Origin of the sequence: Kluyvera genomosp. 2, assembly GCF_036759865.1 — a bacterium.
Lineage (GTDB): Bacteria > Pseudomonadota > Gammaproteobacteria > Enterobacterales > Enterobacteriaceae > Kluyvera > Kluyvera ascorbata_B.
Genome location: NZ_JAPKIA010000019.1, coordinates 55,887 through 113,557, shown reverse-complemented (window position 1 = coordinate 113,557; position 57,671 = coordinate 55,887). Strand labels below are relative to the sequence as shown.

Below are 57,671 nucleotides of genomic sequence, written 5' to 3'. Positions count from 1 at the left end.
AATAACAGGCACAAAAAACCCGGCGTCGCTTTCGCTTGGCCGGGTTATCAGTGGCGTTACGCTTTTCGCATCATCAGCCAGAGGCTTATCAGGAAGAAGCTGGCGCTTGGCAGCAGCGCGCCGATAATCGGCGGGATGCCGTACACCAGCGTCAGCGGGCCGAAGATCTGGTCAAGCACATAGAATACGAAGCCAAAGCTGATGCCGGTCACCACCCGCACGCCCATCGGTACGCTGCGCAGCGGGCCGAAGATAAACGACAGCGCCATCAGCATCATCACCGCCACCGACAGCGGCTGGAAGACCTTGCTCCACATATTCAACTGGTAACGACCGGCATCCTGGCCGCTGGCATGCAGATACTTCACGTAGTTGTGCAGGCCGCTAATCGACAGCGCATCCGGGTCCAGCGCGACCACGCCGAGTTTGTCCGGCGTCAGGGTGGTTTTCCAGGTCCCGCTCACCGTCTGTGAGCCGGTGATCTGTTTCGGGTCGGTCAGGTTCGATTCATCCACCTGCGACAGCCGCCATACCTTCTGTTCGTTATCAAACTTCGCGCTGGCCGCATAGCGCACGGACTGTAAACGACGCTCGTTGTTAAAGCTGTAGATGCTCACGCCGCCCAGCTCATCGTTACCCTTTACCCGCTCAATATAGACGAAGTTGTGGCCATCTTTGGCCCACATGCCCTGCTGGGTGGAAAGCAGTGAGCCACCGTACATCTGCTGAGCACGATAGTTACGCGCCATCTGCTCGCCCTGCGGCGCCACCCACTCACCCATTGCCATGGTCAGCAGCACCAGCGGAATCGCGGTTTTCATTACCGACAGCGCCACCTGCATACGGGTAAAGCCCGACGCCTGCATCACCACCAGTTCACTGCGCTGGGCCAGCATGCCCAGGCCCAACAGCGCGCCAAGCAGCGCCGCCATCGGGAAGAAGATCTGCACGTCTTTCGGCACGCTGAGGAGGGTATAGATACCCGCGCCCAGCGCGTCATAGCTCCCCTGCCCGGCTTTCTTCAGCTGGTCGACAAACTTAATGATGCCGGACAGCGACACCAGCATGAACAGCGTCATCATGATAGTGGTGAAGATAGTTTTACCGATATAGCGGTCAAGTACACCAAATGGCTGCATTATACCGCTCCTTTATTGGTCAGGCGGGCGCGGAGACGGCGCATCGGTACGGTGTCCCACAGGTTGAGCGCGACGGCAACCGCGATGTACAGCAGGTTCACCGTCCACATCCACACGGCGGGATCGAGCTTGCCTTTACCGGCATTCGACTTCAGCGAAGTCTGCAGCAGGAAGAACACCAGATACAGCAGCATTGCCGGCAGCATTGACAGTACGCGCCCCTGGCGCGGGTTCACCACGCTCAGCGGTACCACCATCAGCGCCATAATAAACACCGTCAGTACCAGCGTAATGCGCCAGTGCAGCTCCGCACGAGCGCGATCGGTATCGGTGTTCCATAGCGTACGCATGTTCATCTGTTCGGTATCGGTCGGGTCAGCCGCTACCGCCTGATGGCCAACAATCGCCTGATAGTTTTTAAAATCAGTAATGCGGAAGTCGCGCAGCATCGCGGTCCCTTCGAAGCGCGTCCCCTGGTTAAGGGTGACAACCTGAGAGCCGTCCTTATGCTGAGAAAGCTGGCCGGAGTCGGCGACAACGACCGAAGGGCGCGCGCTACCTTTTGGCCGCAGCTGCGCCAGGAAGACGTCGTGGAACTTAGCACCATTCACGCCTTCAATAAATAACACCGCGTTGCCGTCGGTGGACTGCTGGAACTGGCCCTGCGCCAGCGCCGCCATGCCGGGGTTGGCCTTGGCCTCCGCCAGCACTTCATCTTGATGGCGAGAGGACCACGGCCCCAGCCACATCACGTTGACCGCCGCAACGATGCCGGTAAACAGCGCCAGCACCATCGCTGCTTTCACCAGCACGGCTTTACTCAGGCCGCAGGCGTGCATCACCGTAATTTCACTTTCGGTATACAGTTTTCCCAGCGTCATCAATAGACCGAGGAACAGGCTCAGCGGTAAGATAAGCTGTGCCATTTCGGGTACGCCGAGCCCCAGCAAAGAGAGGACCAGGTTTGTCGGGATATCGCCATCAACCGCAGCGCCAAGGATCCTCACCAGTTTTTGACAAAAGAAGATCAAAAGCAGGATGAAGAGGATGGCAAGCTGGCTTTTTAGCGTCTCCCGCACCAGATATCGTATGATTATCACTATAAATACGCCCGTAAAAACCCGTCTTATTGCAGGAAAATAGCTTGTTTCATGGCTTAAACGTCATTTATTCTCTTGAGTCGTCGAAAACATCGCTAAGATTAAATGACTCAGCGGTTTCACGTTTCAGGACCTGTTCTGACGTGCCAACACCGTAATAACGTTAAGATTAACACGAAGTCACCGCAACAGCGGAAATGAGTTACGTAAGCTTGCAATTCTATCCGTAGCCACCGCCGTTGTCTTTAAGATTCAGGAGCGTAGTGCATGGAGTTCAGTGTAAAAAGTGGTAGCCCGGAGAAACAGCGGAGTGCCTGTATCGTCGTGGGCGTATTCGAACCACGTCGGCTCTCTCCCATCGCCGAACAGCTCGATAAAATCAGCGACGGCTACATCAGCGCGCTGCTGCGTCGCGGCGAACTGGAAGGCAAACCGGGGCAGACCTTATTGCTGCACCACGTACCTAACGTACTGTCAGAGCGCATCCTGCTGATCGGCTGCGGCAAAGAGCGCGAGCTTGACGAACGCCAGTACAAGCAGGTCATTCAGAAAACGATCAACACGCTGAATGACACAGGTTCCATGGAGGCCGTCTGCTTCCTGACCGAACTGCACGTTAAGGGTCGCAATAACTACTGGAAAGTACGCCAGGCGGTTGAAACAGCCAAAGAGACGCTGTACAGCTTTGACCAGCTTAAAACCAACAAAAGCGAGCCGCGTCGTCCGCTGCGTAAAATGGTCTTCAACGTACCAACCCGCCGTGAACTGACCAGCGGCGAGCGCGCCATTCAGCACGGACTGGCGATTGCTGCCGGTATTAAAGCCGCCAAAGATCTTGGCAACATGCCGCCAAACATCTGTAACGCGGCCTACCTGGCCTCTCAGGCGCGCCAGCTGGCAGACAGCTACAGCAAAAACGTCATCACCCGCGTGATCGGCGAACAGCAGATGAAAGAGCTGGGCATGCACTCCTACCTCGCGGTCGGCAACGGTTCACAAAACGAATCGCTGATGTCGGTCATCGAGTATAAAGGCGTCGAGTCCGAAGACGTTCGTCCGATTGTGCTGGTCGGCAAGGGTCTGACCTTCGACTCCGGCGGCATCTCTATTAAGCCGTCCGAAGGCATGGACGAAATGAAATACGACATGTGCGGCGCGGCGGCGGTGTACGGCGTGATGCGCATGGTTGCTGAACTTCAGCTACCGATTAACGTCATCGGCGTACTGGCAGGCTGTGAGAACATGCCGGGCGGGCGCGCGTATCGCCCGGGCGATGTGCTGACCACCATGTCCGGCCAGACCGTTGAAGTACTCAATACCGACGCCGAAGGCCGTCTGGTACTGTGCGACGTGTTAACCTACGTCGAACGCTTTGAGCCGGAGGCGGTGATTGACGTCGCGACCCTGACCGGTGCCTGCGTGATTGCGCTGGGCCATCACATCACCGGCCTGATGTCGAACCACAACCCGCTGGCGCATGAGCTGATCGGCGCGTCCGAGCAGTCTGGCGACCGCGCGTGGCGTCTGCCGCTGGGCGATGAGTATCAGGAGCAGCTGGAGTCTAACTTCGCGGATATGGCCAACATCGGCGGCCGTCCTGGCGGTGCGATCACCGCGGGCTGCTTCCTGGCGCGCTTTACCCGTAAGTACAACTGGGCGCACCTGGACATCGCCGGTACCGCATGGCGCTCCGGGAAAGCCAAAGGCGCTACCGGTCGTCCGGTGGCGCTGCTGTCGCAGTTCCTGCTCAATCGCGCTGGCTTTAACGGCGAAGAGTAATACGCTTCAAGCCTGCAACATGTAGGCCTGATAAGCGCAGCGCCATCAGGCACTGACGCACAATCGCCGGATGGCGGCGTTTACGCCTTATCCGGCCTACATACGGCAATAAATCGCAGGCCCGGTCCGCCGGGCGCTGCATTTAAATCCATCACAAGAAGCCCCATATATGAAGAATGCAACGTTCTATCTTCTGGACAACGACCCCACCGTCGACGAGCTCAGCGCCGTCGAGCAACTGGTGTGTGAAATTGCCGCAGAACGTTGGCGCGCCGGCAAGCGCGTGCTGATCGCCTGCGAAGACGAGCAGCAGGCCATTCGCCTGGATGAAGCGCTGTGGAGCAGGCCGCCCGAGAGCTTTGTACCGCATAACCTGGCTGGCGAAGGCCCGCGCGGCGGTGCGCCGGTCGAGATTGCGTGGCCTGCCAAGCGCAACAGCAGCCCACGGGATATACTGATCAGTCTGCGGGTAAACTTTGCAGATTTTGCCACCGCTTTCACAGAAGTGGTAGACTTCGTCCCTTACGAAGAAACTCTGAAACAACTCGCCCGCGATCGCTACAAAGCCTACCGCGTGGCTGGTTTTAACCTGAATACGGCAACCTGGAAATAATGGAAAAGACATATAACCCACAAGATATCGAACAGCCGCTTTACGAGCACTGGGAAAAGCAGGGCTATTTCAAGCCTAACGGCGACGAAAGCAAAGAGTCCTTCTGCATCATGATCCCGCCGCCGAACGTCACCGGCAGTTTGCATATGGGTCATGCTTTCCAGCAAACCATCATGGATACCATGATTCGCTACCAGCGCATGCAGGGTAAAAACACCCTGTGGCAGGCTGGTACCGACCACGCGGGTATTGCTACCCAGATGGTGGTTGAGCGTAAGATTGCCGCTGAAGAAGGTAAAACCCGTCACGACTATGGTCGCGAAGCATTTATCGACAAAATCTGGCAGTGGAAAGCGGAATCCGGCGGCACCATTACCCGTCAGATGCGCCGTCTCGGCAACTCCGTTGACTGGGAGCGCGAGCGCTTCACCATGGACGAAGGTCTTTCCAATGCCGTGAAAGAAGTCTTCGTTCGCCTGTACAAAGAAGATCTGATTTACCGTGGCAAGCGCCTGGTCAACTGGGACCCGAAACTGCGCACCGCCATCTCTGACCTGGAAGTGGAAAACCGCGAGTCTAAAGGCTCAATGTGGCACATCCGCTATCCGCTGGCCGACGGCGCGAAAACCGCAGACGGTAAAGATTACCTGGTCGTGGCGACCACCCGTCCGGAAACCATTCTGGGCGACACCGGCGTGGCCGTGAACCCGGAAGATCCGCGCTATAAAGATCTGATCGGCAAATTCGTTATTCTGCCGCTGGTTGACCGCCGTATTCCGATCGTCGGCGACGAACATGCCGATATGGAAAAAGGCACCGGCTGCGTGAAGATCACCCCTGCGCACGACTTTAACGACTATGAAGTCGGTCGTCGTCACGCCCTGCCAATGATCAACATCCTGACCTTTGATGGCGACATCCGCGAAACCGCGGAAGTGTATGACACCAAAGGCGAAGAGTCTGACGTTTACTCCAACGCTATCCCGACTGAATTCCAGAAGCTGGAACGCTTTGCCGCGCGTAAAGCGATCGTCGCTGCCATCGATGCGATGGGCCTGCTGGAAGAGATCAAACCTCACGATCTGACCGTGCCTTACGGCGACCGTGGCGGCGTGGTTATCGAGCCAATGCTGACCGACCAGTGGTACGTCCGTGCTGACGTACTGGCGAAACCGGCGGTTGAAGCGGTTGAGAACGGCGACATTCAGTTCGTACCGAAGCAGTACGAAAACATGTACTTCTCCTGGATGCGCGATATTCAGGACTGGTGTATCTCCCGTCAGCTGTGGTGGGGTCACCGTATCCCGGCATGGTACGACGAAGCGGGCAACGTCTATGTTGGCCGTACCGAAGACGAAGTGCGTCAGGAAAACAACCTCGGCGCCGACGTTGCGCTGCGTCAGGACGAAGACGTTCTGGATACCTGGTTCTCCTCCGCGCTGTGGACCTTCTCTACCCTCGGCTGGCCGGAAAATACCGACGCGCTGCGTCAGTTCCACCCAACCAGCGTGATGGTCTCCGGCTTCGACATTATCTTCTTCTGGATTGCCCGCATGATCATGATGACCATGCACTTCATCAAAGATGAAAACGGCAAGCCGCAGGTTCCGTTCCATACCGTCTACATGACCGGTCTGATTCGCGACGACGAAGGCCAGAAGATGTCCAAATCCAAGGGCAACGTTATCGACCCGCTGGATATGGTCGACGGTATCTCACTGCCGGAGCTGCTGGAAAAACGCACCGGTAACATGATGCAGCCGCAGCTGGCCGAGAAGATCGCCAAACGTACCGAGAAGCAGTTCCCGAACGGCATCGAGCCGCACGGCACCGACGCCCTGCGTTTCACCCTGGCGGCGCTGGCCTCTACTGGCCGCGACATCAACTGGGATATGAAGCGTCTGGAAGGTTACCGTAACTTCTGTAACAAGCTGTGGAACGCCAGCCGCTTCGTGCTGATGAACACCGAAGATCAGGATTGCGGTTTCAACGGCGGCGAAATGACCCTGTCTCTGGCAGACCGCTGGATCCTCGCTGAATTCAACCAGACCATCAAAGCGTACCGCGAAGCGCTGGATAACTTCCGCTTCGATATCGCCGCGGGCATTCTGTACGAGTTCACCTGGAACCAGTTCTGCGACTGGTATCTGGAGCTGACCAAGCCGGTAATGACCGGTGGTTCCGAGTCTGAACTGCGCGGCACCCGCAATACGCTGGTGACCGTGCTGGAAGGCCTGCTGCGCCTGGCGCACCCGATCATTCCATTCATTACCGAAACCATCTGGCAGCGCGTGAAAGTGATTTGTGGCAACACCGCAGATACCATCATGCTGCAGCCGTTCCCGGAATATAACGCTGCTCAGGTAGACGAAGCGGCGCTGGCCGATACCGAATGGCTGAAGCAGGCGATTGTTGCCGTACGTAACATCCGCGCGGAAATGAACATTGCCCCGGGCAAACAGCTGGAGCTGCTGCTGCGTGGTTGCAGCGCTGACGCAATGCGTCGCGTGAACGACAACAAGAGCTTCCTGCTGAACCTGGCGCGTCTGGAAAGCATCACCGTGCTGCCTGCCGATGACAAAGGTCCGGTCTCCGTGACCAAAATCATCGACGGCGCCGAGCTGCTGATCCCGATGGCGGGCCTCATCAACAAAGAAGATGAGCTGGCGCGTCTGGCGAAAGAAGTGGCGAAAATCGAAGGTGAGATTGCCCGTATCGAAGGCAAACTGTCCAACGAAGGTTTCGTTGCCCGCGCACCGGAAGCGGTGATCGCCAAAGAGCGTGAGAAGCTGGACGGTTACGCCGAAGCCAAAGCGAAGCTGATTGAGCAGCAGGCCGTTATCGCCGCGCTGTAAAAATCGTGCCCGTACGTTTGCCGGATGGCGCTACGCTTATCCGGCCTGTGGGCACCGTCAACGTAGGTCGGATAAGCGTAGCGCATCCGACAAAACCGACGGCTCATGAACCCGATAAAGCCTCTGATGCACCCGCTCAGAGGCTTTTTCTTGAATTATCCTCGCTTGCACTCCCCCGCCCCGCAGTGTTATTAACTGCATATGTTTCACCTTTTTGCTATGAGTTCGCTATGAGTGTTATGACACCTGTCTCGGCGACGCTGCGCCGCATTACCGCCGACGACAACGCCGCCATTGCCCGCGTAATCCGCCAGGTCTCCGCCGAATACGGCCTGACCGCCGATAAAGGCTACACGGTGGCCGATCCGAATCTGGACGAGCTGTTTCAGGTTTACAGCCAGCCGGGCTCCGCCTACTGGGTCGTCGAGCAAAATGGGCAGGTGATGGGCGGCGGCGGCGTGGCGCCGTTAGGCTGTAGTGAACCGGAAATTTGCGAACTGCAAAAAATGTACTTCCTGCCGAGCGTGCGCGGTCAGGGGCTGGCGAAAAAGCTGGCGCTGATGGCGCTCGATCACGCCCGCGAGCAGGGCTTTAAGCAATGCTACCTGGAAACCACGGCGTTTCTGACCGAAGCGATACGCCTGTACGAACGTCTGGGATTTGCGCACATCGACGAGCCGCTCGGCTGCACCGGGCATGTCGACTGCGAAGTGAAAATGTTAAAGCCCCTCTGATGTCGCAGGGGGCCATCGGGCTTACTGCATCTCGGCGGAGAGCGCCAGACGAATCACGCCGGCCGCGCGTGCCGTTGGCAGCTTCAGCACCTGCGTCCAGAGATCCTGCACCATTGCGCAACCTGCTTTCTCATTCCCCACGCCTTTACTCGGGTCGGCCATTATCTGAATATCCGGCCCATAGCGCTGTACCAGCTCCGGGGTGATAGTTTGCAGATCCTGGAGGGCGAGCTGCTTCTCCTCGGCGGTGACCGTGTGTTTTTCCGGGCCATAGGCAGCGCGCATCATGCTCATATCGCTCTCCATGCGTCGACTCATGATCGTTTGCGGAATGATCCGCACCGGGTTGATTCCCCCCTTCACCGCAGGGAAGAGGAAACGAAAACATTCGTCATCGCCCACTTTCGCCACCGCGGCAATCTGTTCGAGGTTAATCTTCATATATTCAATCACGTTGGCATCGGGCGCCTGCTGTAAACGCGCCATCTGTATTTGAAGGATCTGCGGCTGGATGGTATCGATAATTTGCTGTTCGCTTTTCCCTGCTTCTTTCATTTGCGCCGACTGGCTAAGGATCTTCGTCCACAGCGCGGGCTCTTGCTCCTTCAGCACCTGATAGACCGGCATCGACAGCATCGCTTTTTCGAATTTCTGCGTTTCCGTCAGGCCATAGTCCGGGCTTTCGCGCGGGATCAGGTAGTGCACATCAAACAGATTCCAGCCGATAATTGCGACGACAAAAATCACCGCACCGGAAACCTTGCCTACCCAGCCTTTTTTGCGGAAAACGCCAACGACAATAGCGATGACCGCACCGATGTAGCCCGCTAGCAATACATGTGCCCAGTTCATAAACCATCCTTATTTAAATCAAGCGTTATGGGGATTTCCTCCCCTTTATTACGTTTTGATTATTAAGGTAATGAAGGTTTTTTTCCAGCCACCCTTTTTCGTCCTCAGCGGCATCAAGGGGGACAAAAAAGGGCTAGACCGGCACACCGCTGTGGAAGCGAAACTCGTCATCCGGCGAGGAAATCAGCGCCGCTTCGACTTCACCAAAGAAGCGCACCCGTTCGCTGATATCGCTATCTGAAATTTGCTGCGCCAGCGCTAAATAGTCCTGATAGTGCCGCGCTTCAGAGCGCAGAAGCGACAGATAAAACGCCTGTAAATCGGCTTCAAGGTACGGTGCCAGCGCGGCGAAACGCTCGCAGGAGCGGGCTTCGATATAGGCTCCACAAATCAGCTTATCGATAAGCGTCAACGGCTCGTGGGTACGAACCTCTTTGAGCATGCCTTTCGCGTAGCGGCTGGCGGTGATTTTGACGTAGGGAATGTTGCGATGCTGCATCGCCTCGCGCACCTGCCAGAAGTGGTGCAACTCCTCTTTGATCAGCAGCACCATGCTATCGATAAGCCTGCGGCCCCACGGATCGTCGGTTTGCGGCATCACGCTTTTGTTAATCTGCCGATTCAGCGCGGCAAAATCCGGCTCCTCACCCTCGCGAAACGCAAAGGCTTCATACGGCTTCAGCCAGTCAAGGAGCGCCTGAGCTCCCGCCTTGTCGGCGACATATTTACGCACCAGCAGCATCGCGGTTTGCGCCGCTTTCAGCTCGCAAACTAAGTGGTCGGTCAGCAGCAGGGGAAGATTGGCCGGGTCGCGGGCTTTATCGAGCCACGCCTGCGGCGTTTTGCAGTGCAGAAAGTTGAGAACGGGAGAGAGTATTTGCGGGTAATCCATCGGTTATCCTTGACCCTGCGGCAGCAGGCGCTGCCGCAGGTGAATGATGCTTAGTGACGCACACCATCGTCGTCTTCGTCGACCTCATCTTCGTCGTCGTCGCCTTCTTCGCCGTTAGGATCTTCGTAGTAGGTACCCCAACCGTCATACTCAACCTCAAACTTCTCGGCCAGGGTCATCAGCTGTTCAACCTGCGCGTCGATAAGCTCGGCGTTCAGCGCACATTCGCTGAGAATGTCGCAGCAGATCACGGTGTCGCCTTCTTCCACTTCCAGCTCTTCCGGTTCAGTCACTTCATAGCCCAGCTTGAACGCTTCAACCGCCGCCTTTTCCAGCGTTTCAAAATCGTCGGCGGACAGGTGGTGTTCGATGGTGTACAGCGCGTCAGGATCGCTGCCGTCTTCCAGCAGTTCTTCAATAATCAGACGCGTCTCTTCACGCTGCTCTTCCAGGTGTTCCGGGTTTGCCATGGCTCGTTCCTCGTAATGTGGCTGATACTCTTATTGTCACATACCGTTGCCGTTGCCTCCACCTTTCCGAGAAAGATTTGTCATGGGGGTTGCAAATGAATATTCATACATATAAAGTGAATTTTAATTCAATAAGTGGCTTAAGCCAGGTGAGGGAATGATGTCTACTCTGTATAAAAAGAACTTCTTAAAATTACTCGATTTTACCCCTGCAGAAATCACCACCCTGCTGCAGCTCGCGGCAAAACTCAAAGCGGATAAAAAAAGCGGCACGGAGTCGCCGAACCTGACCGGTAAAAACATCGCGCTCATCTTCGAAAAAGACTCAACCCGTACACGATGCTCTTTCGAAGTTGCCGCTTACGATCAGGGCGCCCGCGCTACCTACCTCGGCTCCAGCGGCAGCCAGATTGGCCACAAAGAATCCATTAAAGACACCGCCCGCGTGCTGGGCCGCATGTATGACGGTATTCAATACCGCGGTTACGGCCAGGAGATTGTCGAAACGCTGGCAGAGTACTCCGGCGTACCGGTATGGAACGGCCTGACCGATGAGTTTCACCCGACCCAACTGCTGGCGGACCTGCTGACCATGCAGGAACATTTGCCGGGCAAAGCGTTCAATGAAATGACGCTGGTTTATGCAGGCGACGCGCGCAATAACATGGGTAACTCGATGCTCGAAGCGGCGGCGCTGACCGGCCTGGATTTGCGTCTTGTTGCGCCGCAGGCCTGCTGGCCGGAAGAGAGCCTGGTCGCCGAATGCAAAGCGCTGGCGCAGAAAAACGGCGGCAACGTCACGCTGACGGAAGATATTGCCGCAGGCGTGAAAGGCGCTGACTTTATCTATACCGATGTGTGGGTATCGATGGGGGAAGCCAAAGAGAAATGGGCAGAGCGTATCGCCCTGCTGCGCGGCTATCAGGTCAACAGCGCGATGATGAAATTGACCGGTAACCCGCAGGTGAAATTCCTGCACTGCCTGCCTGCGTTCCATGACGACCAGACGACGCTTGGCAAAAAAATGGCGGCGGAGTACGGCATGCACGGCGGCATGGAAGTGACCGACGAGGTCTTTGAATCGCCGGCGAGCATCGTGTTTGACCAGGCGGAAAACCGGATGCACACCATTAAAGCGGTGATGGTCGCGACGCTGAGCAAGTAACAGCAGCCACAGGACGCCGGGTTTTCCCGGCGTCGGCATTCTCTGCGGGTGGTAGGCCGGATAAGGCGGAACGTCGCCATCCGGCTTGACCACCGCATCGTGCCTGATGGCGCTACGCTTATCAGGCCGACTTATCTTCACGCCACCAGCAGTTTCACCACCAGCTTACGCACCTTCGCCGGCGCGCCCACGGCACACAGCGGTTTGTGCACTTCTCCCGGGTAAAACACCACGAAATCACCTTCGCTCATGACCACCATTTTTTCCTGCACGCCTTCCGGCAGGAACGCAATGTCTTTGTCCGCTAACCAGTCGGTATCCGGTTTACCCGCAGGCTGGGTGCTGAACGCCATGCCTTCCTGGCCGCTCAGTACGACCTGAATATCCAGGTAACGGGCGTGGTACTCTGCACGGCGGTCGGCAAACGGCTCGGTCATGTTTTCAGACACCATATAGAACAGGCGGCTGCCGTCGATATCGTATTTCCCTTCCGGGGTTTCAGCGGTGACGTTCGCCTTAATGTGGGCAATTGCCTGACGCAGTTCTTCCGGCAGCCAGGGCTGCACATTATGGATATTGCCAATAATCATCGTTCACTCCGCAAATAAAACAATGTTTCAATTTTCAGTTGTTATACGTAAATTTGCGATACCATACCAGCACTTTTTATCCTGTTATTACCATCCTGCCGGTTTAGCGCACACTTTGCCCCCCGTCGAAATATGAATCAATATGCACATTTTCAGCATATTTAAGGTATGAGAATCGTTTTCGTTGATTAAAGTGTGAATTCACCGCTTGATCGCCTACTAAAGCTGCGTATAATGCGACCCGTTTTGCCGGGAGGAATTATGGTTCAGTGTGTACGACATCGCGTCTTACCGCGTCTGAAAACAGACGCTGGCCTGCCGTTTTTCCTTTCCGTTGCATCCGTATTCGTAAAGCCCCTTATTTAAGGGGCTTTTTTTTTGCGCCGTCGTCAGGAGATAACCATGGCTAATCCGCTGTATCAAAAACACATCATTTCCATAAACGATCTCAGCCGCGAAGACCTTGAACTGGTTTTGGCGACCGCCGCTAAACTGAAAGCGAACCCACAGCCGGAGTTACTCAAGCATAAGGTTATCGCCAGCTGCTTCTTCGAAGCCTCGACGCGTACCCGTCTCTCCTTCGAAACCTCAATGCACCGCCTGGGCGCCAGCGTGGTCGGCTTCTCCGACAGCGCCAATACCTCACTCGGCAAAAAGGGCGAAACGCTGGCCGACACCATTTCGGTGATCAGCACCTATGTTGATGCCATCGTCATGCGCCACCCTCAGGAAGGCGCAGCACGTCTGGCAACCGAGTTTTCCGGCGGTGTTCCGGTGCTCAACGCTGGCGATGGCGCGAACCAACACCCGACCCAGACGCTGCTGGATCTGTTTACCATTCAGGAAACCCAGGGCCGTCTTGAGAACCTCAACATCGCAATGGTCGGTGACCTGAAGTACGGCCGCACCGTGCACTCACTCACCCAGGCGCTGGCGAAATTTAACGGCAACCGTTTCTACTTCATTGCCCCGGATGCGCTGGCCATGCCGCAGTACATCCTCGATATGCTCGACGAGAAAGGCATCGCCTGGAGCCTGCACAGCGCGATTGAGGAAGTGATGGCTGAAGTGGACATTCTCTACATGACCCGCGTACAGAAAGAGCGCCTCGATCCGTCGGAGTACGCCAACGTGAAAGCGCAGTTCGTGCTGCGCGCCGCCGACCTGACCGGTGCGCGCGACAACATGAAGGTGCTGCACCCGCTACCGCGCATTGATGAAATCACCACGGATGTCGATAAAACGCCGCACGCCTGGTACTTCCAGCAGGCCGGCAACGGCATCTTCGCCCGCCAGGCGTTACTGGCACTGGTACTGAATAGCGAACTGGCTCTATAAGGGGAAATGACGATGACACACGACAATAAATTGCAGGTAGAAGCCATCAAACGTGGCACCGTAATCGACCATATCCCGGCGCAGGTCGGCTTTAAGCTGCTGACGCTGTTCAAACTGACCGAAACCTACCAGCGCATCACCATCGGCCTGAACCTGCCGTCCGGCGAAATGGGCCGTAAAGACCTGATCAAAATCGAAAATACCTTCCTGACCGACGAGCAGGTGAACCAGCTGTCGCTGTACGCGCCGCAGGCGACCGTTAACCGCATCGACAACTATGAAGTGGTCGGCAAATCACGTCCTAGCCTGCCGGCGCGTATTGATAGCGTGCTGGTATGCCCGAACAGCAACTGCATCAGCCATGCCGAACCGGTTTCATCCAGTTTTGCAGTGAAAAAACGTGCCGATGACGTTGCACTCAAATGCAAATACTGCGAAAAAGAGTTTTCTCATTATGTGGTGCTGGCCAACTAATTGCGGTTGGTATTGGTTTTACGCGTCCCTATAATGGCTACGACCTAATTACTGCAGTTCATCTGGAGATATCATGAGCAAAACTATTGCGACGGAAAATGCACCAGCCGCTATCGGCCCTTACGTTCAGGGCGTTGACCTGGGCAGCATGATCATCACTTCCGGTCAGATCCCGGTTGACCCAAAAACCGGTAGCGTGCCGGAAGACGTGTCCGCACAGGCACGTCAGTCGCTGGATAACGTGAAAGCTATCGTTGAAGCCGCAGGCCTGAAAGTAGGCGACATTGTGAAAACCACCGTATTCGTAAAAGATCTCAACGATTTCGCGACCGTTAACGCCACCTACGAAGCGTTCTTCACCGAGCACAACGCCACCTTCCCGGCACGTTCTTGCGTCGAAGTGGCGCGTCTGCCGAAAGACGTGAAGATTGAAATCGAAGCGATTGCCGTTCGTCGCTAATTTCAATGCAGCATAAAGAAAAGGCAGCCGATGGCTGCCTTTTTTGTTTGGTACGGTATTTTCAACAAGCCCCCTGTAGGCCGGATAAGGCGAAGCCGCCATCCGGCAACCTGCGCCATTCTGCCTGATGGCGCTTCGCTTATCAGGCCTACAATCGAGGTTACTGCCAGCCGTAGCGGCGGGTGAAGAACCCTTTCACCATCTGCGTGAAGGTCATGTAGCCCACCAGAATCGCCACCAGCCACGGGAAGTAGCTCAGCGGTAATGCTTCTAATTGCAGATAGCCTGCCAGCGGCGAGAACGGCAGCGCGATGCCCACGGCCATCACCAGCAGCGTCATCGCAAACAGCGGCCACGCGGCGCGGCTCTGTACGAACGGAATGCGGCGGGTACGAATCATGTGCACAATCAGCGTCTGCGACAGCAGCCCTTCGATAAACCAACCGGACTGGAACAGCGTCTGCATTTCCGGGGTATTGGCCTTAAACACCCACCACATCAAACAGAAGGTCAGAATGTCAAAGATGGAGCTGATCGGCCCGAAGAACACCATAAAGCGGCCGAGATCCGCCGGATTCCAGCGCTGGGGTTTACGAATCTGTTCGTCATCCACGTTATCAAACGGCAGCGCCACCTGGGATATATCGTACAGCAGGTTCTGAATCAGTAAGTGTAACGGCAGCATCGGCAGGAACGGCAGGAAGGCGCTGGCCACCAGCACGCTGAAGACGTTACCGAAGTTAGAGCTGGCGGTCATCTTGATGTACTTGAGCATATTCGAGAAGGTACGACGGCCTTCGATCACGCCCTCTTCCAGCACCATCAGGCTCTTTTCCAGCAGGATGATATCGGCCGCTTCACGGGCGATGTCCACCGCGCCGTCCACGGAAATACCAATATCCGCCGCGCGCAGCGCAGGCGCATCGTTGATGCCATCGCCCATAAAGCCCACCACGTGCCCTTCGCGTTTCAGCAGGGTGACAATGCGCTCTTTATGCATCGGGGTCAGGCGAGCAAACAGCGTGGTGCGCTGGGCAAGCTTCGCGAGCTCGTCATCGCTCAGGTGTTCAATCTCGCTACCGACAATCACATCACCCGCATCCAGCCCCACTTCGTGGCACACTTTCGCCGCCACCAGTTCGCTGTCACCGGTGAGAATTTTCACGGTGATGCCGCTGGCCTTGAGCGCCTTGAGCGCCGGTGCGGTGGTCTCTTTCGGCGGATCGAGGAACGCGATGTAGCCCTCGAGGATCAGATCCGATTCATCAATGCGCTGATAGTCGCCTTCGCGAGCCGGGAGATATTTGCTCGCCACCGCGACCACGCGCAGCCCCTGACGGTTCAGGGTATCGGTCACGCGTTTGATGCGGCGTAGCATGGTCTCATCCAGCGGCACAATTTCGCCGTTGTGATACACCTGAGTACAGACGTTCAGGATCTCCTGCAGCGCCCCTTTGCAAATCAGCTTATGTACGTCCGGCTTTTCACTCACCACCACCGACATGCGGCGGCGTTCGAAATCAAACGGGATCTCATCCACTTTCTGCCAGGCGGTAGACAGCTCGCGGGCCGCCACTTCATCGACCCCTTCCAGCACCGCGGTATCCAGCAGGTTTTTCAGCCCGGTCTGATAGTGGCTGTTGAGCCACGCCGTTTGCAGCACACGTTCGCTCACCTTGCCGGAGATATCGGTGTGGTTCTCCAGCACGATTTTGTCCTGAGTCAGCGTACCGGTTTTATCGGTGCACAGAATATCCATTGCGCCAAAGTTCTGAATGGCGTCGAGGTGCTTGACGATCACTTTCTGTTTCGACAGCTTCACCGCGCCGCGCGCCAGCGTCGAGGTGACGATCATCGGCAGCATTTCCGGCGTCAGGCCAACGGCGACGGAAAGGGCAAACAGCGCCGCTTCCCACCAGTCGCCTTTGGTATAACCGTTGATCACCAACACAATTGGCGCCATCACCAGCATAAAGCGGATCAGCAGCATACTGACGCGGCTGATGCCCTTCTGGAAGGCGTTCGGCTCGCTCTCCTGCTCGCTCACGCGACCGGCCAGTTGCCCAAACCAGGTGTTGGCCCCGGTGGCAATCACCATCGCCTGCGCGGTGCCGCTCACCACGTTAGTGCCCATAAAGCACAGGGTGTCGCATTCCAGCGGGTTAGTTTGCTGCGGCTCTCGGGTACGCGCCACCTTCTCTACCGGCAGCGATTCACCGGTTAGCGAAGCCTGCGCGACGAACAGATCGCGCGCCTGAATCACACGCAGATCGGCGGGGATCATATCGCCAGCCGCCAGCTTAATGATGTCGCCCGGCACCAGCTGGTCGATGGGCAGTTCAACCCAGCTACTCTCGCCCTTTTCATTGATAACGCGCAGTACCGTCGCGGTGTTGCTGACCATCGCTTTCAGGGTATCGGCGGCTTTGGTTGAGCGCGCTTCCTGAACGAAATTGAGCAGCGTGGAAATGCCCACCATCAGCACAATCACGCCAGCAGCAAACAGATCTTCAGTCGCATAGGAAACGGCGGCCAGTACGGTCAGCAGGATGTTGAACGGGTTGCGATAGCACAGCCACAGATGCACCCACCACGGCTGCGGCTGCTGTGCCGGCAGCTGGTTTTCACCATGGGCAGCGCGCGCCTGCTCAACTTCGGCGGCATTCAGCCCTTCCGGATGACTATGAAACGCCTGCCACAGCTCGCGCTCGCTGAGCTGAGCCATTTTCAGGCAGTGCTCGCTAAGCGACGGTGGAATCGGCGTATTGGCGACGCTTTGCTGAGTGGGCATCGGATCGCGCTGGACTAAACGGCGCGGCAAATGGCGGCCAAGCTGTGCAAACAGCTGCCGGGTTAAATTTTTCAGCATACAAAATCCCCCTGCGACTACCGCTGGCAGACGCAGTCAGACCCACGGGTACAGTCAATCTGTACCGCACAGGCACTCAATTTTTATTGCAGGGACACGATTGTGGAATGTCACTGCCTCACGTCATCGGCAAGGCAGCGCAATACTGACTTACCGGTAGGTTACTCTCCAGCACGAGAGAGGTGTGGGATCGGGATCCATAAAGCCTCCGGTAAGGTTGATGAAATAAAACGCCGCGAATTATACGCAGAAAATCATAAGTTTTGTGACTATTTGAGCGATATAATAACGGCAAGTCATTCAACAACACGTCAACCATCCGGTCTGACGGTAAAAATATTCACGCGGGGCAACGCTATGCAAGATCGGCTGACTATCAAAGATATCGCTCGCCTGAGTGGTGTTGGCAAATCAACCGTGTCCCGCGTGCTGAACAACGAAAGCGGCGTCAGCGAACGCACCCGCGAGCGCGTTGAAGCGGTAATGATGCAACACGGTTTCTCCCCTTCCCGCTCCGCGCGCGCCATGCGCGGGCAAAGCGATAAAGTGGTCGCCATCATCGTTACGCGTCTGGATTCGCTCTCTGAAAATCTGGCGGTGCAAACCATGCTGCCCGCATTCTACGAGCAGGGCTACGACCCGATCATGATGGAAAGCCAGTTCTCGCCAGAGAAAGTGGCGGAGCATCTGGCGATGCTGAAGCGCCGCAATATCGACGGCGTCATTCTGTTTGGTTTTACCGGCGTCAATGAAGAGACGCTGGCCAACTGGCAGCCCTCTCTGGTACTCATTGCCCGCGACGCCAGCGGCTTCTCTTCCGTCTGCTATGACGATAACGGTGCCATCACGCAGTTGATGCAGCGACTGTATAAACAGGGGCATCGTCATATCAGCTTCCTCGGCGTGCCGACCAGCGACGTCACCACTGGCCAGCGCCGTTACGATGCCTATCAGGACTTCTGCCAGCGTCATCAGCTGACACCGGTCGCCGCGCTGCCCGGCCTGGCGATGAAACAGGGCTACGACTTCGCCCGCCAGGTACTCACCCCAGAGACCACCGCACTCATTTGCGCTACCGATACGCTGGCTCTGGGCGCCAGCAAGTACCTGCAAGAGCAGCGCATCAATAGCGTGCAGCTGGCGAGCGTTGGTAATACTCCGCTCACCAAGTTCCTGCACCCGGAAATTATTACCGTCGATCCCGGCTACGCCGAGGCTGGACGCCGCGCCGCAGAGCAGCTGGTTACCCTGATCGGCGGGCGCAGCGAGCCGAAACAGATAGTGATCCCCGCCGTTCTCGCCTAAGCGTAATGTCAGCTTTAGTGTGATCGTTGCAACGTTTCGGGAACGTTCCCATTCTCCATAAACGATAAACCCGCTACGCTTATATTCAGCGTATTACTCACGATTCATATCCTGAGCCCGTCCGATCGCCAGCGTAACGGCAGTCTGCATTGACGGCTATCGGGGAGATCTTATCTCTGTTTGAAGGCCCTATCATGAGCAAAAAAATAGACCAAAAGAACATCGATAAACTTATCGAACTGGTCGGCGGACGCGACAATATCGCGACCGTCAGCCACTGCATCACGCGCCTGCGCTTTGTGCTGAACGATCCGGCCAAAGCCTCCCCGAAAGCCATTGAAGAATTGCCGATGGTGAAGGGCTGCTTTACCAACGCAGGGCAGTTCCAGGTCGTTATCGGCACCGAAGTAGGCGACTACTATCAAGCTTTACTGGCGACCACCGGGCAAAAAGAGGCGGATAAAGAACAGGCCAAGCTGGCAGCACGCCAGAATATGAAATGGCACGAGCAGTTAATTTCCCACTTTGCGGAAATCTTCTTCCCGCTGCTGCCGGCGCTGATCAGCGGGGGTCTGATCTTAGGCTTCCGCAACGTCATCGGCGACCTGCCGATGAGCAACGGCCAGACGCTGGCGCAGATGCATCCGTCGCTGCAAACCATTTATGACTTCTTATGGCTGATTGGCGAAGCCATCTTCTTCTACCTGCCGGTAGGCATCTGCTGGTCGGCGGTGAAGAAAATGGGCGGTACGCCGATTCTCGGCATCGTGCTGGGCGTCACCCTGGTGTCACCGCAGCTGATGAACGCCTACATGCTGGGGCAGCAGGTACCGGAAGTGTGGAACTTCGGCCTGTTTACCATTGCCAAAGTCGGCTACCAGGCTCAGGTCATCCCGGCGCTGCTGGCAGGCCTGACGCTCGGCTTTATTGAGACGCGCCTGAAACGCATCGTGCCTGACTACCTGTACCTGGTGATCGTGCCGGTGTGTTCCATCATTCTCGCCGTATTCCTTGCTCACGCCATCATCGGCCCGTTCGGCCGCTGGATTGGCGACGGCGTGGCCTTTGCCGTTCGTCACCTGATGACCGGCAGCTTCGCGCCAATTGGCGCCGCGCTGTTTGGCTTCCTGTATGCGCCGCTGGTGATTACCGGCGTGCACCAGACTACGCTGGCGATTGATATGCAGATGATCCAGAGCATGGGCGGCACCCCGGTATGGCCGATGATTGCCCTGTCTAACATCGCACAGGCTTCTGCGGTTGTCGGCATCATCATTTGCAGCCGTAAGGCGAATGAACGTGAGATCTCCGTCCCGGCGGCCATTTCCGCCTACCTTGGCGTCACCGAACCGGCGATGTACGGGATCAACCTGAAGTATCGCTTCCCGATGCTCTGCGCCATGATTGGCTCCGGCATCGCCGGCCTGCTGTGCGGCCTGTATGGCGTGATGGCGAACGGTATCGGCGTCGGCGGCCTGCCGGGCATTCTGTCCATTAAACCGGCCTTCTGGGGCATCTACAGCCTTGCGATGATTATCGCCGTCGTGGTGCCCATCCTTCTGACCATGGCGGTGTACAAACGCAAGCTGCGTCAGGGCACGCTGCCGGTCGCGTAAATCTCAACTCTGTTCGGGGCGCAATTGCGCCCCTTCGCCTTCTTAAAGGACAATCCCATGAATACACTTCCCCACTGGTGGCAAAACGGCGTTATCTACCAGATTTACCCGAAGAGCTTTCAGGACACCACCGGCCGCGGCACGGGAGATCTGCGCGGTGTGACGTCTCGTCTCGACTACCTGCAAAAACTCGGCATCGACGCCATCTGGCTGACCCCGTTCTACGTCTCACCGCAGGTCGACAACGGTTATGACGTCGCCAACTATACGGCGATCGATCCGTCTTACGGTACGCTCGACGACTTCGATCAACTGGTTGCCGAGGCGCACCAGCGCGGTATCCGCATCGTGCTCGACATGGTGTTGAATCACACCTCAACGCATCACGCATGGTTCAAAGAATCGCGTAAAAAAGAGAGCCCTTACCGCTCGTTTTACATCTGGCGCGACGGTACGCCGGACACGCCGCCGAACAACTGGCGTTCCAAGTTTGGCGGTAACGCCTGGCAGTGGGACGCCGAGAGCGGCCAGTACTATCTGCACCTGTTCGCCACCGAGCAGGCGGACCTCAACTGGGAAAACGACGCGGTGCGCGCCGAGCTGAAAAAGGTCTGCGAGTTCTGGGCCGATCGCGGCGTCGACGGCCTGCGTCTCGACGTCGTCAACCTGATCTCCAAGGATCAATCCTTCCCGGACGACCATCAGGGTGACGGCCGCCGCTTCTATACCGATGGCCCACGCGCCCATGAATTCCTCCAGGAGTTCAGCCGCGACGTCTTTACCCCGCGCCAGCTGATGACCGTCGGCGAGATGTCCTCAACCTCTCTGGAAAATTGTCAGCAGTACGCCTCGCTCGACGGTAAAGAGCTGTCGATGACGTTCAATTTCCACCACCTCAAGGTCGACTACCCGGGCGGCGAGAAGTGGACGCTGGCGCGCCCGGACTACGTCGCGCTGAAAACCCTGTTCAGCCACTGGCAGCAGGGAATGCACAACCTGGCGTGGAACGCGCTGTTCTGGTGTAACCACGACCAGCCGCGCATCGTCTCGCGCTTTGGCGATGAAGGCGAGCACCGCGTCACCGCCGCCAAAATGCTCGCGATGGTGCTACACGGCATGCAGGGCACGCCGTATATCTATCAGGGCGAAGAGATTGGCATGACCAACCCGCATTTCGCTACGATTGAGCAGTATCGCGACGTAGAAAGCCACAATATGTACGCCGAGCGGCTGGCAGAGGGGCAACGCGCCGATGAGCTGCTGGCGATCCTGGCCAGCAAATCACGCGACAACAGCCGCACGCCGATGCAGTGGGATGCCAGCACCAACGCCGGCTTTACCCGCGGCGAACCGTGGATTGGCGTCTGCGATAATTACGCCGACATCAACGTTGAGCGCGCGCTGGCCGATCCGCATTCGGTGTTCTATGCCTACCAGCAGCTGATTGCGCTGCGCAAGTCGCAGCCGGTGCTGACCTGGGGTGACTATCAGGATCTGCTGCCAGAACATCCTTCTCTGTGGTGCTACCGCCGTCAGTGGCAAGGGCAAACGCTGCTGGTGCTTGCCAACCTCAGCGGTGAGCACCAGACGTGGCAGCCAACGGAAGACCTTGCCGATGCGCGCGTGCTGATGAGCAACTACGACGATGCCGCAGCCTCCCCTACCGCCATCACCCTGCGTCCGTTTGAAGCTATCTGGTGGCTTCAGGGCTAAGCATCCTGCCCGGTAGCGCTGTGCTGCCGGGCCTGCCTGCATCTCGCTGTTTCCACGCCCTTTTCTGGACATTTATTGCGCAATAAAATTTACATAATCCATAACGCCTGCCATATGTACTCTCGCATTTTTACTTTGTCCTGAATCAATAAAAGCGCAAACAAGTTTGATGCAAATCACTACATATAGAACTTAAAATGCACCCCGGCCCAACATATGGTGTTTATCGACTATTATTGCCACAATGAGAATTACCAAAAAATAGCCGGTATGTGGATAACCTGGGCCGCGAGTGGGGGAAAGTATTGGTTAATAGCACCATTACGCCATTCACCGTTTTCCCACTTCTGTGGATAACCTGTTCTTATAAATAATGGAGTGATCATGACACCGCATGTGATGAAACGAGATGGCTGTAAAGTGCCGTTCAAATCAGAGCGCATCAAAGAAGCAATTCTGCGTGCAGCTAAAGCAGCGGGAGTCGATGACGCAGATTATTGCGCCACCGTCGCAGCAATCGTAAGCCAACAAATGCAGGGCCAGGCGCAGGTTGATATCAACGAAATCCAGACCGCCGTTGAGAACCAGCTGATGTCCGGGCCGTACAAACAGCTGGCTCGTTCCTATATCGAATACCGCCACGACCGCGATAGCCAGCGCGAGAAGCGCGGCCGCCTGAACCAGGAAATTCGTGGTCTGGTCGAGCAGACCAACTCGGCGCTGCTCAACGAAAACGCCAACAAAGACAGTAAAGTCATCCCGACCCAGCGCGATCTGCTGGCCGGTATCGTCGCCAAGCACTACGCCCGCCAGCACCTGCTGCCGCATGACGTGGTGATGGCGCACGAGCGCGGCGTGATTCACTATCACGACCTCGACTACTCGCCGTTCTTCCCGATGTTCAACTGCATGTTGATCGATCTGAAAGGCATGCTGACGCTGGGCTTCAAAATGGGTAACGCGGAAATCGAGCCGCCGAAATCCATCTCGACCGCTACGGCGGTTACCGCACAAATCATCGCGCAGGTTGCCAGCCACATTTACGGCGGTACCACCATTAACCGTATTGATGAAGTGCTGGCGCCGTTCGTGACCGAAAGCTTCAACAAACACCGCAAAATTGCCGACGAATGGCAGATTCCAAACGCCGAAGAGTATGCGCGTACCCGCACCGAGAAAGAGTGCTACGACGCCTTCCAGTCACTGGAGTATGAAGTTAACACGCTGCATACCGCCAACGGCCAGACGCCGTTCGTGACTTTCGGTTTCGGCCTCGGCACCAGTTGGGAATCGCGCCTGATTCAGCAGTCCATTCTGCGTAACCGCATCGCGGGCCTCGGCAAAAATCGCAAAACTGCGGTGTTCCCGAAGCTGGTCTTCGCGATCCGCGACGGCCTGAACCACAAGCCTGGCGATGCCAACTACGACATTAAACAGCTGGCGCTGGAGTGCGCAAGCAAGCGCATGTACCCGGATATTCTCAACTACGATCAGGTGGTTAAAGTCACCGGTTCGTTTAAAACCCCGATGGGCTGCCGCAGCTTCCTCGGCGTGTGGGAAAACGAGAACGGCGAACAGGTACACGACGGGCGTAACAACCTGGGCGTGATCAGCCTGAACCTACCGCGCATCGCGCTGGAAGCCAAAGGTGACGAAGCGGCATTCTGGGCGCTGCTGGACGAGCGCCTGGTGCTGGCGCGTAAAGCGCTGATGACCCGCATTGCGCGTCTGGAAGGGGTGAAAGCCCGCGTGGCGCCAATCCTGTACATGGAAGGGGCGTGCGGCGTGCGCCTGAAAGCCGACGACGACGTATCCGAAATCTTCAAAAACGGCCGCGCATCTATTTCGCTGGGTTATATCGGCATCCACGAAACCATCAACGCGCTGTTCGGCAATCAGCATATGTACGACAGCGAAATGCTGCGTGAGAAAGGCGTGGCGATTGTTCAGCGTCTGCGCGATGCAGTTGACCAGTGGAAAGACGAAACCGGCTACGGCTTCAGCCTGTACAGCACGCCGAGCGAAAACCTCTGCGACCGCTTCTGCCGTCTCGACACCGCAGAATTTGGCGTGGTGGAAGGCGTGACGGATAAAGGCTACTACACCAACAGCTTCCACCTCGACGTGGAGAAAAAGGTTAACCCGTACGACAAGATCGACTTCGAAGCACCGTACCCACCGCTGGCCAACGGCGGCTTCATTTGCTACGGCGAGTACCCGAACATCCAACACAACCTGAAGGCGCTGGAAGACGTGTGGGATTACAGCTATCAGCACGTGCCGTACTACGGCACCAACACGCCGATCGACGAATGCTACGAGTGCGGCTTTACCGGTGAGTTCGAGTGCACCAGCAAAGGCTTCACCTGCCCGAAATGCGGTAACCACGACGCCGCCCGCGTCTCCGTTACCCGCCGCGTGTGCGGTTACCTCGGCAGCCCGGACGCGCGTCCGTTCAACGCCGGTAAGCAGGAAGAAGTTAAGCGCCGCGTTAAGCACCTGGGTAACGGGCAGCTCGGTTAAGGCCGAGCGGTTATCCCCTCACCCTAACCCTCTCCCCACAGGGGAGAGGGGACCGTTTTACCGCTCGCTGTACGGCCGTATGCTGGCCGAAAATCTGGAACGCGAAAATGAACTTCCATCAATATTACCCGGTTGATATCGTCAACGGCCCCGGCACGCGCTGCACGCTGTTTGTTTCCGGCTGCGTGCACGAATGCCCCGGCTGCTACAACAAGAGCACCTGGCGGGTGAACTCCGGCCAGCCGTTTACCGCCGAAATGGCCGACCGCATTATCGCCGACCTCAACGACACCCGCGTCAAGCGTCAGGGGATTTCGCTCTCCGGCGGCGACCCGCTGCATCCGCAGAACGTGCCGGAAATTCTCCAGCTGGTTCAGCGCATCCGCGCCGAATGCCCCGGCAAAGATATCTGGGTCTGGACCGGCTATAAGATTGACGAACTCGATGCCGCACAGAGGGAGGTCGTCAACCTTATCAACGTGCTGGTTGACGGTAAGTTTGTGCAGGATTTAAAAGACCCGTCGCTGATCTGGCGCGGCAGCAGTAATCAGGTGGTGCACCACCTGCGCTAATCGCTTTCGTCAGCCGTTTAAAACCGGCTGACGCACTCCATCGCCACCGTTTTAAACTCATCAAAACTGCGGGTGGCCGACAGCCGGGCCATGGCGCGCTCGCGCAGGAAGGTGACGAAAATATCGTAAATCGCCATCGCCTCTTCATACTCGCTTTTACTGATCGCCAGCAGGAAAATGATGTGGGCGGTTTCATCGCCCCAGGCAATACCGTCAGGCGCAATGACGGTGTAGACCACGGTCTTTTTCGCGAGCAGACCCAGCGCGTGCGGTAACGCAATGCCGTCGCCAAGCATCGTGCTGACTATCGCTTCACGCTCCACCACCGAGTCATAAAACTCCGCATCGACAAATCCTTCCTGCTGCAGCTGCTGACACAGCTCGGCAAACAGGCTTTGCTGGTCAAGCGGCCCGTCGATGACCCGGAAATGCGCGGCGTCAAAGTACTTATTCAGCATAAACGGACGCGTCCGATCCACCAGCACCAGCTTGCCAATTTGTTCCAGCTGATAGTCGGTTGGGAACGGGGCAATCGTCACAATCGGTTTGTCTTTTTCACTGATACGCACCGTCGAGATGACAAAGTCTTCGGCGATGGTCTCCCGCTGTTCGTAATCGCGCTGGGAGAGCGTGGCAGCAATTTCCACCTGCGGGTATTTGCGCTGCAAAATAGCCTCGATCATACGCGCCATCGCATTACCCGCATCACAAACCAGCAGCACCTTTGGCTGGCGCTGATAGCCAATGTTGTAATGGCGCTCAAGCCCTACGCCGATGTGCAGCACCAGAAAACCGATTTCGTTTTCGCTGATGGTATACGGCGTATATTTTCCCCAGCTCGATACCGCCGCCAGCGTCATATCCCACGCCATCGGGTAGTGCTGCTTAATATTATCGAGCAGCGGATTGGGGATCATTATCTGATAGCGCACGCGGGTGATCATCGTCTTGATATGGGTGAGCAGGTCAGCGTGCAGTTGGGCATCGTCCAGCAGGTTGTAGTTATACTGCTGGTTAATGTAGCGCAGGATGTAATTCACCAGCGCTTCGTCGTCGTCCGCGCTGATGGTTTCCGGGTCGACGTCCTGCACCTGGCGAGCGGCAAGATGCACGCAGAGCCAGGCTTCTTCCGCCGACGAAAAGGGCTTTCCCGCCAGCTGCTGCAGGGCGAGGGCAACCTCATGGGCAGCATCGCGCACGTTCTGCGCGACCTCTTCCGCGCTGAAATCCGCCAACGGAAAACCTTCACTTACCCGACGTACCGCCACGGCGCCGTACAGACAGATAAAGCGCTCGCCTTCATCGGTTACGCGAACATGATGGCGAGGTAATACCTCCTGCAGCACGCCTTCCAGCAGCGTGGGAACGCTCGCATCAAATACGCCTTCGTGAACCACCGGGTTTAACGCCCCTTGCTGGCTCAGCTCCCACAGTAAATCGGTCAGGCAGGCACGAATCGACACTTCGCTACCGAACAGCTTCATCCCATGGCGCGGGCGCGTCTCCAGCGTAAGCTGATAACGCGCGAGGCGCTCACGAACGTCGACCATGTCATTTTGTAGCGTTGCCCGGCTGACGAACCACTCATCGGCCAGGTCTTCCAGCTTAATGGAGAACGCTGAGGTCAAAAAGCGTACCAGCAGAAAATGCACGCGATCCTGGACGGTGCGGGGTATATGCAGCTGCGGCTTAGGCGCCGATGCTTCCAGCGCCTGATAGCGCGAAGGGTCGTCAATTTTCAGCTGATAACCGCTGCCGCGCGCGAGAACGAACTGTGCGCCGTACTGATGCAAAAGCGCGTTGAGCGCCGTAATATCGGCGCGCACGGTGCGGGTTGAAACCGACAGCCGCTGCGCCAGTTCGTCCTGGGGCAGCGTTTCGTTTTGCAGCAGAGTGAAGAGTTGCGCTAAACGTTGATTGGGAAATCGCATGTCGGTTCCTTGATGTTATGGCTTAAGGTTGAGCAGAAATCACCATCTGCGATGGGCTGCCTACCGGGGTATAGTCCGGTAAAAACGTCAGCCGGCCGTCCTTCGGCGCGACGCTAAAACGGGTAATATTATCACTACGCTGATTCATGACGTATAGCCAATGTCCTTGTTTATCAAGCGTTAGCGTTCGCGGATAGTCCCCGCGCGTCCAGATATCCTCTTGATGCGTCAGGCTGCCATCGGCCATCACGCTAAAGTGAGCGATGCTGTTATGCAGACGGTTAGCCACGTAGAGCTGCTTACCGTCCGGGCTCAGCACCAGGCCCGCAGCAAAGCTGGTGCCTTTGTACGCTTTCGGCAATGCCGAGATCGTTTTACCTTCACGCAGCACCCCGCTTTGTTTATCAAGGTGATAGAAAGTCAGCGTGGAAGCCTCTTCGTTAATCAACCAGAGTCCATCACCCGCAGGCGTAAAGACGAAGTGCCGCGGACCGGCCCCGGCGGAAGAGGCGGCGATAAACGGCGGATCGTTCGGCGTGAGCTTGCCGCTGGCGCTGTCCATGCGGTATTGGTAGAGACGATCCAACCCCAGATCGGTGGAGTAAACAAACTGCCCGCTCGGATCGGCGGCCACCATATGCGCATGCGGGCCGTTATGATCGCTGATAGCAAAGCTACCTTCGACGGCCGCCGCCGGGCGCGCAGCCCCCGCAGGACCTTGATCCTGATGCACATCCACCGCCTCGCCAAGGCTACCGTCCTCTTTCACCGGCAGGACGGCAATCGAGCCGCTGACATAGTTTGCCACCAGAAGATGACGGCCATTTGGCGTAAGCGAAAGATAAACCGGGCCCGCGCCGCCGGAAGCCACCTGATTCAGGCTGCTTAGCTCGCCGTTCGCGGCAATGCGCCACGCCTGCACCACGCCTTTTTCCACCTCGCTGGCGGCGTAAAGCGTTTTGCCATCCTGGCTGACGGTCAGCTGCGCAACGTTCGGTAGCGAACTAACGAGCGCTTTATCGCGCAGCTCGCCGGTTTTTCCATCGACGGTAAAACGATACAGACCTTCGCCGTTAGGGTTGTAGGTGCCCACCCAAGCGTACTGGGTCTGCGCGGCGGCGCTGGCGGCAAGCAGAGAGAGTGAAGCAACAAGCAGGTGACGAGCGGTTGGCATGGTGACTCCTTGATGGTTCGGTGGGGGTTTTCCCCCTCACCCTAACCCTCTTCCCTATGGGGAGAGGGCCGGGGTGGGGGGTTAATCGCACTACTTAACAAGCTGTTTCGTCATATCCAGCAGCTGACGCACATCCGCCGGGCGGGTATTGCCGCTCGCCTTATCAATAATCGAACTATAGATATGGGGGATAATTTTGCTTACCCCAGCATCCAGCGCAATTTTCAGGATTTCACCGTAGTTTTCCAGATCGATCCCGCCGGTAGGTTCCAGCCAGAAGTCATGCCGCGCGCAGGCTTCGGCCACGGCAATAAATTCGTCGCGGTGTTTCAGGCCGCCCATCGGGAAGTATTTGATTGAGCTGCCGCCCATATCCTTCAGCAGGGCAATGGCGGTTTCCAGCGGCACAATGCCGTCCGGCGCGTTGCTGGAGAGCGGGCCGGTGGAGATTTTAACCATGCCGACAGTACCGGTTGGCGACACCAGGCCGTTGACCACGGTCTCGCTCTGTCCCAGCAGCGCGCGACTGGTTGCCACGCCGGTGAAGACCTGGTTAACGTGCTGCGGCTGCACCTGACGGGAAATTTCGCTGACCATCGCCGACTGGTTCGGGTCGCCTGCGCCCAGACCTACAGACAGTGCGTTATCAATCCGTTTTGCGTATTCACGCATATCGGCCACCGCGCTGGCGATATCCGGATAGTTTTTGGAGAGCACGCCCACCAGCACATGACCTTCCGCCGCTTCATAAATCTCGCTAGCGTTCTGTTTGCTGCCCGCCAGAACGTTCAGGCAGACGCGGTCACGGTAAAAGTTTGGGGTCAGTTTCATGCGTTATTCTCCTTGTTCAACACTTCGGCAATACGGCGAGCCACAATCTCCAGCTGCTGGGCATCCACGCTGCGAACATCGGCTTCAATAATGCCTTCATTCGCCTTGTAGCCGCGGAAATAGATAGCGTATTCACCCTGCTTCAGCGCGTTGACCAACGCGCCGGTATTCACGCCGGTCGTCGCCTCATCAAATTTAATTTCTGCGCGCGCGATATCTCGCCCGGCGCTGTCCCAGACGACGCGCGCGGTCACGCCGTTAAGCGTGTTGAGCTGCGCGATAAACGGCGTCATCTTCGCCACCATTTCAGCACCGCTCTCTTTGGTCGCCGTCAGGTAATGTTCAATGGCGCAGGTCAGGCCCAGAATGCCCTCTTTGCCCACCTTCATGGCGCGGCCGATGCCCATCGACTGACGTTTTACCCACTCGACGTACTGGGTTTTGCCAATCACCAGCCCGCTGGTCGGCCCTTCAATCGCCTTCGCACCGCTGTAGATAACCAGGTCAGCGCCCGCCTGGTAGTAGGCGTGCAGATCCTCTTCCGCCGCCGCATCCACAATCAGCGGCACATTATGGCTGCGCGCGACCGCCGCGGCCTGCGCGACGTTAAGCATACTTTTCTGCACGCAGTGGTGAGATTTGATGTACAGAATAGCCGCGGTACGCGGGGTGATGGCTGCCGCCAGTTGGTCGGCAGAACACTCATTGGCATAGCCCGCTTCGACCAGCTTGCCGCCGCCCAGCGCCACCATCGTTCCCACCGGCGCGCCGAAGTTCACGTTATGCCCCTTCGGCAGCACAATTTCGTTGTTCTCAATCGGCGTCACGTGCAAATTTTCCAGCAGCCAATCGCTGTCTTTTACCAGCACCGCCGCCACGGATTGTGCGATACCGGCGGACGCACAAGACACCACCGTCGCCCCTTCTACACCCAGCAGCTTCGCGATATAAGCACCGGTTTTATTGACCAGATCTTTCATCTCAAAGTACTGGTTCATCCCGGCCATCGCCGCTTCAACCACTTCCGGGCGCGGGGTAGACACCCCGAGCGCCGTCATGCGGCCTGAAGTATTAATCACTTGTTTTAAATCGTATTTCTCAAAAATCGAAGGCATTTTCCGCGCTCCCTTGTTCGGTCAAATAGCCCTTGCCCGCGCGAATCGCGGCAAGCGGCAGCAGAATCTTGTCAGCCTGTAGGCTCTCTTTTTCGGCATCCAGCAGCACCGTGGGCGTCTGCGCGAGGGTAAACAGCGTGAGGTCCGCATCATAGCCAACCACCAACCGCCCTTTGTGCGTCAGGCGAAGGCCGTCGGCGGCGTGAGTGGTCACACAGTCAATCACCTGCGGTAGCGACATACCGATAGCGAGGAATTTTGACATCACCAGCGCCAGCGAGCGCACCGGGCCGTCGATGCGGTTACGGCAGTAGATATCAGAGCTGATGGTGTGCGGCAAAATACCCATCGCAATCGCCCGGCGGGCCACTTCAAAGCTGAAGCTGGCGGTGCCGTGACCGACGTCCAGACGCACGCCGCGCTTCAGCGCCCGAACGATAGAACTGCGCAGTTCACCTTCCGGCGTCAGAATGCGGTTAGGTTTGCCGTTGTAGCAGTGGGTAATGATGTCGCCCGAACTCAGCAGTTCGGCAATCTCGTCGAGGTTTGGCGGATTGTTGCCAATATGCACCATCAGCGGCAGGTCGCCGTTTTCTTTCTGAATCGCTTTACCCCGCTCCAGCGGCGTAATACCGTTTTCGCCGACCACGCTGCTGCTCATGCGCGCTTTCAAACCCACGATAAAGTCCGGGTGGCGCGCTACCGCTTGCTTCACCGCTTCGGCATCGATATTGGCCATATTGGCCAGTTCGTTCTGGGCAATCAGCCCGACGCGGGAAATATTGAGCAGCGCATAAACATCGGTCGCCGCTTTGCGGGTCAGCTGATAAAAGTCATCAACGTCGTCGGCGCCGGTGCTGCCCGCATCGATCACCGTGGTGACCCCGGTGGCGATACCCACGCTGTCCGGCTCGTCGTGATAAATCGGGGAATTCGGATAACAGTGGACGTGGGAGTCAATCCAGCCGGCGCTGACGTAATATTTGCCGTCCAGCACCACGGTTTTACGGGCAGGCGCGCTAATCTCGCCCAGCGCCGCGATTTTCCCGTCCAGAATGGCGATATCAGTCAGGGTATCGTCGACGAGGCGCGCACGGCGCAGGAGTAAATCAAACATATCTCTCTCCTGTTGGAATGGGGGCGTGTAGGCCTGATAAGCGCAGCGCCATCAGGCAGCGTTGCCGGATGGCGGCTACGCCTTATCCGGCCTACCGCAAAACTTAGCTAATCGCTACCGGGAAGATGGAGCCGAGGATCATCGCCCCGAGGATCGCACCGCCGGTGATCGGCTTCTGCCAGATGTAGAACAGCAGTGCGCCCACCAGCGAACCGATACCGATAGGAATCGAAGCGGTCATGGCGCTGAGGATAATCAACGGGCCAAGGAAGCGGCCGGAGGCGTTACCCGCGCCCATCATCACGTCGGCCCCGTAGGTGGAGTCGCTCTGGTTAATGGTGAACTTACGCGCCAGGATGATGATGTAGCCAATCGCCAGACCAATCACCAGCCCGGTAATCAGGGAGGCGATAAAGTTGGTCACCGGGAACATGATGCCCGCGCCCAGCAGCAGCGCCGGGACGCCAAGGCCGACACCCGTTTGAATCGCGCCGCCGATATCAAGGATCCCCACCAGCGAACCTTCGATGATACGGGCGAACAGGAAGCTCGCGCCGAACGCCGCCACCGCGCCGTAAGCCCCGGTATCAATCCCGGCCTTCAGCATCGCCACGAAGGCCACTTCGTTGAAGGCGCCAATGCCGTAGAGGTAGTACATGTGCGTCCCGGCAAACACGCCGGAAGAGAGCAGGCCAACGAAGATCGGGAACGACCAGTCGGCATACCAAAAACCTTTATTCTGTTCCATATCAGGCTCCTGTTATTTACCGCTGATTGAGCTGTGGATCAGATCCAGCCAGTTCGGTACGGTCAGGTGGAAGGATTCAATCATCTTCATGTCGAAACCGCGGAAGAAGGCGCTCAGGACGAACAGCGCAACGATGGCGCCCATCATCACTTTGGTCACGCGGTGCCAGCCGCTCTCTTCAACGCCTTTACCAATCAGAATACCCAGCACCAGGCCCGGTACGGCGTTGCCCATAATCAGCTGCGCCGCGCCGCCGAAGATGGTGGCCCAGAAGCCGGATTTTTTGCCCGCATCGATCGCCGCCAGCCAGAAAATAACCGGCATCACGGTGTTCACCAGCAGGTTGGCTGCCGGAACCAGTACTTTAACTGCCGTCACCTGCAGCGCCTGCGGTACGGAAGAGGCGGTCAGGTTGAGGAAGGCCACCACAATCATGCCGATGATGCCGCAGGCAATCGCCATTTTTCGCGGATCATGCAGCGTCTCGCCGACGTTGCGATTCTTAATCATCAGCGCCGCCGCACCCCAGTTCGGGATAATGCGGTGGTCAACGTCCTGGGTGAAAGAACCTGCTGCAACGGAAGAAGCCCAGGCGTTAAAGAAGAAACCGAGGCCAAAGGAGAAGTGGGAAGCCGGATCGCCTTCACAGGAGTTCAGCTCGCCCAACGTACGAAACGCCCCCATCCCCTGCGTGGTGGGCGCATGAAACATGCGTGCCGCTCCGGCGCCCACGCCGACGCCAACCAGGCCGCCGATAATGAGCGATTTTATTAAAATTATCAGGAACATAGTCTGACCCTTTGGTAAAAATCAGGTTTGCGTGACGAAATCCACTTTATCGATGTCGATGGCGGTCACGTTGACGGTAACGTCCAGCTCCACGCTGTACGCTCGTCGTTCACGGCGTAAAAAGAAGAATAAAAATGCCTCTTTTCGTACCGCTTCGCGCGCATGAACAACCGCCACATCCTGTGGCTCAATACGCAGTAGGATGCGCGATGATGTTTTCATCACCGCTGCCTGCACGTGGTTCAGGGCATCGGCGAACGCCCGTGTTTTGCTCTCGCCTTTGCCCGTGACCCTCACCGTGGTGGTGAATTGCTCTTTCATATCAAGCGCCGTACTTCTTCTTCCAGGCCTCTACCAGGCGTTCGCCCAGCTCTTCTTTGTCCATAAAGCCGAAGCCCAGCACGTTGCAGCCTTCGTTGATGGCCGTCACGCCTTCTTCCACCGAACGCATGCCGTATTTTGCTTTGTAGCCGTACTTAGTCTGTGCGGTAATAGCGCCCGCGCCGCCGCTGCCGCAGAAGGAGATGCCGAAAGTGGCGTTCTCGGCCTTCATCATGTCGCCCAGCTTCATGTCGGCGGCTACGCCCGGTACTACAACTGCACGAGCACCGGCTTTTTCCGCGCCAGCTGCCACTTTTTGTCCTTTACCCAGGCGGTCGCCAATGACTACGGTGATCTGTTCCATTTATTGCTCCTTACAGGTTGTCTTTTGCTACTTCGAAGTGAACGGAAAGCAGCCACGCCTCTTCATCAGGCAGGTTGCCGAACTCCGCGACCACTTCACGGGCAAGCATCATTGAATCGTCAGAAATCTCTTCAAACAGGCTGGCATCCACTTCCGGCAGCGGCTCGCCGCTGATGGACCGGTGGGCCATGGCCCGCACGTGGGAGGTCAGCATTTGCTCCTGCACGTCGTTAGGGGTGATGTCGCGGCGGCGTAACAGTGCGAACACCTGCTGCAACATTTTGTCGGCCAGCCGTTCGGTCTGTAGCGCCTGCTCCCCTGCGTCGTGTATTACCGCTCCGTTATTCACTCGTGTTACCCCGCTAATGTCTCTGGGGATAAACCTAACGCCGGGGGGTGGGAGTTTGTAGCGAGTTGTTTTCCACTTCGAAGTGGAAAGGTAGACGGCTTGAGTGATCGGATTCACACATTCACCACGAAAATAACGATTTCGATATATTCGCGTGATGAATGTCACGTCTGTGGGACAAGGTCATTGGAAAAGTGCATGGTAAAACGAAGGTGAAAAGTGTGATATCGGTGAAGTTTTGCGGCAGAGAAAGACGGAAGGTATCGGGCGATACCTTCCGGAGAAAGGATTAGCGGAACTTCTTGTGGTTCTCGTTGCGGGTGGTTTTGAAATCTTCCGCGGCGGCCTGAGCTTCTTTCACTTTGCCCTCGTTCGCCAGCTTCAGAGCCCCGTCAATCTGACCAATCAGGGTATCCAGACCGTGGCGATAGTCTTTCATTTCAGCGCTGTCAGCCGCTTTGCCTTCCAGCTTCGGCGGGGTCTCTTTTTTGGCATCTTCTGCTGCGGTGCGCATCTTGGTCAGCGCCGCTTTCAGCTCACCGGCGTCGGTGGACTTCTGCACGATCTGCAGATTTTCCGCCAGGGTGTCCATATCTTCGCCCAGATCGGCAAACGCCGACGCCGAACCCAGCGCCAGCGCGGAGACCGCCAGCATCGCTACCAGTTTTTTACGCATTGCTCACTTCCTTTTTATTATTTAAGTAAGCGGGCGCTGCAGGATGCGCCCGGCACGTGATTACTGCCCGGCGATTTTCATCTCCGGTAACAGTACGGAACCACATTGAATATTACTGCGTGTCTCAATATCGTCGGCGATGGTGACCATATTGCGCCACATGTCTTTCAGGTTGCCAGCGATGGTGATTTCACTCACCGGATACTGAATCTCGCCGTTTTCAACCCAGAAGCCGGATGCACCGCGTGAATAGTCGCCGGTGATGCCGCTAACACCCTGCCCCATCAGTTCTGTGACGACAAGACCCGTGCCCATCTCTTTAAGCAACTTTTCAAAACTCAGGCCGCGCCCCTTGATACGCCAGTTGTGGATGCCGCCCGCGTGGCCGGTGCTCTTCAGGCCCAGCTTACGCGCGGAGTAGTTGGTCAGCAGCCACTGGGTGAGGATGCCGTCTTTAATAATATCGCGACGCTCGGTGCGCACGCCTTCGCTGTCGAACGGCGTGGAGGCCAGCCCTTTCAGCAGATGCGGGTGCTCTTCAATAGTCAGCCACTCCGGCAGAATTTGCTTGCCGAGGGAATCGAGCAGGAAGGTGGATTTGCGGTACACCGAGCCGCCGGCGATGGCGCCCACCAGGTGACCAAACAGCCCGGTCGCGACTTCATTAGCGAAGATAACCGGCGCCTGCATGGTGGAAAGTTTACGTGGTTCCAGGCGAGACAGGGTGCGGCGCGCGCACTCTTCCCCTACCCACTCCGGCGTTTGCAGGTCGCCCAGCGCACGGCCGATGGTGTAGGCGTAGTCGCGTTCCATGTCGCCGTTGGCTTCGGCAATCACGCAGCTCGACAGCGAGTGGCGGGTGGAGCTGTAGCTTTGCAGCATGCCGTGGCTGTTGCCGAACACCTTAATGCCGTAGTGGCTGTTGAAGCTGCCGCCCTCGGTATTCGTAATGCGTTTGTCCGCTTTTAGCGAAGCCTGCTCGGCGCGCGCGGCCAGTTCGATAGCCTCATCCGGGGTGACTTCCGCCGGGTGGAACAGGTCGAGATCCGGCGCATCAAAGGCCAGCAGCTCTTTATCTGCCACGCCCGCACACGGGTCCGGCGACGTGTAGCGCGCAATATCCAGCGCCGCCTGCACGGTACGGGCAATGGCGTCCGGGCTCAGGTCGGTAGAGGACGCGCTGCCTTTACGATTCTGGTGATAAACGGTGATCCCCAGCGCGCCGTCGCTGTTGAATTCGACGTTTTCGACTTCACCGTAGCGCGTGCTGACGCTGATACCGGTGGTCTTGCTGACCGCGACTTCTGCGCCGTCCGATTGACCTGCCGCCAGCTCTAATGCCGTGGAGACTGCTTTTTCCAGCGCAATACGTTGTTCCGCAACTTGTGTGATCACTTTCATCGTCTAAGCCATAATCTGAGGTAAAGTTAAATGAAGTCTAACAGAGAACCCTTTCTCAGTATGCGCTCAAGCTGTTAGTATTAGCCTCTTTTTTAAGGAGCCTGAAATGACAAAGCAGCCCGAAGACTGGCTCGACGAAGTCCCCGGTGATGATATCGAGGACGAAGATGATGAAATTATCTGGGTCAGCAAGAGTGAAATTAAACGTGACGCCGAAGAGCTGAAGAAGCTTGGTGCGGAACTGGTGGATCTCGGGAAGAACGCCCTGGACAAGATCCCACTGGACGCCGACCTGCGCGCCGCCATTGAGCTGGCGCAGCGTATTAAAATGGAAGGCCGTCGCCGCCAGCTGCAGCTGATTGGTAAAATGTTGCGCCAGCGCGACGTTGAGCCGTTCCGCCAGGCGCTGGATAAGCTGAAAAACCGCCACAACCAGCAGGTTGTTGTTTTCCATAAGCTGGAGCAACTGCGTGACCGTATGGTTGATGGCAGCGATGAAGCCATCGAAGAAGTCATGAACCTGTGGCCTGACGCCGACCGTCAGCAGCTGCGTTCGCTGGTACGCAACGCCAGGAAAGAAAAGGCTGGCAACAAGCCGCCGAAATCTTCCCGCCAGATTTTCCAGTATCTGCGCGAGCTATCGGAACACCAGGATTAAGCTTCCGTAAAATGCCCTCTTCGTGAGGGTATTTTTTTGCCATTCGCTAACGTTGGCGCAGACTGTAGGCCGGATAAGGCGTTTACGCCGCCATCCGGCAATCTGCGCTTGCATCGCCTGATGGCGCTTCGCTTATCAGGCCTACCGGCCCATGACGACATCACGTAAATCGCTGTTGAAGCGCTGGTACTGCACCTCATCAATCGGCTGCGGGTAGCTCAGCACAATTAATTCGTGATCGGCGATACCGGCGTGATAGGTCGGATGCGTATGCGGCCACGGGTTAGCGAAGAACCCCATGCCCTCATAAAAACGCAGGCGCTTGTGGGCAATGTCGGTGGTCAACGGGTCAATTTCCAGAATCGTTTTCGGCGCACGTTCGAGGATCTGCCCTAGCAGACGTTTGCCGTAGCCCTGAGAGCGTAGGCTGCTGTCAACCGCCAGATGTTCAATGTAGACGTAGCCGTCAAACGTCCAGCATCCGCTCATGCCAATAAACTGCTCACCGTCGAACCACGCTTCCAGTGCGTAGTGCGGCGAGTTGAGGGCGCGCTGTTTGGCGGGGAGTTCGCGCTGTTCGTGCCAGGGAAAGGCGTGGGTGTATAGGGTGTCCAGTGGGGGGAAGAAAACGGAGTCGGTTGAGGTAATTTTTTGAGCGGTTAGCATTTTTGGGGATTCCGGGGAAAGGGCTGGATCGAGCGAGCCCCCTCACTCCGGCCCTCTCCCCAAACGGGCGAGGGAGAAAACCGGCCGGGCCTTCTGCCCGCATGGCGAGGGAGAAAACCGACCGTGCTAGCGGCTCGATCGGTCCCCTCTCCCCCGTGGGGAGAGGGTTCGGGTGAGGGGAGAAAACCCGCTCAGCGCAACATCAGCGAATTACTCCTGCTGCGCTTTCTTCGCCAGCCCGTCGAGCAGCTTCTGATGAATGCCGCCGAAGCCGCCGTTACTCATCACCAGAATATGGTCGCCTGGCTCGGCGCTTTTGACGATCATATCCGCCAGCGTATCCACGTCGGCGCTCCAGTGCGCAGGCTGCACGCAGGCCTCTGCCACTTCCGCCACCTGCCACGGGATATGCTGCGGCTGCAGCAGGAAGACTTCGTCCGCGCGGCCCAGCGATGGCGCCAGGTCGTCTTTGCAGACGCCCATTTTCATGGTGTTCGAGCGTGGCTCCAGCACGGCAATAATTTTCGCCGTACCGCCGACTTTACCGCGCAGCGCTTGCAGCGTCGCGAGGATAGCCGTTGGGTGATGTGCGAAGTCGTCGTAAACGCAAACGCCGTTAGCTTCACCGCGCAGCTCCAGACGGCGGCGGGCGTTAATAAAGCTACCCAGCGCGTTGGCCGCATCGGCCGGGGTCACACCCACATGACGCGCGGCGGCAATCGCCATCAGCCCGTTATGCATGTTGTGTTCACCCACCAGGCCCCACTTCACTTCGCCGACTTTTTCACCGTCGAGCAGCACTTCCCACTCGGAGGCGTCGGTATTGAGTTTCTTCGCCTGCCAGTGGCCCTGTTCGCCCACCAGCTCCTGTTCGCTCCAGCAGCCCATTGCCATCACCTGCTTCAGGTTCGCGTCGTTTTCCGGCAGGATAATGCGGCCCTGGCCCGGAACGATGCGCACCAGATGGTGGAACTGTTTCTGGATAGCTTTCAGATCGTCGAAGATGTCCGCGTGATCGAACTCAAGGTTGTTGAGGATCAGCGTACGCGGGCAATAATGCACGAATTTAGAACGCTTATCGAAGAACGCGCAGTCATATTCATCGGCTTCAATCACGAAGAACGGGCTGTCGCCCAGACGCGCGGAAACCTCAAAGTTGCCCGGCACGCCGCCGATAACAAAGCCCGGCTTATAGCCGCACTCTTCGAGGATCCAGGTCGCCATCCCGGCGGTGGTAGTTTTACCGTGGGTACCGGCAACGGCCACGACCCAGCGATCGCGCAGCACGAAATCGTGCAGCCACTGCGGCCCGGACATGTACGGAATGTTCTTCTCCAGCACCGCTTCCACGCACGGGTTACCGCGCGTCATGGCGTTGCCAATGATGACCAGGTCAGGCTGCGGATCAAGCTGGCTGGCGTCATAGCCCTGAATTAAATCAATGCCTTGCTTTTCAAGCAGCGTGCTCATCGGGGGATACACATTGGCATCCGAACCCGTGACTTCGTGACCCAGCGAACGTGCCAGCATCGCCAGACCGCCCATGAAGGTGCCACAAATACCCAAAATATGAATGCGCATACGTCACTATCCTTTTTTTATCTGCCCCGCATTTTACCCATATGTTTGCCGGCAGAGAAATGCATTTCAGGATATTCCGTAGTTTGCTGGCGCGATTCACCTGTGCGATTTTTTTTTATTCTTTGTTAGTATTGTTGCAGCCGTTTTACTCAACATCCACTGTCAGGGAAAGTGTTATGAAAACGTTAGGTGAATTTATTGTCGAGAAGCAGCACGAGTTCTCTCATGCTACCGGTGAGCTCACTGCTTTGCTGTCGGCAATAAAGTTAGGTGCCAAGATCATCCACCGCGATATCAACAAGGCCGGTCTGGTCGATATCCTGGGTGCCAGCGGCGCTGAAAACGTACAGGGAGAAGTACAACAAAAGCTCGATCTGTTCGCGAACGAGAAACTGAAAGCAGCGCTGCGTGCACGTGATATCGTCGCCGGTATCGCCTCCGAAGAAGAAGACGAAATCGTCGTCTTTGACGGCTGTGAGCACGCAAAATACGTGGTCCTGATGGACCCACTGGATGGCTCATCTAACATCGACGTTAACGTCTCTGTCGGTACCATCTTCTCTATCTACCGCCGCGTGACCCCGGTGGGCACCCCGGTTACCGAAGAAGACTTCCTGCAGCCGGGTAACCGCCAGGTCGCCGCTGGCTATGTGGTTTATGGCTCCTCAACCATGCTGGTGTACACCACCGGCTGCGGCGTGCATGCCTTCACCTATGACCCGTCGCTGGGCGTGTTCTGCCTGTGTCAGGAGCGCATGCGCTTCCCGCAGCGCGGCAGCACCTACTCCATCAACGAAGGGAACTACATCAAATTCCCTAACGGCGTGAAGAAATACATCAAATTCTGCCAGGAAGAAGATAAAGCCACGCAGCGTCCGTATACCTCCCGCTATATCGGCTCTCTGGTCGCCGACTTCCACCGTAACCTGCTGAAAGGCGGCATCTACCTGTACCCAAGCACCGCCAGCCACCCGGAAGGGAAACTGCGCCTGCTGTACGAGTGCAACCCGATGGCATTCCTGGCGGAACAGGCCGGCGGTAAGGCCAGCGACGGTAAAGAACGCATTCTGGATATTCAGCCGGAAAGTCTGCACCAGCGCCGTTCGTTCTTCGTCGGCAACGACCATATGGTTGAAGACGTTGAGCGTCTGATTCGTGAGTACCCGGACGCGTAATCGTAGCATCCCGGCCTACATCACCCTGTAGGCCGGATAAGCGAAGCGTCGCCCGGCACGATGCGGTGATATAGCCGGATGGCGGCGTAAACGCCTTATCCGGCCTACAATATCGGAAACCTGATTAAGACACCTGCAACCTGAACGACGCCATTGCCGCCGTCAGCGCCTGCGACTGTTCTTCCAGCGAGCGGGTTGCCGCAGAAGACTGCTGTACCAGCGCCGCGTTCTGCTGCGCGGTTTCATCCATCTGGCTCACCGCAATATTGACCTGCTCGATGCCGCGGCTCTGCTCCTGCGAAGCGCTGGCGATTTCGCGCATCAACTTCGTCATGCGCATGACCTCACCGGCAATCTCGTCCATGGTTTCCCCGGCCTGCTGCGCCAGGTCGCTGCCTTCGTTCACGTGAGTCTGCGAGTCGGCAATCAACTGGCGAATCTCTTTTGCCGCATCGGCGCTGCGGCTGGCGAGGTTCCGCACTTCCCCTGCAACAACGGCAAAACCACGCCCCTGCTCACCGGCGCGGGCCGCTTCTACCGAAGCGTTCAGCGCCAGAATATTGGTCTGGAAGGCAATACCGTCAATCACGCCGAGGATGTCGGCAATACGTTTGGCGCTACCGGTGATATCCTGCATTTTCTCAATGACATAGCACACCATCTCGCTGCCGCGATCGGCGGTATCGGAAACCGCCTGCGCCAGTTTATGCGCCTGATCGGCGTTGTCGGCGTTCTGCTTCACGGTGGCGGTCAGCTCTTCCATACTGGCGGCGGTTTGCTCCAGCGAAGTCGCCGTGGATTCCGTACGCTGCGCCAGATGGTTGTTGCCCGCCGTCAGCTCACGGCTGCCGACATCAATCTGCGAACTGGCGTCACGCACCCGCAGCACCGAGTTCATCATCGACTCGCGCATACCGGCAATCGCCACGTTCAGGCGTTGAATCTCCGCGCCGCTGGCTTCCAGCGAGGCAGGGGTTAAATCGCCGCTGGCCACGCGCTCCAGTTGGCCAATCGCCGCCGCCAGCGGCTTCAGCAGCAGATGACGCAGCTGGAACCAGCCCAGCGCCATCACGCCGGCGGTCAGCGCGATAGCGATGATCATCAGCGTCAGTACCTGATTTTTCGTGCTGTGCACCGCCGCCACTTCGCGCTGCCCGCGCAATTCGCCCCAGTCCTGGAAAGCGTGAACGGCGTTATCAAACTGACGGGAGACGGGAATCATGGTCTTTTCCAGCAGATCATAATAGCTGTCGACATTTTGCTGATTCAGCGCCGTCAGCATCGGTTTGATCGCCTGAACGTTATAAATTTCAAAGCTTTTCGCCACATTAGCCATCAGCTTCGCGCCGTCGGCATCGTCCATCGATGACTGACTCACGCGGGTGATGATCTTCTGCGCCATAGCCACTTCCCCGTCCAGGCCTTTAACGGCTTTCGCCGCATCATCCAGCATACCGATTTCCATCAGCCTGACCGCCTGGCTGGCTTCATTACGCGCGCGCAGCAGCAGCGTGTAACCTTCGTTGAGCTGGGTCATTTGCTCGCTCTGCAGGTGGTCGATGCGCTGAAGCGAAGCGGAACTTTGGGTGAGAGCATAAATGCCGATGCCGCTGACCAGGATCAGCAGGAGGGTCATCACGGCGAGCAGGGACAGCAGGCCGGTACGGATAGAGAGCGTTTTTAGCATCATAGTGTTGTCCGGTAGCAGGGGTACTGTTTGGCGTAAATGATTGGTATCGGCTGCTACCGGAAAAACTTTAGCGTTTCAGTATGTTAGTTCTTTGTTAGCGAGACATCGACGCGGGTTACTGCGGCATTCTGCCGGTTCTCCCACATCACCGTTAGCCCGCGCTGAAGGGCGATAAAAATAAACAGCAGAACCCCGATGGCAATCTTAGTCCACCATGAACTCAGCGTGCCGTCGAAGTTGATGTAGGTCTGAATCAGCCCCTGAATCCCCACCCCGAACAGCGTCCCCAGCACCGTACCGACACCGCCGCTCAGCAGCGTGCCGCCAATCACCACTGACGCGATGGCGTCGAGCTCAACCCCCACGCCCGCCAGCGCGTAGCCCGCCTGGGTGTAAATTGAGAAGACAATGCCCGCCAGCGTTGCCAGCCCCGTCGACAGCATATAAATACGCACGATGGTGCTGCGGGTTGGGATGCCCATCAGATTGGCCGAGGTGGCGTTACCACCAATAGCGTAGACCTGGTTGCCAAAGCGCGTGCGGTGGGCAAGAAATATCCCCAGCACCACGATCAACAACATCAGTAACCCCATGGCGCTTAGCCGCCCGCCGCCGGGGATCGTCCACGCCAGGCCGGAAAGCGTGTCGTACAGCGGATGATCGATAGGAATCGACTCTTCAGACACCAGATAGCTGACGCCGCGCAGGAAGAACATCCCGACCAGCGTAATAATAAATGCCGGGATCTTCAGTGCATCAATCAGCCAGCCCATAAACGCACCGAAAGCGCAGCCCATCACCAGCACCAGCGGGAAGGCCACCAGCGGCGACAGCCCCCAGTAGCCAATCGCTTTGGCAAGGAAAACGCCGGTAAAGGCGATCACCGAACCCACGGAAAGATCGATACCGCCAGAGAGAATCACAAAGGTCATCCCCACTGCCACAATGCCCAAAAAAGCGTTGTCGGTCAGAATATTGCAGATGACCCGCGTCGATGCGAAGCCGGGAAACTGGGTCAGGCAGTAGAAATAGCCAAGCACAAACACGCCCAGGGTGATCATCAGCGGCAAATGACGTTTTATCATGGCCCCGGCCTCCTCTTCAGCAGTTGAATAAATCGCGGAGACTGGACGATGAGAACGCACATCACCACCACCGCTTTGACCACCTGATTCAGCTCCGGCGGGAAGCCGGAGAGCAAAATCCCGGTGTTCATCCCCTGAATAATGAGCGCACCGACGACCGACAGCAGCAGGTTAAAGCGCCCGCCCATCAGCGAGCCGCCGCCGATCACCACCGCCAGAATGGCGTCCAGCTCCAGCCACAATCCGGCGTTGTTGGCATCGGCGCCGCGAATATCCGCCGCCACGATGGTACCGGCAATCGCCGCGCAAATGCCGCTCAGCACGTAGGCCAGCATCACCACAATACGGGTATTCACACCGGCGTTTTTCGCCGCACGAATGTTGATGCCCACCGCTTCAATAAACATCCCGAGCGCGGTTTTACGGACCAGCACCCAGAAGATCACCAGCGTAAGCAGCGCGATAATCACCGGGGTCGGAAATAACAGCAGCTGACCGCTGCCGATCCACGCCAGCGACGGCGAATCGAAGGTAACGATCTGCCCGGAGGTGATCAGCTGCGCCACCCCGCGTCCAGCCACCATCAGGATCAGCGTGGCGACAAACGGCTGGATTTTAAGGATCGCCACCAGAATGCCGTTCCACAGCCCCGCCAGCACGCCGGCACCCAGCGCCACCAGCAGCACAACCGGTAGACTGTGCCCGGCGACGGTCATGGAGGCAGCGGTCGCACCAGCAATGGCCATCACCGCACCGACGGAAAGATCGATACCGCCGGTGGCAATCACCAGCGTCATGCCGATCGCCAGCAGCGCCACCGGGGCCGCGCGGTTGAGAATATCAATCGGGCTACCGAACAGGCGGCCGTCCTGAAGCGTGACCTGGAAAAAGTGCGGTGCCACCAGACTATCGACCAGCAGCACCAGAATTAACGCCGCAATCTGCGGCATGCCCGGTGGCCAGCGGAAACGGCGCTCGGGCTTAGCGGGTTGAGGAACGGTTCGGGGCATCACGGTTAACTCCTTAGGCCGCAATAGCGTTCATAATGGCGGGAACGGAAAGCTCAGCGAGCGGGATCTCCGCCACCTGCTGACGATCGCGCATGATGATCACGCGATCGGCGTAGCCCACCAGCTCTTCCAGCTCGGACGAGATCACCAGCAGCGCCAGGCCATCCGCACAAAGGGTTTCGATCAGGCGGATAATCTCCGCGTGCGCGCCCACGTCGATCCCGCGCGTGGGTTCATCCAGGATCAGGAACTGCGGCCGCGTCAGCAGCCAGCGCGACAGCAGCACCTTCTGCTGATTGCCGCCGGAAAGAAACTCCACCGGCTGCTCGGCGCTGGGCGTGCTGATCGCCAGCTGGCGGATAAAGCGCGCCGCAATCTCGTTTTGCTCTTTACGCGGAATCGGCCGCAGCCAGCCGCGCTGCGCCTGGAGCGCCAGAATGATGTTCTCCCGCACCGACGCGGCGGCAATAATGCCGTCGGTTTTGCGATCCTCCGGGCAGAAGCCGATCCCCAGACAGGAGGCCTGATGCGGCGATCGCAAGGTTTGCGGTTTTCCTTTGATCGTCGCCTGGCCGCTGTCGGCGGGATGAATGCCGAAGATCACCTCCGCGGTTTCGGTGCGCCCGGATCCGAGCAATCCCGCCAGGCCAACGATCTCGCCGGGCCTCACGTGCAGATCGAACGGCGCGATGGTGCCTTTTTTGCCGTACCCCTCGAACGAGGCGACCGGTTTATCGCTCAGTAACGTACGCCCGGCGCGCTGCAACGCCTGATGCTCCAGCTCACGGCCGAGCATCATTTTGACCAGTTCAATTTGCGGCAGCTCGCGCGTTTCCCGGCAGCCGACGAACGCTCCGTTGCGCAGTACCGTGATCCGATCGCTGACCGCATACACCTGATCGAGGAAGTGGGTGACGAAGATCAGGCTAACGCCCCGATCGCGCAGCTGGCGCATCAGGGTGAACAGCATCTCAACCTCTTTGGTATCCAGACTGGCGGTGGGTTCATCGAGGATCAGCACTTTTGCCGACAGGTCGATCGCCCGGCAGATAGCCACGATCTGCTGCATCGCTACGGAAAAACGGTTCAGCGGCTCACGCACGTCGAGGGAAAAACCGTAGGACGCCATCAGCGCCGTGGCGCGTCGCTCCATCTCTTTACGCCGCAGAAAGCCACATCGCTTCGGCTCACGGCCAATAAACAGATTATCCGCCACCGACATGTTCGGCAGCAGGTTCACTTCCTGGTAGACCGTGCCGATACCCAGCTGCTGGGCATGGGCGGTGTTTTTCGGCTGAATTTGCTGGCCTTCAAGCCAGATGCTGCCGCCGTTGGGGTGATAAACGCCGGTCAGCGCTTTGATAAGCGTGGATTTGCCCGCACCGTTTTCGCCGAGCAGCGCCATAATTTCACCGCGCCGCAGGCTGAAGTTGACGTTATCCAGCGCTTTGACGCCGGGAAAGTACTGACAGAGCCCCTCGGTGCGGAGGATTTCCGGGTTGGTTTCAGTGGTCATGGTGCGCTCCCCCTCATCCTGGCCCTCTCCCCAAGGGGAGAGGGGACGTATTGTGCCTGACTTGCAGCCCGCACCGCTCGGCGAGGGGCTCGCTCCTGTAGGCCGGATAAGGCGCGACAGCGTCGCCATCCGGCATGGTTGCATTGCCTGATGGCGCTTCGCTTATCAGGCCTACCGGTTTGCAGGCCCGATATGTGAAGCGCCATCAGAGGGGGTTATCCCTTAGTACCCCATATTTTTCTTCTTCTCTAACTCTTCTTTCGCCGTATCCGGCAGGTACAGCGTGGACTTGGTCAGGGTCACTTTTTCCGGCAGGGTGCCGTCTTTTTTGAATTTCTCCAGCGCATCAAACGCCGGGCCGGCCATATTTGGCGTCAGCTCGACGCTGGCGTTGGCTTCGCCGGCAATCATCGCTTTGTAGATATCCGGTACGCCGTCAATCGAGCCGGTGAGAATATCTTTGCCCGGCTTCAGTCCGGCCTCTTTGATGGCCTGAATCGCCCCAATCACCATGTCGTCGTTATGCGCGTAAACCATGCAGATATTCTTGCCGTTGTTCTCCGCCTTGATGAAGCTCTCCATCACCTCTTTGCCCTTACTGCGGGTAAAGTCGCCGGACTGGGAACGGATAATCTTGATGTTAGAGGCTTTAGAAATCGCATCGGCAAAACCTTTCTTACGGTCAATCGCCACGCTCGCACCCACCGTCCCTTGCAGCTCCACCACGTTACACGGTTTGCCATCAACGGTTTTAATCAGCCATTCGCCAATCAGCTGCCCTTCCAGCACGTTATTGGCGGTGACGGTGGTCATGTACAGCGATTTGTCTTTCACATCGATAGAGCGGTCGAGCAGGAAGACCGGGATGTTGGCCTCTTTGGCTTCTTTCAGCACCGGCTCCCAGCCGGTGGCCACCACCGGGGCAATAAAGATAGCGTCCACACCCTGGGCGATGAACGAGCGGACGGCTTTAATCTGGTTTTCCTGTTTTTGCTGGCCGTCGGCAATCTTCAGCGTGATGCCGCGTTTTTCCGCTTCCTGCTTCGCGACGCTGGTTTCCGCCGCGCGCCAGCCGGATTCAGAGCCGACTTGCGAAAATCCTACCGTTAAGGGTGCAGCCATGACCATAGACGACATGGCTGCGGAAACTGCTGTAACAAGAAGTAAGCGCTTCCACATAGAGGTATCCTCGTAGGGTTATTGTTGGTCAGAGATTCATCTGCGGAAAAACTATAGACAATAGGGTATGTAACGGAATGCGTTACATCACACTTCAAAAAAGTAAATTAGTTGTTAAGCAACGGTACAATGAGGAGTTCAGGGAGGAGTAGGCGTTGCGCACCCATTGACGGCTATCGTTTTTGTGGAAATTTTGCACGCCGTGCGGTCATTTTTCGCCGTGATGTAAACGATTTCACGTTTTTATTCAGTATGCAGCTAACTTTATGGATTTTTCGGTCATCGGAAGGGGCTGAAAAGTGCAGGTCTGCAGGCGCCCGCGATAAAACAGCTCAAGACTTTCGCAGCGAGTTGGCTATAATACCGGGCACTAGTTTGCCACACATTCTAAAGGAAACAGACATGAGCTTACTCAACGTCCCTGCGGGTAAAGATCTGCCGGAAGACATCTACGTAGTTATCGAAATCCCGGCTAACGCAGATCCTATCAAATACGAAGTCGACAAAGAGAGCGGCGCGCTGTTCGTTGACCGTTTCATGTCCACCGCGATGTTCTATCCGTGCAACTACGGTTACATCAACCACACCCTGTCTCTGGACGGTGACCCGGTTGACGTACTGGTCCCGACCCCGTACCCACTGCAGCCGGGTTCTGTGATCCGTTGCCGTCCGGTTGGCGTACTGAAAATGACCGACGAATCCGGTGAAGATGCGAAACTGGTTGCGGTACCGCACACCAAGCTGAGCAAAGAATACGATCACATCAAAGATGTGAACGACCTGCCGGAACTGCTGAAAGCGCAGATCACCCACTTCTTCGAGCACTACAAAGACCTCGAAGCGGGCAAATGGGTTAAAGTTGACGGCTGGGACAACGCTGAAGCGGCTAAAGCTGAAATCGTTGCTTCCTTCGAGCGCGCGAAGAAATAAGATTTCTTCCCGAGCCAACAAAAACACCGCCTTCGGGCGGTGTTTTTGTTTGTAGGCCGGATACGACAATGCCGCCATCCAACAAATGTGCACGCTATTGCCTGATGGCGCTGCGCTTATCAGGCTTACCAAAAAATAACGCCACCCGAAGGTGGCGTTGTTGTCATATTCAATACTGGTCTTTATCCAACCAGTTGCCGCTTTCTATCAGCTTCAGCCCGTCGACCGGGCGCTGATAGACGTACATCCAGGCGCTGCCATAGGGCGTCTGGATGAGATGACGTGCATATTCGCCCGCTTTGGTGCGCAGCGCATCCAGTTCGGCCAGCGTCGAGGCGTCAATCCGATAAACTTCACCGTGTACTGTGCCATCGCCGGGCACCGCGCCTGGATAGTGGCCCAGGCTGTACAGTTGATAATCGGTCACGCTGTGATCGCCCAGCCACTGAGCGTTGGTCATCCAGTGGCTGTTGCCTTGTTTGCGCCGTAAACTGCCGTAAACAAATATTCGCATTGCTAAAACTCAAACTGATAGAGCAAATCGAGCGCCTGGTCTACGCCAGACACCGCTTCCAGATACAGCTTAGGCATCAGGCGATAGCGTAACGTGAGCGTCGCTAACGAGTCAAAGATCCCAACGCCATATTTCACCTGCAGACCCGGCAATACGTAACCGCTGACCACCACCTGGGAGGAGTCGCCCACCCCTTGGGTATCCAGCGCCAGATTACTTACGCCAAACGTCTCGCCGATTTTACCCACAACCTGACCACTTTGTGCAACCCCCATACCAATAAGCATGGAAGTCATCGCGGCGCTGTCGCTCTGACCGCTGTCTAATCCCTGTCCACGAATCAGGTAAGAGAGCGCTTCTTGCTGCGACATTGCCGGATCGGAGAAGACTTCCGCCTTCGGCTGATCGGCCGTACCGGTGACGCGAACACCGGCGATCACGTCGTTTTCTGTCGCATCCGGGTTACGAATAGCTTCAATATTCAGCAGCGGCTGATCCGGCGGGCCGGAGAACAACAGCTCACCTTTACGCACAATCAGATCCTGCCCGTAGGCGTGGAAGCGCCCTTCCGGGATATTGATCTGCCCGTTCAGGCCCAGCCCCTGTTTATCCTGCGCAACTTTCAGATCGCCGGTCAGACGCGCTTTCAAGCCAAATGCGTCCAGCCGTACGTTGTTGCCGACGTGAATAGTCAGGTTGCTGTTGATCGGGATCGATGCCGATTTGGTCTCTTTCGGCTGCAGATCGTTATTCAACATCACTTCATCGCTGGAGACGCCCACCGCGCTTTCCGGGACCTCTTTCACCACAATGCGCGCCCACGGTACATCGACGCTGCCATCGAGCGTAAACAGGCTCGGCGTGGCGTTAAATTCGACGTCCGGTGAAACATCAAGGCGTACCATCGGCGGTACGGTAATCCGCACCCGCGAGCCTTTCGCGGCAATGCGCGCGCGCCAGTTTTCAATCTGCCGCCAGTCCGCGTCGCCGTTCAGGCTAATCTGCCCCTGCGAGGTACGCACTTCGCCCTGCAGCGTCGACGTCGCGCCGTTGAAGTTCATTGTCAGCTGGCTTGGCTGCATATCGAACGGCATAAAGTTACCGTCCACATCGATACCGTTAAGCTGCATCTGACCGAACATCAGCGGGCTTTTCACGTCGCCACCGAGGCGCAGATTCGCATTGACCGTACCGGCCGCTTTTTCGCCGCGCGAGAAAATCGGGTTGATCATCGCTAGCGAGAAGTTACGGACGTTGACGTTACCGCCCAGATTACGCCGTCCCTGTGGGTCGGTAACCTGCACCTGTCCATCTAACTGGCCGTTGTTGGTCAGACGAATCAACCAGCCCAACTCGGCGCGGTTGTTGTGCAGATCGGCGCTGAGGTTAAGCGTATCGAACGCCACCGGCAGCGGCGCGTTGTTGACGATTTGCGTCACCTTAACGTTACGCCCGGAGAGCGTCACTTTGCCCTGCGGCAGCCCTTCTTTGGTGGTATCCCATACCACATCCGCATTGCCGCTGAATACGCCGCTGGCCTGGGTTTCCTCTGGCATAAACGGCTTGAGCATCGCCAGGTCGAAGCGGTTAAGATTCACCACCGCGCGCCCCGCCGCGCCGGCATCAATCGTCTGCGGCACGCACAGCTCGGCGTTCGGGTTCACCCAGCAGTGTGGCCCGATGCTGATTTTCTGCTCCAGATTGCGGTAGTCCAACGCGATATCGCGGTTGATAGACCACGGGCCGACCGGCGTCTGGAAGCGGGTATTGCTTAACGCGCCCTTCCAGCGTTCTTCTTTACGGTCGAAGCTACCCGCCAGCGCCAGCTGGCCGGAGACCGGCTCGCCCTGAATTTGCAGCTGCAAGGAATGCTGCTTTTCGTTGCCCTTCGCCGCCAGATGTACCAGCCCAATATTGACGTCCGGCTGAACGATGCGTTCAACGCGCACGTCAAGGTTGCCGCCGATCTGGTCGGTGGATTTCACGTCGCCATCAACGCGCACCAGGCCAATCGACAGCGCCTGCCAGCGCAGGCCGCGTGCGGTGATATCGGCCAGCAGCTGCGGCGCGTCAACCGTACCGCGCACCTTCACCAGCCCTTTGGCGGTACCGCCGAGCCCCGGCAGCATGTTGTCGAGCTTCGGCGCATCGATATTGGCGTCAAGCTCGAGGTCTTTCACCCCCAGCTCGCCTTTCACATCCATGGTGTTGTTGCCCAGCGCGACATGCAGCCCAGGAATGGTCCATTGCAGGTAGCTGTTACCGCGCAGCGCGCCGTCAACGTTGACTTTGTTCTGCTTCACGTTGCCGGTAATTTTCACTTCCGGCACGTTCATCTGCCAGCTGCCGCCGTACAGGCTGCCGTTGGTTTTGATAAGCCCGTCCAGCTTCGACGGCCAATCGGGTGCCAGCTTCGCGGTGTTAATCCCGCGTAGCGCCAGCTCGCCGCGCCAGCTGATCGCCTGCTGCCAGTCCAGCAGCGCGGTCAGCTCGGTTTTGCCTTCCAGCGCCGCCACGGTGAGCTTATCGAGGCTCACCTGGCGTTCGTTACCTTTGGCATCCACCGTGATATCCGCCGGCGGCACGCCCTGCCCTTTCACTGCGGTGCGGAACGACAGCGTGTAGTCGGTCATCTTGCCGCCCAGCTTCAGCTTCAGATCGTCGGCCTGGAACTGCTTCTCGCCGGTAAATGGCCAGTACAGCTGCTTGCTGTTGACCTCAAGGTTGAACGGCAGCCCGGCTTCTGCCAGCTGCGCCTGCGCCCGAATGGCCATATCAACCGGGCCGGAGAGGTTAACCCCCACTTCCAGCTGCTTGCGCACCGCGCCGCCCACCTTCAGCTTCACCTTTTCCCCCTTCAGCGGGTCAATATTGAGCGTGCTGTTGAGGGTCAGGTCGACCGGCCAGTCGTTAATGAGCGTCGCGGTTCCGCTGGCGTTCACCGTGCCCTGGCTGGAGTCGATGTCCAGCGTGTCGAGCTTCATGTTGCCGTCGATGCTGCTCACCTTCAGCAGCATTTTGTACACCGTCAGGTCGGTGTCGCCGGTGATGCGCAGCTGCTCACCGCTAAAGGATTCGATATTCAGGTTGAGCGGCAGATGAACGTCGGTCATCTCCGGCAGCACCGGTTTGGAGAACAGCTCGGTCAGGGTTTCGCCCAGCGGTTTTTCCTGCGGCTGCGGGTTGTCGATTTTCGGCTCAACCACCTCTTTCTGCGCCACATCGGCGACTTTCGGCAGCGCGATCAATAGCCCTTGCAAGGTCGTCGGCGTCAGCGTCAGGTTCTTCTCCTGCCACGTCAGGCCGCTGGAAAAGTCCATGACCGACACCGTAGTATCATCAATCTTGATATTGACGTTATTCAACGCCACCCGGTTCAGGGTGATGGGATACGGGGTGGAGAGATTCAGCGGGCCGCTGTCTTCTTCCTTTACCGGCGCAGCGGGCGGCATTTTACTGCTGTCGATTGCCACGTTGATGTCGCGCAGCGCGATGTCGTTCACGCACAGGTTGCTGTGCCACAGGCAGCGGAGGTTAACGGCAAGATGAAACTCACCGGCATCTACCGCCACGCCCGGCTGGGTATAGCGCACCTTTTTGAGCGTCAGGTCACGCCAGCCGCCGGTTACCTGGCCAATTTCCAGCCCCGGTACCCAGCGGTTCGCCGCGTTAAACAGCAGATGCAAACCCGTGGTGGTGCCAATCAGGAAGCCGACGATGCCGAGCAGCAGCACCAGAAAAATCAGTACCCCGAGGCTTATTTTTTTCCATAACTTCATAGCTCAGGCCCCAGACCGATATAAAACTGCAATCCATGTTCATCTTTGTCGCCGACCGGAACGGCAAAGTCGAGCTTGATGGGCCCCACCGGCGACTGCCAGCGTACGCCCACGCCCGCGCCTTTTTTCCAGTCGCTCTGGCGAATATCGCTGACCGCTTCACCGCCGTCGACGAACACCGCCCCCCACCATTTCCCGCTGACGTTGTACTGATACTCCAGCGAGCCGGTGGCCAGCTTTGAGGCACCAATCAGCTTGCCGTTATCATCCCGCGGGGCGATGGATTTGTATTTATAACCACGAATGCTGCGGTCGCCGCCGGCGAAGAAACGCAGATCCGGCGGTACGCGATCGAAGTCGCCGGTTTCAATCCAGCCGAGGTTACCGCGCATCACGAAGCGGTGGCGATCGTAGAGGGTGCGAATCCAAACGTTCTGCGCCTGAATCACCGAGAAGTCGACGTCCGAACCCCATGCGGTATTGGAGTAGTCAATCGAGTAACGCTGAGAATCGCCCCAGGTTGGCATCAAACCACCGCGCGAACGCGTGCGGCTGATAGACACGCCAGGATAGAACAGCATCGTGGTATTGGTGACGTTTGCCTGGGTAAAGTGGTCGAGGCTCCAGCGCAGGTTAATCGCCCGCTGCCAACCGCTGGACAGATCCCAGAAACGCGAGACGGCAAGCGTGGTGGAGTCCGCTTTGGTGTCGTTGAGGTCGGTGCTTTTAAAACCGCCCTGCACCAGATAGTACTGTTCCAGCGGATTTTTCAGCAACGGCATCTTGTAGCTGAAGTCGAGCTGCTGTTCCGGCGACGAGACGCTGACGCTGGTCGTCAGGCTGTGGCCGTAGGAGTTAACCCACGGTTTACGCCATGACGCTTTCACTCGTGGTCCCACGTCGGTAGAAAAACCGCCGCCCAGCTCTACGGTGTTTTCGCTGCGCGGCGAAACAACGCCATGCAGCGGTAAAACCTTAGTTTTTCGGGATTTATCAAACTCTGGCGCCACCACTACCGAGTTAAACCATCCGGTCGCTGACAGACGACGGTTCAGTTCAGCCAGATCGCTGGACTGGTAGTCATCGCCTTTTTTGAACGGCACCAGATGCTGCAGATAGTCTTCACGAATCTGCGAACCTTCGAAGGTCACATCGCCGAAGCGGTAACGTTCGCCGCTGTCGTAGTCAATGTCCCAGAACGCCTGATGGCGGTCGAGCGCAATGCCAAGCTGGCTCTTTTTAAACTCGCTGTCAAAGTAGCCTTTACGCAGCGCCACGCTGGTTAACGAACTTTTGAAATGATCGTAATCACCATGATTGAGCACCGTGCCGATTTTCGGCCGGGTTTTCAGCAGCGCTAAATAGTCGCTGTCGGTGCGCGCCCCGCCGCGCAGGATGACATCGGTGCCGCCAATGCGCACCGGTTCCCCCGGCGTCACTTTCGCCAGCAGCACCTGACGGCCTTTCGCCGGCGGCGGCTTCAGTTCGAAGTCGATGGTCGGTTCATAATAACCGAGCGCCTTTAGCCCCTCACGAATGGCATCGTCCACGCGCGCACGGAAGCGGCGATCCGGCGTCACCTCATCGCTGTCGATCGTCGAAAGCTGGGCTCGCACATTTTTTTGTAGTTCGCCGGAAAGCCCTTCAACCTGTAGACGGATGTTTGCTGCACTGGCAATGCCGCTGGTCAACAGTAGGCTCACCACACATAAATGGCCGATTTGTCGCACTTTTTCTCCTGAATATCCTTGTTCCCACCCCAACGGGAAACGAAAGTCCGCTCCGCGGCCACGACTGCGTTTTTGTCTGTTTCACGCTCTGACGGCGCGCGACATTCAACGTCAGCACAAAAAACCCACTCTTTGTCGGGTTGAAATAAAGACAGAGCCCCAAATTATTCTTATGTTTAAATTTAGACGTATTCGGCGCGTTTATTGTGTTAAAAGACACGCCAGGTTACAACCTTAACGGAAATTACTGTTCCCCGGAGGCCATCCTCATGAGCTTGTTTGACAAAAAAAATATTGTATCTCAATCGGATGCACTACCCGGAAGAAATACACCCATGCCGGTCGCTACGCTCAATGTTGTGACGGAACACTCAATGACCCACGTACCGGAAGGTATGGAGGTCGCGCTGTTCGCGATGGGCTGCTTCTGGGGCGTTGAGCGCTTGTACTGGCAGCTACCCGGCGTTTACAGCACCGCAGCGGGCTATACCGGCGGCTACACGCCAAACCCGACCTACCGGGAAGTATGCAGCGGCCAAACCGGGCACGCCGAAGCGGTACGCGTGGTATACGACCCCGCGGTAGTCAGCTACGGCGAACTGCTAAAAGTATTCTGGGAAAACCACGACCCGGCTCAGGGAATGCGCCAGGGCAATGACCACGGCACCCAGTACCGCTCGGCCATCTACCCGCTAACGCCGGAGCAGGATCGGGAAGCGCACGCTAGCCTGCAGCAGTTCCAGGACGCTATGCGCAGCGCGGGCGACGCGCGGGACATCACGACCGAAATTGCCGCCGCGAAACCATTCTATTATGCGGAAGATGAGCACCAGCAGTATCTGCACAAAAACCCGTACGGCTACTGCGGCATCGGCGGCATTGGCGTGTGTCTGCCGCCTCAGCTCCAGGGCTAACCGTCCAGCGCCACGCGCGCCGCATGCCGCGTGGCGTTCGCCACGGTACCAAAGCCCATGACTTTCCCCTGCAATAAAAGGTTGTAGACCGGCGACTGTGGCCGGTTGAGCCGCGTTTGCAGCAGATGCACGGCTTCGATGCCCAAATCGCGGCACGGCACGCGAATGCCGGTCACCGGCGTCGACAGGCTGTTTTGCAGATTCCACGTAAAATCGGTGGTAATCAGTGAGATATCCTGCGGAACGCGCAGGCCGTGGCGTTGCAAAGCATTTATCACCCCCTCAGTCATGCTGGTGCTGTTCGGAAAGATCACATCCGGCCACAGCGCACGATCGTGCGCCTTCAGCCAGGCGTCCAGCGCCCGCTCCGCCTCTTCTGCCGTGAACCATTCGGTGACCAATAAGTCATGCTGAGGATTGAACGGTACATGGTAATAGCGGTACGCCTCCTTAATACCGTCCAATCGGGCATAGAGGGTTTCCCGCCGCAGGCAGGTCATGGTCAAGACGCGCCGATGCCCCTGTTCGAAGAGGTAGCGCATCGCGGTAAAACCGATAGCCCGATGATCGGGAGAAACGCAGTCCAGCGCCATTTCTCGATCGATAGAGTTAATCAGCACGCACGGCTTATTCAGCGTGCTGGCGAGCTTAAGGATCGTCGGGTCGTCCGTACCAATAATCACCACCGCGTTGATATTCTTCTGGCCGGCTTTTTCGAGGAACAGCTTCACATCGGCGTGCTGCTCTTCCAGCGCACAGTGGCTGATCCAGACGTCATGCGGCGCGCTGGCCTCGGCGATGCCTTTCGTCACTTCCAGATAAAACGTATCGCCCCGGCCCTGGAAAGTACGCTCTGGCGCAAACACCGCAATGCCGTTAATCAGCAGACGACCGTTTGCCAGCGAATCGAGCACGCCAAGCTGGCGAGCACACTGGACGATAGACTCTCGCGCCTTGTCGCTGGTGTAGGATTTGCCGCTGAGCACCCGGGAAACGGTGCTGATGGAGTAGCCGGTACGGGCGGCTATTTCATCCATTTTTAGCTTGCCTGCCATTGTGTGACCTCGCTCGCAATCATATTTTGCAAATTTTTGCAGATGCAGTTCACTGATTTTAAAACCGATTTTCAGTTCTCCGCGCATATTCCTTTTCTACCTGCGAGCATTCTCACAAATTCCGTTTGTCGGCCTTCACCGCCTTCCCTATTTTCAGATTTCAGTCATTCCTATCACGTAAGGTGCAACATGGATAAGGTGCGTTTTGGCATTATCGGCGTGGGTAACATCGGGACCGTTCACGCCCGCTACCTGCTGGCAGGTACGGTGAAAGAGGCCTGCCTGACGGCAGTGTGCGACAACAACCTCAGCAAGCATCCGGCGATTCGCACGCTGGTCGGCGAGGACGTCACGCTGTTCAGCGACGCCGAAGCGATGCTGAAAAGCGGCCTGATTGATGCAGTGATTGTCTCCACGCCGCACTACGACCACCCGGGGCTGTCGATGCTGGCCATGCGCAACGGCATTCACACGCTGTGCGAAAAACCCGCGGGCGTTTACACCGCGCAGGTGCGCGAAATGAACGAATTTGCCCGCGGCTGCAACGTGGTGTTCGGCATGATGTTCAACCAGCGCCCGAACCCGCTATACCAGAAGGTCAAAGACCTGATAGACAGCGGCGAACTCGGTGAACTGCGTCGTTCCAACTGGATCATCACCAACTGGTATCGCTCGCAGAGCTACTACAACTCCGGCGGCTGGCGCGCCACCTGGAGAGGCGAAGGCGGCGGCGTGCTGCTCAACCAGGACCCCCACCAGCTCGATTTATGGCAGTGGCTGGTCGGTATGCCGGTGCGCATGCGCGCGTTCTGCCAGTTCGGCAAGCATCGCGATATTGAAGTCGAAAACGAAGTGACCGCCTACGCCGAATACGCCAACGGCGCCACCGGGGTCTTCATTACCACCACCGCCGAAGCGCCGGGCACCAACCGCCTGGAGATCGCTGGCGATCGCGGCAAAGTGGTGGTGGAAGACGGCAAGCTGCGCTTCTGGCGGCTGCGCGAATCGGAAACCACCTTTAACGCGCGCTGGGAAAACGGCTTCGGCGAGCCGGAGTGCTGGGAAGTCACTATCCCTGTGGCGCCGGAGTGCAGCGATCACCACGTTATCACCGCCAACTTTGCCGCCGCGGTGCTGCACGGTACGCCGCTGCTGGCACCGGGTACCGACGGTATTCACGGTCTGACGCTCTCCAACGCGATGCATCTGTCGACCTGGACCGACGGCTGGGTTGACCTGCCGTTCGACGAAGCACGGTTTAAACAACTGCTTGATGAGCGCATCGCGGGCTCCGTCGACAAGCAGGTCGAAAGCAAAACGCTTGATGCCTCAGGCACCTGGTAACACGCAAGAGGAAAACGACATGCTACGCATTGCGATTGTGGGAACCGGGAACATCTCACACAACCATATTCAGGGATATCAAGCATTTGCTGACCGCTGCCGGATTGTTGCGCTGGTCGATATTTACCCGGAAAAAGCACACGAGAAAAAGACGCGTTACGGGCTGAGCGACGCCCGCGTCTTCAGCAGCCATCAGGAAATGCTGGCGTCCGGTATTGAAGTGGACATTGTTGACGTTTGCACCCCACCGTATGTGCACGCGGAAATCAGTATTGATGCCCTCAGCGCCGGGAAACACGTGCTGTGTGAAAAGCCAATGGCGGCGTCGCTGGAGGAGTGCGACGCGATGATCGCCGCCCAGCGCGCCAGCGGCAAAATACTCTCCATTATTGCCCAGAACCGCTTTACCGACGCCTTCTGGCGCTTAAAGCAGGTGGTGGATTCGGGCGAGCTGGGGAAAATCTGCCACGCGCAGGTGGACTCGTTCTGGTGGCGCGGCCACTGCTACTACGACCTGTGGTGGCGCGGCACGTGGGAAAAAGAGGGCGGCGGCTGCACCCTCAACCATGCGGTACACCATATCGATGCTATTCAGTGGATGCTCGGCTTCCCGAAAGAAGTGGTGGCGATGATGACCAACGTCGCCCACGACAACGCCGAAGTGGAAGATCTTTCCGCCGCGATTTTCCGCTACGACAGCGGTGCGCTGACTCAGCTGACCGCCTCGGTGGTGCATCACGGCGAAGATCAGAAAATCGTTATTCAGGGCGATAAAGCGCGCGTCTCGGCGCCCTGGGACGTGTGGGCCAGCGTTTCCGCCGATAACGGCTTCCCGCAAGAACAGCACGACGATGCACGCGAAGCCCGGCTGGATGCGCTGTTCCGCAATACGCCAAAGCTCAAGTACACGCTGCATACCGGGCAGATTAACGACCTGCTCAATGCCGTAGAGCAATGCGGCGAACCGCTG

Annotated in this window: 51 protein-coding genes and 1 pseudogene (1 of these 52 only partly in view); 21 read left to right on the top strand and 31 right to left on the bottom strand. The window is 57.4% G+C overall.

What is annotated here, in order from left to right; translation table 11 throughout:
• Positions 1-56: 56 nt before the first annotated feature.
• The gene (gene lptG, locus V6942_RS19475) at positions 57-1,139 is read right to left on the bottom strand and encodes an LPS export ABC transporter permease LptG (protein ID WP_106927612.1); all 1,083 of its coding nucleotides are present in this window, start codon (positions 1,137-1,139) and stop codon (positions 57-59) included.
• Entirely contained in the window at positions 1,139-2,239 is a 1,101-nt protein-coding gene (lptF, locus tag V6942_RS19470; protein WP_182929562.1) for an LPS export ABC transporter permease LptF, read from the bottom strand. Before lptF ends, lptG begins: the two co-directional genes overlap by 1 nt.
• 267 nt (positions 2,240-2,506) lie before the next feature.
• Here lptF and pepA point away from each other — a divergent pair, with 267 nt between their 5' ends.
• The 4 genes from pepA to V6942_RS19450 all read left to right on the top strand — a co-directional run bounded on the left by pepA (position 2,507) and on the right by V6942_RS19450 (position 8,220).
• The gene (gene pepA, locus V6942_RS19465; protein WP_064546996.1) at positions 2,507-4,018 is read left to right on the top strand and encodes a leucyl aminopeptidase; all 1,512 of its coding nucleotides are present in this window, start codon (positions 2,507-2,509) and stop codon (positions 4,016-4,018) included.
• Positions 4,019-4,187: 169 nt separating this feature from the next.
• Positions 4,188-4,631: a DNA polymerase III subunit chi gene (holC, locus tag V6942_RS19460; protein ID WP_333501689.1), complete on the top strand. Its 444-nt coding sequence runs from the start codon at positions 4,188-4,190 to the stop codon at positions 4,629-4,631.
• Entirely contained in the window at positions 4,631-7,486 is a 2,856-nt protein-coding gene (locus V6942_RS19455; protein ID WP_333501688.1) for a valine--tRNA ligase, read from the top strand. The genes holC and V6942_RS19455 overlap by 1 nt, the downstream gene beginning before the upstream one ends.
• A 230-nt stretch (positions 7,487-7,716) precedes the next feature.
• On the top strand, positions 7,717-8,220 hold the full coding sequence (locus tag V6942_RS19450) for a GNAT family N-acetyltransferase (protein WP_333501687.1): 504 nt from the start codon (positions 7,717-7,719) through the stop codon (positions 8,218-8,220).
• Positions 8,221-8,241: 21 nt separating this feature from the next.
• On the opposite strand, the gene V6942_RS19445 is transcribed toward V6942_RS19450, so the two are convergent.
• The 3 genes from V6942_RS19445 to rraB form a co-directional block, all read right to left on the bottom strand.
• The gene (locus V6942_RS19445; RefSeq protein WP_106927602.1) at positions 8,242-9,072 is read right to left on the bottom strand and encodes a topoisomerase II; all 831 of its coding nucleotides are present in this window, start codon (positions 9,070-9,072) and stop codon (positions 8,242-8,244) included.
• Between the two features lie 133 nt (positions 9,073-9,205).
• Positions 9,206-9,964, bottom strand: a complete 759-nt coding sequence (gene miaE / locus V6942_RS19440; protein WP_106927600.1) for a tRNA isopentenyl-2-thiomethyl-A-37 hydroxylase MiaE — start codon at positions 9,962-9,964, stop codon at positions 9,206-9,208.
• A gap of 50 nt (positions 9,965-10,014) precedes the next feature.
• Positions 10,015-10,434: a ribonuclease E inhibitor RraB gene (gene rraB / locus V6942_RS19435; protein WP_333501686.1), complete on the bottom strand. Its 420-nt coding sequence runs from the start codon at positions 10,432-10,434 to the stop codon at positions 10,015-10,017.
• A gap of 95 nt (positions 10,435-10,529) precedes the next feature.
• Here rraB and argL point away from each other — a divergent pair, with 95 nt between their 5' ends.
• Positions 10,530-10,595: a putative translational regulatory protein ArgL gene (argL, locus tag V6942_RS23500; RefSeq protein WP_374956744.1), complete on the top strand. Its 66-nt coding sequence runs from the start codon at positions 10,530-10,532 to the stop codon at positions 10,593-10,595.
• A complete protein-coding gene (gene argF / locus V6942_RS19430; RefSeq protein ID WP_106927626.1) occupies positions 10,595-11,599 on the top strand; it encodes an ornithine carbamoyltransferase in 1,005 nt (334 codons plus the stop codon). Before argL ends, argF begins: the two co-directional genes overlap by 1 nt.
• 137 nt (positions 11,600-11,736) lie before the next feature.
• Here the strand turns inward: argF and V6942_RS19425 are convergent, their stop codons facing one another.
• Positions 11,737-12,189 (bottom strand): YhcH/YjgK/YiaL family protein, encoded by a 453-nt coding sequence (locus tag V6942_RS19425; protein WP_106927596.1) that lies wholly within the window; start codon positions 12,187-12,189, stop codon positions 11,737-11,739.
• Positions 12,190-12,450: 261 nt separating this feature from the next.
• Here V6942_RS19425 and V6942_RS19420 point away from each other — a divergent pair, with 261 nt between their 5' ends.
• From V6942_RS19420 to ridA, 4 genes are all read left to right on the top strand, one after another.
• Complete coding sequence (locus V6942_RS19420; RefSeq protein WP_072351778.1) at positions 12,451-12,555, top strand: pyrBI operon leader peptide; 105 nt, start codon at positions 12,451-12,453, stop codon at positions 12,553-12,555.
• Positions 12,556-12,591: 36 nt separating this feature from the next.
• A complete protein-coding gene (pyrB, locus tag V6942_RS19415; protein WP_106927594.1) occupies positions 12,592-13,527 on the top strand; it encodes an aspartate carbamoyltransferase in 936 nt (311 codons plus the stop codon).
• A 12-nt stretch (positions 13,528-13,539) separates the two neighbouring features.
• Positions 13,540-14,001: an aspartate carbamoyltransferase regulatory subunit gene (gene pyrI / locus V6942_RS19410; protein WP_333501685.1), complete on the top strand. Its 462-nt coding sequence runs from the start codon at positions 13,540-13,542 to the stop codon at positions 13,999-14,001.
• A 73-nt stretch (positions 14,002-14,074) separates the two neighbouring features.
• Entirely contained in the window at positions 14,075-14,461 is a 387-nt protein-coding gene (ridA, locus tag V6942_RS19405; RefSeq protein WP_000047540.1) for a 2-iminobutanoate/2-iminopropanoate deaminase, read from the top strand.
• A gap of 160 nt (positions 14,462-14,621) precedes the next feature.
• On the opposite strand, the gene mgtA is transcribed toward ridA, so the two are convergent.
• Both mgtA and mgtL read right to left on the bottom strand, forming a co-directional pair.
• Entirely contained in the window at positions 14,622-17,330 is a 2,709-nt protein-coding gene (gene mgtA / locus V6942_RS19400) for a magnesium-translocating P-type ATPase (protein WP_333501684.1), read from the bottom strand.
• Between the two features lie 150 nt (positions 17,331-17,480).
• On the bottom strand, positions 17,481-17,531 hold the full coding sequence (gene mgtL, locus V6942_RS23495; RefSeq protein ID WP_219906270.1) for a mgtA regulatory leader peptide MgtL: 51 nt from the start codon (positions 17,529-17,531) through the stop codon (positions 17,481-17,483).
• A gap of 156 nt (positions 17,532-17,687) precedes the next feature.
• Here mgtL and treR point away from each other — a divergent pair, with 156 nt between their 5' ends.
• The 5 genes from treR (at position 17,688) to nrdG (ending at position 25,059) form a co-directional block, all read left to right on the top strand.
• Positions 17,688-18,635, top strand: coding sequence for a trehalose operon repressor TreR (treR, locus tag V6942_RS19395; protein ID WP_106927588.1), 948 nt, complete (start codon positions 17,688-17,690; stop codon positions 18,633-18,635).
• A 194-nt stretch (positions 18,636-18,829) separates the two neighbouring features.
• Positions 18,830-20,251 (top strand): PTS trehalose transporter subunit IIBC, encoded by a 1,422-nt coding sequence (treB, locus tag V6942_RS19390; protein ID WP_106927586.1) that lies wholly within the window; start codon positions 18,830-18,832, stop codon positions 20,249-20,251.
• 57 nt (positions 20,252-20,308) lie between these two features.
• Entirely contained in the window at positions 20,309-21,964 is a 1,656-nt protein-coding gene (gene treC / locus V6942_RS19385; RefSeq protein ID WP_333501683.1) for an alpha,alpha-phosphotrehalase, read from the top strand.
• 384 nt (positions 21,965-22,348) lie between these two features.
• On the top strand, positions 22,349-24,487 hold the full coding sequence (gene nrdD / locus V6942_RS19380; protein ID WP_182928407.1) for an anaerobic ribonucleoside-triphosphate reductase: 2,139 nt from the start codon (positions 22,349-22,351) through the stop codon (positions 24,485-24,487).
• Between the two features lie 107 nt (positions 24,488-24,594).
• Positions 24,595-25,059 (top strand): anaerobic ribonucleoside-triphosphate reductase-activating protein, encoded by a 465-nt coding sequence (gene nrdG, locus V6942_RS19375; RefSeq protein ID WP_333501682.1) that lies wholly within the window; start codon positions 24,595-24,597, stop codon positions 25,057-25,059.
• A gap of 17 nt (positions 25,060-25,076) precedes the next feature.
• Here nrdG and V6942_RS19370 read toward each other — a convergent pair whose 3' ends face one another.
• The 12 genes from V6942_RS19370 to pmbA all read right to left on the bottom strand — a co-directional run bounded on the left by V6942_RS19370 (position 25,077) and on the right by pmbA (position 35,875).
• Entirely contained in the window at positions 25,077-26,990 is a 1,914-nt protein-coding gene (locus V6942_RS19370) for a BglG family transcription antiterminator (protein ID WP_106927578.1), read from the bottom strand.
• 22 nt (positions 26,991-27,012) lie between these two features.
• Positions 27,013-28,164, bottom strand: coding sequence for a lactonase family protein (locus V6942_RS19365; protein ID WP_333501681.1), 1,152 nt, complete (start codon positions 28,162-28,164; stop codon positions 27,013-27,015).
• Positions 28,165-28,254: 90 nt separating this feature from the next.
• Complete coding sequence (dagF, locus tag V6942_RS19360) at positions 28,255-28,995, bottom strand: 2-dehydro-3-deoxy-phosphogluconate aldolase (RefSeq protein ID WP_106927574.1); 741 nt, start codon at positions 28,993-28,995, stop codon at positions 28,255-28,257.
• Entirely contained in the window at positions 28,992-30,110 is a 1,119-nt protein-coding gene (locus V6942_RS19355) for a DgaE family pyridoxal phosphate-dependent ammonia lyase (protein WP_182929570.1), read from the bottom strand. The genes dagF and V6942_RS19355 overlap by 4 nt, the downstream gene beginning before the upstream one ends.
• Positions 30,094-31,227 (bottom strand): amidohydrolase/deacetylase family metallohydrolase, encoded by a 1,134-nt coding sequence (locus V6942_RS19350; protein WP_333501680.1) that lies wholly within the window; start codon positions 31,225-31,227, stop codon positions 30,094-30,096. The genes V6942_RS19355 and V6942_RS19350 overlap by 17 nt, the downstream gene beginning before the upstream one ends.
• Before the next feature lie 103 nt (positions 31,228-31,330).
• On the bottom strand, positions 31,331-31,975 hold the full coding sequence (locus tag V6942_RS19345) for a DUF4310 family protein (RefSeq protein WP_065358444.1): 645 nt from the start codon (positions 31,973-31,975) through the stop codon (positions 31,331-31,333).
• 12 nt (positions 31,976-31,987) lie between these two features.
• Positions 31,988-32,764, bottom strand: coding sequence for a DUF4311 domain-containing protein (locus V6942_RS19340; protein WP_065358445.1), 777 nt, complete (start codon positions 32,762-32,764; stop codon positions 31,988-31,990).
• A 21-nt stretch (positions 32,765-32,785) separates the two neighbouring features.
• On the bottom strand, positions 32,786-33,085 hold the full coding sequence (locus tag V6942_RS19335; RefSeq protein WP_106927568.1) for a DUF4312 family protein: 300 nt from the start codon (positions 33,083-33,085) through the stop codon (positions 32,786-32,788).
• A gap of 1 nt (position 33,086) precedes the next feature.
• Entirely contained in the window at positions 33,087-33,449 is a 363-nt protein-coding gene (locus tag V6942_RS19330) for an SFCGS family glycine-rich protein (RefSeq protein WP_004206501.1), read from the bottom strand.
• A 10-nt stretch (positions 33,450-33,459) separates the two neighbouring features.
• A complete protein-coding gene (locus tag V6942_RS19325) occupies positions 33,460-33,798 on the bottom strand; it encodes a glycine dehydrogenase (RefSeq protein WP_182929573.1) in 339 nt (112 codons plus the stop codon).
• A 289-nt stretch (positions 33,799-34,087) separates the two neighbouring features.
• Positions 34,088-34,474, bottom strand: a complete 387-nt coding sequence (gene cybC / locus V6942_RS19320) for a cytochrome b562 (RefSeq protein ID WP_106927565.1) — start codon at positions 34,472-34,474, stop codon at positions 34,088-34,090.
• A gap of 60 nt (positions 34,475-34,534) precedes the next feature.
• Positions 34,535-35,875, bottom strand: a complete 1,341-nt coding sequence (gene pmbA / locus V6942_RS19315) for a metalloprotease PmbA (protein ID WP_182929574.1) — start codon at positions 35,873-35,875, stop codon at positions 34,535-34,537.
• A gap of 106 nt (positions 35,876-35,981) precedes the next feature.
• On the opposite strand from pmbA, the gene yjgA reads away from it, so the two are divergent.
• Positions 35,982-36,533, top strand: a complete 552-nt coding sequence (yjgA, locus tag V6942_RS19310) for a ribosome biogenesis factor YjgA (protein WP_182929575.1) — start codon at positions 35,982-35,984, stop codon at positions 36,531-36,533.
• Positions 36,534-36,674: 141 nt separating this feature from the next.
• Here yjgA and V6942_RS19305 read toward each other — a convergent pair whose 3' ends face one another.
• Together V6942_RS19305 and mpl are read right to left on the bottom strand one after the other, a co-directional pair.
• Positions 36,675-37,199 carry a GNAT family N-acetyltransferase gene (locus V6942_RS19305; RefSeq protein ID WP_182929576.1) on the bottom strand — a complete coding sequence of 175 codons (525 nt, stop codon included), beginning with the start codon at positions 37,197-37,199 and terminating at the stop codon, positions 36,675-36,677.
• A 210-nt stretch (positions 37,200-37,409) separates the two neighbouring features.
• Positions 37,410-38,780: a UDP-N-acetylmuramate:L-alanyl-gamma-D-glutamyl-meso-diaminopimelate ligase gene (gene mpl / locus V6942_RS19300; protein ID WP_106927557.1), complete on the bottom strand. Its 1,371-nt coding sequence runs from the start codon at positions 38,778-38,780 to the stop codon at positions 37,410-37,412.
• Positions 38,781-38,956: 176 nt separating this feature from the next.
• Between mpl and fbp the strand changes: the two genes are divergently transcribed.
• Positions 38,957-39,955, top strand: a complete 999-nt coding sequence (gene fbp, locus V6942_RS19295) for a class 1 fructose-bisphosphatase (protein ID WP_106927555.1) — start codon at positions 38,957-38,959, stop codon at positions 39,953-39,955.
• A 124-nt stretch (positions 39,956-40,079) separates the two neighbouring features.
• On the opposite strand, the gene V6942_RS19290 is transcribed toward fbp, so the two are convergent.
• The 5 genes and pseudogenes from V6942_RS19290 to ytfQ all read right to left on the bottom strand — a co-directional run bounded on the left by V6942_RS19290 (position 40,080) and on the right by ytfQ (position 46,435).
• A complete protein-coding gene (locus V6942_RS19290) occupies positions 40,080-41,642 on the bottom strand; it encodes a methyl-accepting chemotaxis protein (RefSeq protein ID WP_182930676.1) in 1,563 nt (520 codons plus the stop codon).
• An 86-nt stretch (positions 41,643-41,728) separates the two neighbouring features.
• Positions 41,729-42,730, bottom strand: a complete 1,002-nt coding sequence (gene yjfF / locus V6942_RS19285) for a galactofuranose ABC transporter, permease protein YjfF (RefSeq protein ID WP_333501679.1) — start codon at positions 42,728-42,730, stop codon at positions 41,729-41,731.
• Positions 42,720-43,740 (bottom strand): annotated as a pseudogene (gene ytfT, locus V6942_RS19280) (galactofuranose ABC transporter, ATP-binding protein YtfT); the annotation flags it as partial. The gene yjfF and the pseudogene ytfT, both read right to left, overlap by 11 nt.
• A 13-nt stretch (positions 43,741-43,753) precedes the next feature.
• Positions 43,754-45,256: a galactofuranose ABC transporter, ATP-binding protein YtfR gene (ytfR, locus tag V6942_RS19275; RefSeq protein WP_333501678.1), complete on the bottom strand. Its 1,503-nt coding sequence runs from the start codon at positions 45,254-45,256 to the stop codon at positions 43,754-43,756.
• Between the two features lie 222 nt (positions 45,257-45,478).
• A complete protein-coding gene (ytfQ, locus tag V6942_RS19270; RefSeq protein WP_182934524.1) occupies positions 45,479-46,435 on the bottom strand; it encodes a galactofuranose ABC transporter, galactofuranose-binding protein YtfQ in 957 nt (318 codons plus the stop codon).
• A gap of 402 nt (positions 46,436-46,837) precedes the next feature.
• Between ytfQ and ppa the strand changes: the two genes are divergently transcribed.
• Positions 46,838-47,365, top strand: a complete 528-nt coding sequence (ppa, locus tag V6942_RS19265; RefSeq protein ID WP_004109025.1) for an inorganic diphosphatase — start codon at positions 46,838-46,840, stop codon at positions 47,363-47,365.
• A 169-nt stretch (positions 47,366-47,534) separates the two neighbouring features.
• On the opposite strand, the gene V6942_RS19260 is transcribed toward ppa, so the two are convergent.
• From V6942_RS19260 to tamA, 3 genes are read right to left on the bottom strand one after another with little or no spacing between them, the layout of a single operon-like run.
• Positions 47,535-47,879, bottom strand: a complete 345-nt coding sequence (locus V6942_RS19260) for a gamma-glutamylcyclotransferase family protein (protein WP_064546942.1) — start codon at positions 47,877-47,879, stop codon at positions 47,535-47,537.
• A gap of 2 nt (positions 47,880-47,881) precedes the next feature.
• Complete coding sequence (gene tamB / locus V6942_RS19255; protein WP_333501677.1) at positions 47,882-51,658, bottom strand: autotransporter assembly complex protein TamB; 3,777 nt, start codon at positions 51,656-51,658, stop codon at positions 47,882-47,884.
• Complete coding sequence (gene tamA, locus V6942_RS19250) at positions 51,655-53,388, bottom strand: autotransporter assembly complex protein TamA (RefSeq protein ID WP_106927543.1); 1,734 nt, start codon at positions 53,386-53,388, stop codon at positions 51,655-51,657. The genes tamB and tamA overlap by 4 nt, the downstream gene beginning before the upstream one ends.
• A 269-nt stretch (positions 53,389-53,657) precedes the next feature.
• Here tamA and msrA point away from each other — a divergent pair, with 269 nt between their 5' ends.
• Positions 53,658-54,302, top strand: a complete 645-nt coding sequence (gene msrA / locus V6942_RS19245; RefSeq protein ID WP_182929582.1) for a peptide-methionine (S)-S-oxide reductase MsrA — start codon at positions 53,658-53,660, stop codon at positions 54,300-54,302.
• Here the strand turns inward: msrA and V6942_RS19240 are convergent.
• Positions 54,299-55,357 (bottom strand): LacI family DNA-binding transcriptional regulator, encoded by a 1,059-nt coding sequence (locus tag V6942_RS19240; RefSeq protein ID WP_333501676.1) that lies wholly within the window; start codon positions 55,355-55,357, stop codon positions 54,299-54,301. The two genes, msrA and V6942_RS19240, sit on opposite strands and share 4 nt — an antisense overlap.
• Positions 55,358-55,546: 189 nt before the next feature.
• Here V6942_RS19240 and V6942_RS19235 point away from each other — a divergent pair, with 189 nt between their 5' ends.
• The gene (locus V6942_RS19235) at positions 55,547-56,701 is read left to right on the top strand and encodes a Gfo/Idh/MocA family protein (protein ID WP_106927539.1); all 1,155 of its coding nucleotides are present in this window, start codon (positions 55,547-55,549) and stop codon (positions 56,699-56,701) included.
• 19 nt (positions 56,702-56,720) lie between these two features.
• Positions 56,721-57,671, top strand: the 5' portion of a protein-coding gene (locus V6942_RS19230; RefSeq protein ID WP_106927537.1) for a Gfo/Idh/MocA family protein. 228 nt of this gene lie beyond the right edge of the window; the window shows 951 of its 1,179 coding nt (coding positions 1-951); its start codon is at positions 56,721-56,723; its stop codon lies off the right edge, out of view.

Excerpts from the sequence above, each read along its gene's own strand:
- ridA (WP_000047540.1), top strand. The coding sequence starts at position 14,075 with ATGAGCAAAACTATTGCGACGGAAAATGCACCAGCCGCTATCGGCCCT.
- mgtA (WP_333501684.1), bottom strand. The coding sequence starts at position 17,330 with ATGCTGAAAAATTTAACCCGGCAGCTGTTTGCACAGCTTGGCCGCCAT.
- treC (WP_333501683.1), top strand. The coding sequence starts at position 20,309 with ATGAATACACTTCCCCACTGGTGGCAAAACGGCGTTATCTACCAGATT.
- V6942_RS19330 (WP_004206501.1), bottom strand. The coding sequence starts at position 33,449 with ATGGAACAGATCACCGTAGTCATTGGCGACCGCCTGGGTAAAGGACAA.
- V6942_RS19420 (WP_072351778.1), top strand. The coding sequence starts at position 12,451 with ATGGTTCAGTGTGTACGACATCGCGTCTTACCGCGTCTGAAAACAGAC.
- pyrI (WP_333501685.1), top strand. The coding sequence starts at position 13,540 with ATGACACACGACAATAAATTGCAGGTAGAAGCCATCAAACGTGGCACC.
- V6942_RS19235 (WP_106927539.1), top strand. The coding sequence starts at position 55,547 with ATGGATAAGGTGCGTTTTGGCATTATCGGCGTGGGTAACATCGGGACC.
- nrdD (WP_182928407.1), top strand. The coding sequence starts at position 22,349 with ATGACACCGCATGTGATGAAACGAGATGGCTGTAAAGTGCCGTTCAAA.
- V6942_RS19350 (WP_333501680.1), bottom strand. The coding sequence starts at position 31,227 with ATGTTTGATTTACTCCTGCGCCGTGCGCGCCTCGTCGACGATACCCTG.
- V6942_RS19290 (WP_182930676.1), bottom strand. The coding sequence starts at position 41,642 with ATGCTAAAAACGCTCTCTATCCGTACCGGCCTGCTGTCCCTGCTCGCC.
- pepA (WP_064546996.1), top strand. The coding sequence starts at position 2,507 with ATGGAGTTCAGTGTAAAAAGTGGTAGCCCGGAGAAACAGCGGAGTGCC.
- V6942_RS19240 (WP_333501676.1), bottom strand. The coding sequence starts at position 55,357 with ATGGCAGGCAAGCTAAAAATGGATGAAATAGCCGCCCGTACCGGCTAC.
- cybC (WP_106927565.1), bottom strand. The coding sequence starts at position 34,474 with ATGCGTAAAAAACTGGTAGCGATGCTGGCGGTCTCCGCGCTGGCGCTG.
- ytfR (WP_333501678.1), bottom strand. The coding sequence starts at position 45,256 with ATGACCACTGAAACCAACCCGGAAATCCTCCGCACCGAGGGGCTCTGT.
- mpl (WP_106927557.1), bottom strand. The coding sequence starts at position 38,780 with ATGCGCATTCATATTTTGGGTATTTGTGGCACCTTCATGGGCGGTCTG.
- rraB (WP_333501686.1), bottom strand. The coding sequence starts at position 10,434 with ATGGCAAACCCGGAACACCTGGAAGAGCAGCGTGAAGAGACGCGTCTG.
- V6942_RS19370 (WP_106927578.1), bottom strand. The coding sequence starts at position 26,990 with ATGCGATTTCCCAATCAACGTTTAGCGCAACTCTTCACTCTGCTGCAA.
- V6942_RS19455 (WP_333501688.1), top strand. The coding sequence starts at position 4,631 with ATGGAAAAGACATATAACCCACAAGATATCGAACAGCCGCTTTACGAG.
- argF (WP_106927626.1), top strand. The coding sequence starts at position 10,595 with ATGTCTACTCTGTATAAAAAGAACTTCTTAAAATTACTCGATTTTACC.
- msrA (WP_182929582.1), top strand. The coding sequence starts at position 53,658 with ATGAGCTTGTTTGACAAAAAAAATATTGTATCTCAATCGGATGCACTA.
- pmbA (WP_182929574.1), bottom strand. The coding sequence starts at position 35,875 with ATGAAAGTGATCACACAAGTTGCGGAACAACGTATTGCGCTGGAAAAA.
- V6942_RS19340 (WP_065358445.1), bottom strand. The coding sequence starts at position 32,764 with ATGTTCCTGATAATTTTAATAAAATCGCTCATTATCGGCGGCCTGGTT.
- V6942_RS19365 (WP_333501681.1), bottom strand. The coding sequence starts at position 28,164 with ATGCCAACCGCTCGTCACCTGCTTGTTGCTTCACTCTCTCTGCTTGCC.
- V6942_RS19450 (WP_333501687.1), top strand. The coding sequence starts at position 7,717 with ATGAGTGTTATGACACCTGTCTCGGCGACGCTGCGCCGCATTACCGCC.
- V6942_RS19425 (WP_106927596.1), bottom strand. The coding sequence starts at position 12,189 with ATGATTATTGGCAATATCCATAATGTGCAGCCCTGGCTGCCGGAAGAA.
- miaE (WP_106927600.1), bottom strand. The coding sequence starts at position 9,964 with ATGGATTACCCGCAAATACTCTCTCCCGTTCTCAACTTTCTGCACTGC.
- tamB (WP_333501677.1), bottom strand. The coding sequence starts at position 51,658 with ATGAAGTTATGGAAAAAAATAAGCCTCGGGGTACTGATTTTTCTGGTG.
- ytfQ (WP_182934524.1), bottom strand. The coding sequence starts at position 46,435 with ATGTGGAAGCGCTTACTTCTTGTTACAGCAGTTTCCGCAGCCATGTCG.
- yjfF (WP_333501679.1), bottom strand. The coding sequence starts at position 42,730 with ATGATAAAACGTCATTTGCCGCTGATGATCACCCTGGGCGTGTTTGTG.
- V6942_RS19305 (WP_182929576.1), bottom strand. The coding sequence starts at position 37,199 with ATGCTAACCGCTCAAAAAATTACCTCAACCGACTCCGTTTTCTTCCCC.
- pyrB (WP_106927594.1), top strand. The coding sequence starts at position 12,592 with ATGGCTAATCCGCTGTATCAAAAACACATCATTTCCATAAACGATCTC.
- V6942_RS19445 (WP_106927602.1), bottom strand. The coding sequence starts at position 9,072 with ATGAACTGGGCACATGTATTGCTAGCGGGCTACATCGGTGCGGTCATC.
- dagF (WP_106927574.1), bottom strand. The coding sequence starts at position 28,995 with ATGAAACTGACCCCAAACTTTTACCGTGACCGCGTCTGCCTGAACGTT.
- treR (WP_106927588.1), top strand. The coding sequence starts at position 17,688 with ATGCAAGATCGGCTGACTATCAAAGATATCGCTCGCCTGAGTGGTGTT.
- holC (WP_333501689.1), top strand. The coding sequence starts at position 4,188 with ATGAAGAATGCAACGTTCTATCTTCTGGACAACGACCCCACCGTCGAC.
- V6942_RS19345 (WP_065358444.1), bottom strand. The coding sequence starts at position 31,975 with ATGGAACAGAATAAAGGTTTTTGGTATGCCGACTGGTCGTTCCCGATC.
- nrdG (WP_333501682.1), top strand. The coding sequence starts at position 24,595 with ATGAACTTCCATCAATATTACCCGGTTGATATCGTCAACGGCCCCGGC.
- V6942_RS19355 (WP_182929570.1), bottom strand. The coding sequence starts at position 30,110 with ATGCCTTCGATTTTTGAGAAATACGATTTAAAACAAGTGATTAATACT.
- yjgA (WP_182929575.1), top strand. The coding sequence starts at position 35,982 with ATGACAAAGCAGCCCGAAGACTGGCTCGACGAAGTCCCCGGTGATGAT.
- ppa (WP_004109025.1), top strand. The coding sequence starts at position 46,838 with ATGAGCTTACTCAACGTCCCTGCGGGTAAAGATCTGCCGGAAGACATC.
- V6942_RS19335 (WP_106927568.1), bottom strand. The coding sequence starts at position 33,085 with ATGAAAGAGCAATTCACCACCACGGTGAGGGTCACGGGCAAAGGCGAG.
- fbp (WP_106927555.1), top strand. The coding sequence starts at position 38,957 with ATGAAAACGTTAGGTGAATTTATTGTCGAGAAGCAGCACGAGTTCTCT.
- treB (WP_106927586.1), top strand. The coding sequence starts at position 18,830 with ATGAGCAAAAAAATAGACCAAAAGAACATCGATAAACTTATCGAACTG.
- V6942_RS19260 (WP_064546942.1), bottom strand. The coding sequence starts at position 47,879 with ATGCGAATATTTGTTTACGGCAGTTTACGGCGCAAACAAGGCAACAGC.
- lptG (WP_106927612.1), bottom strand. The coding sequence starts at position 1,139 with ATGCAGCCATTTGGTGTACTTGACCGCTATATCGGTAAAACTATCTTC.